This is a genomic window from Anditalea andensis (assembly GCF_000714815.1).
GTDB classification, from domain to species: domain Bacteria; phylum Bacteroidota; class Bacteroidia; order Cytophagales; family Cyclobacteriaceae; genus Anditalea; species Anditalea andensis.
Genome location: NZ_JMIH01000022.1, coordinates 57,672 through 115,342 on the forward strand (window position 1 = coordinate 57,672; position 57,671 = coordinate 115,342).

The 57,671-nt window shown below is 38.9% G+C and carries 39 protein-coding genes and 2 tRNA genes (2 of these 41 cut by a window edge); 24 read left to right on the plus strand and 17 right to left on the minus strand.

The window, feature by feature from the left end; translation table 11 throughout:
* From rsmI to EL17_RS13185, 4 genes are all read left to right on the plus strand, one after another.
* A protein-coding gene (rsmI, locus tag EL17_RS13170) for a 16S rRNA (cytidine(1402)-2'-O)-methyltransferase (RefSeq protein WP_035074828.1) crosses the window boundary here: on the plus strand, positions 1–351 show its 3' portion. The gene continues 333 nt to the left of window position 1, outside the view; only the last 351 of its 684 coding nucleotides appear in the window; its start codon lies off the left edge, out of view; it ends in the stop codon at positions 349–351.
* A gap of 10 nt (positions 352–361) precedes the next feature.
* Entirely contained in the window at positions 362–1,165 is an 804-nt protein-coding gene (locus tag EL17_RS13175; RefSeq protein ID WP_035074830.1) for an inositol monophosphatase family protein, read from the plus strand.
* A 244-nt stretch (positions 1,166–1,409) separates the two neighbouring features.
* Positions 1,410–2,024, plus strand: a complete 615-nt coding sequence (locus EL17_RS13180) for an NADPH-dependent F420 reductase (protein ID WP_035074833.1) — start codon at positions 1,410–1,412, stop codon at positions 2,022–2,024.
* Between the two features lie 187 nt (positions 2,025–2,211).
* Positions 2,212–5,241, plus strand: coding sequence for an AsmA-like C-terminal region-containing protein (locus EL17_RS13185; protein ID WP_035074837.1), 3,030 nt, complete (start codon positions 2,212–2,214; stop codon positions 5,239–5,241).
* Positions 5,242–5,341: 100 nt separating this feature from the next.
* On the opposite strand, the gene EL17_RS13190 is transcribed toward EL17_RS13185, so the two are convergent.
* The gene (locus EL17_RS13190; RefSeq protein WP_035074840.1) at positions 5,342–7,804 is read right to left on the minus strand and encodes a bifunctional UDP-N-acetylmuramoyl-tripeptide:D-alanyl-D-alanine ligase/alanine racemase; all 2,463 of its coding nucleotides are present in this window, start codon (positions 7,802–7,804) and stop codon (positions 5,342–5,344) included.
* 5 nt (positions 7,805–7,809) lie between these two features.
* On the minus strand, positions 7,810–8,145 hold the full coding sequence (locus EL17_RS13195) for a tRNA-binding protein (RefSeq protein ID WP_035075479.1): 336 nt from the start codon (positions 8,143–8,145) through the stop codon (positions 7,810–7,812).
* A 79-nt stretch (positions 8,146–8,224) separates the two neighbouring features.
* On the opposite strand from EL17_RS13195, the gene EL17_RS22675 reads away from it, so the two are divergent.
* Positions 8,225–8,590 carry a hypothetical protein gene (locus tag EL17_RS22675; RefSeq protein ID WP_051719994.1) on the plus strand — a complete coding sequence of 122 codons (366 nt, stop codon included), beginning with the start codon at positions 8,225–8,227 and terminating at the stop codon, positions 8,588–8,590.
* Positions 8,591–8,646: 56 nt separating this feature from the next.
* Here the strand turns inward: EL17_RS22675 and EL17_RS13205 are convergent, their stop codons facing one another.
* The 4 genes from EL17_RS13205 to EL17_RS13220 form a co-directional block, all read right to left on the minus strand.
* Complete coding sequence (locus EL17_RS13205; protein WP_035074843.1) at positions 8,647–9,390, minus strand: 1-(5-phosphoribosyl)-5-[(5-phosphoribosylamino)methylideneamino]imidazole-4-carboxamide isomerase; 744 nt, start codon at positions 9,388–9,390, stop codon at positions 8,647–8,649.
* Positions 9,391–9,680: 290 nt separating this feature from the next.
* Positions 9,681–10,718 (minus strand): ABC transporter ATP-binding protein, encoded by a 1,038-nt coding sequence (locus EL17_RS13210; protein ID WP_035074846.1) that lies wholly within the window; start codon positions 10,716–10,718, stop codon positions 9,681–9,683.
* A gap of 8 nt (positions 10,719–10,726) precedes the next feature.
* Entirely contained in the window at positions 10,727–12,376 is a 1,650-nt protein-coding gene (locus EL17_RS13215; protein ID WP_240485997.1) for an ABC transporter permease, read from the minus strand.
* Positions 12,377–12,382: 6 nt separating this feature from the next.
* A complete protein-coding gene (locus tag EL17_RS13220) occupies positions 12,383–13,408 on the minus strand; it encodes a Fe(3+) ABC transporter substrate-binding protein (RefSeq protein WP_051719995.1) in 1,026 nt (341 codons plus the stop codon).
* A gap of 112 nt (positions 13,409–13,520) precedes the next feature.
* Here EL17_RS13220 and EL17_RS13225 point away from each other — a divergent pair, with 112 nt between their 5' ends.
* The gene (locus tag EL17_RS13225) at positions 13,521–14,453 is read left to right on the plus strand and encodes a hydrogen peroxide-inducible genes activator (RefSeq protein WP_035074847.1); all 933 of its coding nucleotides are present in this window, start codon (positions 13,521–13,523) and stop codon (positions 14,451–14,453) included.
* Between the two features lie 80 nt (positions 14,454–14,533).
* The gene (locus EL17_RS13230; protein WP_035074852.1) at positions 14,534–15,661 is read left to right on the plus strand and encodes a BamA/TamA family outer membrane protein; all 1,128 of its coding nucleotides are present in this window, start codon (positions 14,534–14,536) and stop codon (positions 15,659–15,661) included.
* Here the strand turns inward: EL17_RS13230 and EL17_RS13235 are convergent, their stop codons facing one another.
* The 3 genes from EL17_RS13235 to EL17_RS13245 form a co-directional block, all read right to left on the minus strand.
* Positions 15,662–15,859 (minus strand): YwbE family protein, encoded by a 198-nt coding sequence (locus tag EL17_RS13235; protein WP_035074856.1) that lies wholly within the window; start codon positions 15,857–15,859, stop codon positions 15,662–15,664.
* Between the two features lie 185 nt (positions 15,860–16,044).
* Positions 16,045–16,740 (minus strand): response regulator transcription factor, encoded by a 696-nt coding sequence (locus tag EL17_RS13240; RefSeq protein WP_035074858.1) that lies wholly within the window; start codon positions 16,738–16,740, stop codon positions 16,045–16,047.
* Positions 16,737–18,452 carry a sensor histidine kinase gene (locus tag EL17_RS13245; RefSeq protein WP_035074862.1) on the minus strand — a complete coding sequence of 572 codons (1,716 nt, stop codon included), beginning with the start codon at positions 18,450–18,452 and terminating at the stop codon, positions 16,737–16,739. Before EL17_RS13245 ends, EL17_RS13240 begins: the two co-directional genes overlap by 4 nt.
* 193 nt (positions 18,453–18,645) lie before the next feature.
* Between EL17_RS13245 and lysA the strand changes: the two genes are divergently transcribed.
* From lysA to EL17_RS13265, 4 genes are all read left to right on the plus strand, one after another.
* Positions 18,646–19,878, plus strand: coding sequence for a diaminopimelate decarboxylase (gene lysA / locus EL17_RS13250; RefSeq protein WP_035074866.1), 1,233 nt, complete (start codon positions 18,646–18,648; stop codon positions 19,876–19,878).
* Positions 19,879–20,708: 830 nt separating this feature from the next.
* Positions 20,709–28,280, plus strand: a complete 7,572-nt coding sequence (locus EL17_RS13255; RefSeq protein WP_164675083.1) for a PKD domain-containing protein — start codon at positions 20,709–20,711, stop codon at positions 28,278–28,280.
* Between the two features lie 516 nt (positions 28,281–28,796).
* Positions 28,797–30,512, plus strand: coding sequence for a T9SS C-terminal target domain-containing protein (locus EL17_RS13260; protein WP_035074871.1), 1,716 nt, complete (start codon positions 28,797–28,799; stop codon positions 30,510–30,512).
* Positions 30,513–30,581: 69 nt separating this feature from the next.
* Entirely contained in the window at positions 30,582–31,607 is a 1,026-nt protein-coding gene (locus tag EL17_RS13265) for a PorP/SprF family type IX secretion system membrane protein (RefSeq protein WP_035074874.1), read from the plus strand.
* Positions 31,608–31,727: 120 nt separating this feature from the next.
* Here EL17_RS13265 and EL17_RS13270 read toward each other — a convergent pair whose 3' ends face one another.
* Positions 31,728–32,267: an RNA methyltransferase gene (locus tag EL17_RS13270; RefSeq protein WP_035074877.1), complete on the minus strand. Its 540-nt coding sequence runs from the start codon at positions 32,265–32,267 to the stop codon at positions 31,728–31,730.
* 80 nt (positions 32,268–32,347) lie between these two features.
* On the opposite strand from EL17_RS13270, the gene mutS reads away from it, so the two are divergent.
* The 5 genes from mutS (at position 32,348) to EL17_RS13295 (ending at position 37,527) form a co-directional block, all read left to right on the plus strand.
* The gene (gene mutS, locus EL17_RS13275) at positions 32,348–34,948 is read left to right on the plus strand and encodes a DNA mismatch repair protein MutS (protein ID WP_035074880.1); all 2,601 of its coding nucleotides are present in this window, start codon (positions 32,348–32,350) and stop codon (positions 34,946–34,948) included.
* A gap of 69 nt (positions 34,949–35,017) precedes the next feature.
* The gene (locus EL17_RS22680; RefSeq protein ID WP_164675084.1) at positions 35,018–35,794 is read left to right on the plus strand and encodes a helix-turn-helix transcriptional regulator; all 777 of its coding nucleotides are present in this window, start codon (positions 35,018–35,020) and stop codon (positions 35,792–35,794) included.
* A gap of 143 nt (positions 35,795–35,937) precedes the next feature.
* Positions 35,938–36,010 (plus strand) — tRNA-Gly (locus EL17_RS13285).
* Between the two features lie 61 nt (positions 36,011–36,071).
* A tRNA-Leu gene (locus EL17_RS13290) sits at positions 36,072–36,155 on the plus strand.
* 580 nt (positions 36,156–36,735) lie between these two features.
* Positions 36,736–37,527 (plus strand): hypothetical protein, encoded by a 792-nt coding sequence (locus EL17_RS13295; RefSeq protein ID WP_035074884.1) that lies wholly within the window; start codon positions 36,736–36,738, stop codon positions 37,525–37,527.
* Positions 37,528–37,719: 192 nt separating this feature from the next.
* Here the strand turns inward: EL17_RS13295 and EL17_RS13300 are convergent, their stop codons facing one another.
* The 3 genes from EL17_RS13300 to EL17_RS13310 form a co-directional block, all read right to left on the minus strand.
* Positions 37,720–38,475 (minus strand): hypothetical protein, encoded by a 756-nt coding sequence (locus EL17_RS13300; protein ID WP_035074887.1) that lies wholly within the window; start codon positions 38,473–38,475, stop codon positions 37,720–37,722.
* 99 nt (positions 38,476–38,574) lie between these two features.
* Positions 38,575–39,336, minus strand: coding sequence for a hypothetical protein (locus tag EL17_RS13305; protein ID WP_035074902.1), 762 nt, complete (start codon positions 39,334–39,336; stop codon positions 38,575–38,577).
* Positions 39,337–39,496: 160 nt separating this feature from the next.
* The gene (locus tag EL17_RS13310; RefSeq protein WP_035074904.1) at positions 39,497–40,255 is read right to left on the minus strand and encodes a superoxide dismutase; all 759 of its coding nucleotides are present in this window, start codon (positions 40,253–40,255) and stop codon (positions 39,497–39,499) included.
* Positions 40,256–40,455: 200 nt separating this feature from the next.
* Between EL17_RS13310 and dapF the strand changes: the two genes are divergently transcribed.
* From dapF to EL17_RS13330, 4 genes are all read left to right on the plus strand, one after another.
* Positions 40,456–41,229, plus strand: a complete 774-nt coding sequence (gene dapF, locus EL17_RS13315) for a diaminopimelate epimerase (RefSeq protein WP_035074907.1) — start codon at positions 40,456–40,458, stop codon at positions 41,227–41,229.
* 134 nt (positions 41,230–41,363) lie between these two features.
* Positions 41,364–44,735 (plus strand): preprotein translocase subunit SecA, encoded by a 3,372-nt coding sequence (secA, locus tag EL17_RS13320; protein WP_035074910.1) that lies wholly within the window; start codon positions 41,364–41,366, stop codon positions 44,733–44,735.
* Between the two features lie 10 nt (positions 44,736–44,745).
* Positions 44,746–45,288 (plus strand): hypothetical protein, encoded by a 543-nt coding sequence (locus EL17_RS13325; protein ID WP_035074912.1) that lies wholly within the window; start codon positions 44,746–44,748, stop codon positions 45,286–45,288.
* Positions 45,275–46,462 carry a M20 metallopeptidase family protein gene (locus tag EL17_RS13330; protein WP_035074915.1) on the plus strand — a complete coding sequence of 396 codons (1,188 nt, stop codon included), beginning with the start codon at positions 45,275–45,277 and terminating at the stop codon, positions 46,460–46,462. Before EL17_RS13325 ends, EL17_RS13330 begins: the two co-directional genes overlap by 14 nt.
* Here the strand turns inward: EL17_RS13330 and EL17_RS13335 are convergent.
* Positions 46,459–47,868, minus strand: a complete 1,410-nt coding sequence (locus EL17_RS13335; RefSeq protein ID WP_035074917.1) for a hypothetical protein — start codon at positions 47,866–47,868, stop codon at positions 46,459–46,461. The genes EL17_RS13330 and EL17_RS13335 overlap by 4 nt on opposite strands.
* Positions 47,869–47,960: 92 nt before the next feature.
* On the opposite strand from EL17_RS13335, the gene rbfA reads away from it, so the two are divergent.
* From rbfA to EL17_RS13350, 3 genes are all read left to right on the plus strand, one after another.
* Positions 47,961–48,347 (plus strand): 30S ribosome-binding factor RbfA, encoded by a 387-nt coding sequence (gene rbfA, locus EL17_RS13340; protein WP_035074921.1) that lies wholly within the window; start codon positions 47,961–47,963, stop codon positions 48,345–48,347.
* A gap of 10 nt (positions 48,348–48,357) precedes the next feature.
* Positions 48,358–49,584, plus strand: a complete 1,227-nt coding sequence (locus EL17_RS13345; protein ID WP_035074925.1) for an FtsX-like permease family protein — start codon at positions 48,358–48,360, stop codon at positions 49,582–49,584.
* A 244-nt stretch (positions 49,585–49,828) separates the two neighbouring features.
* Positions 49,829–52,750, plus strand: a complete 2,922-nt coding sequence (locus EL17_RS13350; RefSeq protein ID WP_035074928.1) for a DEAD/DEAH box helicase — start codon at positions 49,829–49,831, stop codon at positions 52,748–52,750.
* 2 nt (positions 52,751–52,752) lie between these two features.
* Here EL17_RS13350 and alr read toward each other — a convergent pair whose 3' ends face one another.
* The 3 genes from alr to EL17_RS13365 all read right to left on the minus strand — a co-directional run bounded on the left by alr (position 52,753) and on the right by EL17_RS13365 (position 55,840).
* Positions 52,753–53,910, minus strand: coding sequence for an alanine racemase (gene alr, locus EL17_RS13355; RefSeq protein WP_035074932.1), 1,158 nt, complete (start codon positions 53,908–53,910; stop codon positions 52,753–52,755).
* Positions 53,910–55,043, minus strand: a complete 1,134-nt coding sequence (locus EL17_RS13360; protein WP_035074935.1) for an amidohydrolase — start codon at positions 55,041–55,043, stop codon at positions 53,910–53,912. The genes alr and EL17_RS13360 overlap by 1 nt, the downstream gene beginning before the upstream one ends.
* 110 nt (positions 55,044–55,153) lie before the next feature.
* Positions 55,154–55,840 (minus strand): peptidoglycan DD-metalloendopeptidase family protein, encoded by a 687-nt coding sequence (locus EL17_RS13365; protein WP_035074948.1) that lies wholly within the window; start codon positions 55,838–55,840, stop codon positions 55,154–55,156.
* 305 nt (positions 55,841–56,145) lie between these two features.
* On the opposite strand from EL17_RS13365, the gene EL17_RS13370 reads away from it, so the two are divergent.
* Positions 56,146–57,671: the 5' portion of a S8 family peptidase gene (locus EL17_RS13370; protein WP_035075491.1), read on the plus strand. Its footprint extends 124 nt past the window's final position; the window shows 1,526 of its 1,650 coding nt (coding positions 1–1,526); it begins with the start codon at positions 56,146–56,148; its stop codon lies beyond the right edge, outside the window.

Below are 57,671 nucleotides of genomic sequence, written 5' to 3' on the forward strand. Positions count from 1 at the left end.
AATTGCCTCCCTGGACCTACGGCTTTTGTACCTGCATTGGTTAATTCTGCCTTGCCTAATGACCGCTTTACCTTCGAAGGGTTTCTTCCCCATAAGAAAGGGCGTAAAACAAGGATAGAAGGTTTAAAAGAAGAAAGCCGGACAATGGTATTCTATGAATCGCCCCATCGCCTTATGAAAACGTTGGAACAGTTTAAAGAGGCTTTTGGTGAAGATCGGATCGTTTGTGTGTCCAGGGAATTGACTAAGGTTTTTGAAGAAAATATTCGGGGCACACTTCAGGAGGTCATCACTTATTATACGGAACACCCGATCAAAGGAGAGATTGTCATTACACTGGCAGGAAAATAATAGACCTACTATGGATTTAGATGAGTTAATGGATAGCACCATATCTATAGCTAAAAAAGCTGGTGCTTTTATAAGAAATGAACGTCAAGGCTTCCAAATCGAAAGCATAGAACATAAAGGTTTCAACGATCTAGTGTCGTATGTGGATAAGGAAGCAGAAAAAATGATTGTTGAAGGATTAAAGGCACTCCTTCCGGAAGCGGGGTACATTACGGAGGAGGGCACAGAAACTGTTCAAAATGATGTGTATAATTGGATTATTGATCCTTTGGATGGTACTACTAATTTTATCCATGGCTTGCCTATTTATTCTGTCAGTATAGCATTGATCGAAAAAGATAAATTACTTCTGGGAGTAGTTTATGAAATTAATCTAGACGAATGTTTTTATGCTATATCAGGAAGAGGCGCATTTTGTAATGGGAAGTCAATAAAGGTTTCATCTGCCACTAAATTGGCAGACAGCTTAATTGCCACTGGTTTTCCTTATTATGATTTTGATCTAATATCAAAATATTTAGAAGTAATGAAAAATCTTATGCAAAAGAGTCATGGCATAAGGAGATTGGGGAGTGCGGCAGTAGACTTAGTCTATGTAGCATGCGGAAGGGCAGAGGCTTTTTTCGAATATAACCTGAACGCTTATGACGTAGCAGCGGGTGCCCTTATTGTTTTGGAAGCTGGAGGGCATGTAACTGATTTTGGGGGTGGTGATAAATACATATTTGGCAGACAAATCTTAGCCTCTAACTTCAAGATTCACAGTGAACTTATGCTAGAGCTAAAAGATTTTTCCAATAAGGAGCATGATTGATAAGCACTTAATTGTATAATAAATGTGGAAAAAGATGTTTTAATATATTAATCATCGTTTTTCCGTAAATTATTTGGTTTATTAGTGATTATTATTTAATATTCTAAAACAAACGCCTATATGGGATAATATGTTTTGCTTACATATTATCCGGATTTCTTAATTTTCCATTTAGAAAATCAGATAATTACGAATAGGGCGTTATAATTAATAAGCTTATATAAAGCTTTAAAATCAGTTTAAGATGAAAATAGGAATAATAGGAGGAACAAAACTGGCAGTGACCTTAGGTAATAAATACCTTTCTCGGGGTATTGATGTTATATTCGGAGTACGTAAGGATTTTTTACCCAAGCAGATAGAGTGGAAAATTTTGGACATGCAACAAGATAAACTCTTTCCATACTGTGATGCTATAGATAAAGCAGATATCATATTCCTTTGTTGTGAAAATGAACATTTACCACAAATCTGTGCCTGCTTGATAAGTTCAGGTAATCATGACAAAATAATAATTGATTGCACCAATGGCCAATATAATCCTGAATTAGGCTGTAATACTAGCTATATACAGCAAACAGCAGGTCATAACAAAATAGTAAAGGCTTTTAATAACCTCGGTCTGGATTATCCTAAATCTGATCCCCTTGAATTATTAAAAGAAACCTATTTTTGCGGAGATTGTGATGTGGATAAAATTAAGATTAAAAAGTTGATAGAATTAATAGGTTTTAAAGCTATAGATGCCGGTAAGCTACAAAATGCGTTTCTTCTGGAAGCTTTTTATCATCTCAGAAAAGAGATTTCGTTCATTAAGAATAGTCAGAATGATTATCATTTCAAGCTGATGTCAGTTTGAGAAGCTTTAATATATTGCACCATACTACCATTTTTTCGCATTCAGTATATATTTTTTTATAAAGATTTTTAATTGGATTACATTAATAGGCTATCAAATTTATGTTTGTTACTTGTGCCCTTGTATTAAGGTATTGTAATTGCTATAGCTTTCAGTAGGAAATAAACTTTGGAATTATATAATTTAAATGAAAAAAGTAGCCATAATAATAGCTGGGTTAATTGCATTTTTATTAATAGCCCTTATCACTGTGCCTTATTTATTCAAAGATCAGATATTGGCACGCATTGATAGAGAGATAGCCAGTTCGGTCAATGCAAAAGTATATTATGATTATGACAATGTCAGTATCAGCCTTTTCCGTCGATTTCCTGATGTGTCCGCTACGATACGGGAATTTGGTATCTCAGGTAATCCTCCATTTGAAAATGATACTTTAATGCATATCAATTCTCTACAGGTAGATGTAAATTTACGTTCTGTTCTATTTGGTGATTACCCTGAACTCACAGGGGTCCACCTGCTGGGAGGTTCTATGTACATCAGTGTCCTGGAAGATGGAAGGGCTAATTATGATATAGCTGTTGAGACCGAAGAAGAAGAAGTAGCAGAGCCTTCGGAATTTAAACTTGGTATTGATTTGATAGAAGTAAAAGATTTAAACTTAATCTATGACGATCGGCAGATGGGCTTCTTTATGGCGCTGGCTAATTTTAATATAGAGGGTAAGGGAGACTTTACTTTGGATGTATATGATCTTTTAGCGGATGCACGTACAGATATTGTCAGGGTTTCTTTTGATGGGGTCAATTATCTTGAAAACAAAAGATTTCTGGCCGATGCACATTTGAATGTAGATTTGGACCAGATGCGGTTTACATTTATGGATGGTAATTTTACTTTAAATGAGTTTGATTTTGACTTGGGGGGATTTTTAGCGCTTTCAGGGGATGATGTCAACATGGATCTATCCTTTGGAGGTAAGGATAATTCTTTTAGGAGTATATTATCACTTGTGCCTGGTATATATACAGAATCATTCTCTCAGTTGACGACATCAGGAAATATGACTTTTGAAGGATTTGTTCGGGGAACCTATAATGAAACTACTACTCCTTCCTTTGACATGAGTTTAAAAGTGGATGAAGGTTATTTTCAATATCCGGACCTGCCTAGGCCTGTTAGTAATGTAAACATCGTCATGCACGTGGCCAATACTACAGATGATATAAACAACACCAGGATAGAAGTACCTGCATTCAATATGAATTTTGGTGAAAATCCCATATCCGGTAAACTTTTGGTAGAAAACCTGCGCACCTATGATATGGACGCACAGCTTAGGGGAAATTTAAAACTGGAAGAGATCACTTCTATTTTTCCGATGGAAGGCACAGTGCTGAGAGGAGCGTTCAGTATCAATGCTACTGCTCAGGGGAGATATGACAGTGCCACAAATACCATCCCCCGTATAGATGCAAGCATGAGCCTGATCGATGGTTATATCCAAAACGAAGAATATCCTACAGCCATTGAAAACCTGGATTTACAGGCTAATGTTGCCAATACATCTGGCAATATGAACGATCTGATAATTAATATTTCTAATTTCGGATTTGATTTGGAAGGGGAAAATATACGTGGAAACCTTCAGGTGAATGATTTGAATCGTCTCAATTGGGATGGGGCTGTGCATGGAGTGGTAGACCTAGGAAAGTTAATGACCATATTTCCGATGGAAAATGTCATCATGGAAGGGAGGATCCGTGCAGATATAGATACCAAAGGAAATTATACCGATGTGGAAGCAGAGCGTTATGAAAGGTTGGAAACTGTGGGGGATATAGAAATAATGGACCTCTATTATACCGATTTGGATCTTCCTCAGGGGATTAGGATAAGAAATGCAGCAGCAGAGTTTACATCAAAAGTAATAAACCTTACCAAATTTGATGCTAGAGTGGGACAAAGCCCAATAACTGCTACCGGTAATCTGAGTAATTATATAGCTTACATGTTCGGGGATAATCAAAATTTAAAAGGAACACTTACAGTGGCCTCTACCCGGTTTGATATTAATGAATGGCTCAGTAATGATCCTGCGGCTGCTGAAGATACTACCCAACTTGCCATAATTGAATTGCCCAGAAACATTGATTTTTCAATGAATGTATCGGCCAATGAAGTACTATACGATAACTTGGTTTTTTCTAATGCCAGGGGTAATTTAAATTTAAGGGATGGTATCCTTTCCTTTAGGGATGTAGCTACTTCGACTATGGGTGGTCAAGTGACCTTTTCCGGAACTTATGATGCCCAGGATCCTGCATTGCCCAAATTTGATATGACTTTTGATGTAAGCACCGTTAGCATTCAGGAAGCATTCAGATCTTTAAATACTGTACAGGTTTTTGCTCCTGTAGCCCAGCATCTGACAGGTAATTTCTCTACTAAATTTGCATTAAATGGTAATCTGGGTCCGAATATGATGCCGGTGTTATCAAGTCTAGACGGTAAAGGTCTGGTAAGAGTAGTTCAGGCGGCTTTTCAGGATAGTCGACTATTACAGGGAATTACTTCTATTACTCGTTTAAGCGAGACAAATAGCATTACACTCAAAGATTTAGCACTGAGTACTACGATAGAGGATGGAAGACTAAAAGTAAGCCCTTTTAATATCCGATTATGGGATTATGCCACCACTATAGAAGGAAGCACAGGCTTTGATGGAAGTATAAATTACCTTCTAAATATGCAGGTACCCGCTGGTAGGTTTGGTGCCCAGCTAAATCAGGTAATAGCCGGTATCTCAGGTACTGAAGCCGCAGGTACTACAGTGATCCCTGTAGCCTTAAATGTGGGGGGAACATATCAAAATCCAAATGTCTCTTTGGCCGGGGGAGAGAAAAGTATAGAAAATTTGCTGGCAGGTGCATTAAAAAGCAGAATAGGGGCTGAAAGAGGACGTGCAGAGGATCAAATTAAACAGGTTCAGGAGAATGCTATAGAACAGTTTAGGGCTAAGGAAGACAGCATACGCACCGAATTGAGACAGAAAGCTGAAGTAGCTAAGGATAGTGTCCGAAGAGAAGCAGACAGGGCAGTGGAAGAAGCAAAGCGAAAAGCAGCAACAGAAGCAAAAAACATTTTGAGAAGAGGTTTTGGAGGAGTAGTCCCAGCCCCTGCCAAGCCGGACACTACGGTCAGAGGCAATTAATATATATAAACAGAGGCTGTCTCCTAAGTAAGGACAGCCTCTGTTTTGATCGGGGTCGGTATCTGAGTCAATTTTCAGCTCTTGAATTTAATTAAGCCTCTTAGTCCACATAATATATTCTTTTTACCCTACTGCTGATATTGGTCAATAATTCATAGGGAATGGTGCCTATAGATGAAGCAAGATCCTGAAGGGAAATGCCTTCCCCATATACCATCACTTCGTCTCCCTCATTTGCTTGTATATCAGTTATGTCTACCATAGTCATATCCATGCAGACATTTCCGATGACAGGTGCTTTTTGGCCTGCTATCAACACGAAACCTACGCCATTACTGAACCTTCTGTCATATCCATCTGCATAGCCTATGGATATAGTGGCGATTTTTCCATCTTTTAGCATAATACCTTTTCGGCTGTATCCAATGGTTTGCCCTTTCTGAAGTGTTTTGATTTGGGAAATAGTAGTTTTAAGAGTACTGATAGATTTCAATGGGGATTTTTCCTTACCGGTAATTTCTATTCCATATAATCCTATCCCCAATCTAACCATATCCAGTTGATATTGTGGATAACTGATAATACCGGCAGAATTTAAGGCATGCCTGAGTGGTTTATAAGTAAGGTGAGCTGAAATAAGCTCAGTCATTTCTATAAATTTATTCAGCTGATGTATAGAATACGTTTCGTGTATCTGTTCGTCCGCTCCTGCCAAATGTGTATATAGGCTTACTATAGGCAGTTTATAATGGTGGATAAGTTTATTTAGATCAGGAATTTCCTCTAATGAAATGCCTAACCTATGCATGCCTGTATCTAGATCCAGATGAATACTTATGGTCTTATTTTCCTGAATGCAAAAATTACCTAATAGTTTAAAATGGTTTAAGCTATAGACTACAGGCTCTAAATGATGTTTGCTAAGCTGAAAAAATGATTCTTCTGAAGGATTCATTACCATAATCGGTAGTGTAATGCCCTGTTCCCTTAAATACACACCTTCATCTGTATATGCTACTGCCAGGTAATCAGCTTTTAATTGCTGCAGATGGTTGGCGATTTCTGCAGGTCCTCCACCATAAGCAAATGCTTTGACCATGACCATAATTTTCGTTGAAGCATCAATTTTATGCCTGTAGAAATTATAGTTATGGGTAAGAGCATTTAAATTTATTTCAAGTGTGGTTCCATGAACCCTTTGTTGAAGGTAGTTCACTATCTTTTCAAATTTAAATGTTCTCGCACCGGTCACCAGGATAAGGTCATGGTCAAAAGTATTATTGAGGTTTGATGTGATAAAGTCGTCGGTGGTAGGATAAAATTCAGAGGTAAAATTTTCACATTTGCCAACTAACGTGATATTATCTCCTATGCCATAAAGATGGTCTATTTTGTACTGCGTCAGGAGTTTGGATACTTCATTATACAATTCAGCTCCGGCACCTACCTGGAGAAAATCGGATAACACCAATATTTTTCTCTTTTTAGGTCTTTGTACCTGCATAAAATCCAGGGCTACTTTCAGACCTTCCAGATCATTGTTGTAGGTATCATCGATGATGAGGCTATTATGTATGCCCTGTTTTAAGGTGAGTCGCATTTCCAGCGGTTTGAGTAGCTGAAGTCCTGATTGTATTTCTTTCTCTGAAAATCCCAAAGTGAGGCAGGCGGTGATCACATGGCATATGTTTTCCAGAGAAGCTTCATCTGAAAAGGAGCATGAAAAGGTGAACAGAGAAAAATCAGGTTTGATAAGCATGATTTTAGTATATTCAGGACCTTTTTTTACGGAAAAAGTATAATCTGATCCAGGTTTTTGGGACCAAGAGATCAATATTGCCCCATCAAACCTTTCTTCTAATGCTTTCGATACAGGCAGGTGATCTTTTCTATAAATAATATAATGTGCTCCGTTACCTAATTGGGATTTTTCAAATGCTTTGTCCAATAGGGTTTCAAACCCCTCCTGATGGGCTGTACCCAAGTTAGAATAGATGACCAGGTTAGGGGATATCATTTTATTTAAAACAGTCATCTCTCCCGGTTTGGATATACCGGCTTCTAATATGGCTATCTTATGATAAGGTGCTATTCCAAATATTGAAAGCGGTACTCCGACTTGACTATTATAGCTTTTTGGACTTTTGGCAATAGGATATTTAGTGGCCAGAATCAACCCAAGCCATTCTTTGATAATGGTTTTTCCGTTACTACCGGTTATGCCTATCACCTGCCCCATAAAATGGTTCCTTTGGTATATGGCCAAAGCTTGTAATGCCTTTAAGGTATCCTCTACCAGGATAAAGGTAGCATTTTGAAATTCATGGATATCAGTTGGGATAGACTGTATAATATATACTCTTACCTGTCTATGATAAGCTTCGTGAATATAGTGTGCACCATCATAATTGGGTCCTGTTAAAGCAATGAATACTGCTTGAGATTCAAAAATTATATTCCTGCTATCAGTAATCACATGCTGAATGGCCATCGCTTCTCCCTGTACAATAATTTTTCCAGAAGTGAGCGTCGCAAGTGTCTTTATGTCAATACTTTTAATCATGGCTATTAATGTAACTTGGTCCCATTTTCTACTGGCTGATCCACTGCTGCAAGTACAATCTCTCCATTTTCATTAGAAAATCCGGTGACCAATACTTCTGATATAAAATTGGCTATCTGTCTTGGTTTTAAATTACATATGCAGACTACTTGTTTTCCGATTAAAGATTCACAGGAATATAGGTCAGTTATCTGAGCAGAAGATTTTTTTATTCCTAATGGGCCTAGGTCTATAAATAGTTGATAAGAGGGCTTTATTGCCCTTGAAAACTCTTTGGCTTCTATGATAGTGCCTATCCGAATGTCAACCTTTTGAAAATCAATAATGTCAATCGTTTGCATCATATTTTATATTTTGTATATTTGGAAACCTTAATTAGAAGTAAGGAGTTAGAAAGATATGTAATTCATATTATTTACCATGCTTAACCCAATCAATATTTCGTTTTCTATTCAAAAGGTCGCCTTTTTAGCTTTTATCCTTAGCTCTATATGTGCTTTAAATGCCTATGCCCAGGGGGAAGATAGGAACAGGAACATTCCCGAGACAAGAATAGATGATAATTTTGGTGCTATGGAGAGTCCTGAAGCAAATGTGATGGATTATAATAGCAAATCTTCTACCTCCATTCCTTCTACTCCTAAAGAAAAGGTCAATACTGGCATAACAAATAAAAACAAAGATATATACAAGCAGGGCGGGGAAAAAGATGTTCGAAAAGAAAATGTCTCTACGCTTTCTTTTAATTTGTTTTTATATATCGTAGATAAATTTAAAGAAGATTAATTCAATTAGCAGATAACCCAAAATAGAAAAGGAGATCATAGATCTCCTTTTTTCATTTATGCAACATTATTTTCTGCCAAAAATTTGTCTATATCAGCCAATGTTATCTTACCTTCATAAAAGGCCTTTCCAAACACTACTCCTTTTAGACCCATTTCCTTTAATCTGGTAAAATCATCGATATTGCGTACCCCTCCACTTGCTATGAGTGACAGTGAAGGGAATTTTTCGATAATCTGTGCATAAAGCTCAAAATTGGGGCCTTCCATTACACCATCCCTTGTTATATCTGAACATTTTAGGTGTTTAAGACCCCTTTGATAAAAGTAATCGATATGATCAAAAAGGTTGATTTCCGTTTTTTTCAACCATCCCCGTATTTTAATTTTATAATCATTCGGGTTGGTATCGGCAGCTAAATTTATTTTTTCACGTCCATATGAGACGATCCATTGGGTAAATTTATCAGCTGATTTAGCTGCTATGGATGCAGCTGTGATAGTTTTTGCACCATGTTCAAAAGCTTTTATCACATCACCATCAGTAGAAATGCCTCCAGTGAAGTCTATTTTCATTGACGTATAACCAGCCATAGTTTCCAGAATATGATAATTTTTAGGCTCCCCTCTCCTAGCACCATCCAGATCCACTAAATGCAATCTTTTTATTCCATGATCTTCAAAAGCTTGTGCTATTTCCAAAGGATTATTTGAAATGACTTCTTCAGTGGCAAAATCGCCTCTTTTGAGGCGCACGCATTTTCCATTAATTATCCAAATAGATGGTATTATTTCAAACATGTTATCGAATTTTTCAGATGTAAAATTTTACTGCTAAACACACCTTCGGAGTATTGACCCACGATAAGGGAAGGGGCATTTTTATCCTATTACAGTATTCTAAATATAAGACAGAAAAAATAGATTTAATAGTTAAAGCAAAAAATTTATAGATTTTTCAAAATAATCTAAATTTTAATTAATAGTATTATCTAAATTAAAATAAAATTAATTTTAGCCTACCTGCTTTCTCATAAATAACTATAAAATCATTGATTAGATTTTTAAAATCAGGAGTCGGTTCAATAAAGTTAATACGCTGATTCAATCCCATAACTGTGGAGGCTGAAATGCACCCGAGCATCATTTTGAACGGATTGGGTAGGATTAATTTTAATACTTATTTTCTTTCCCTCCTCATCGGTTAATTTTAAAATCTGATGGTCTCCATAATAGGATACTTTAAATAGTTTGCCGCTTAGGGCCTGTCCTGCACGGACTGTCAAGGATGCATGTTCAGGTCTAAAAAATAACCTCACCTTATCTTGATAATTTTTTGCATTTTCATCTTCTATAAAGCCGAATGAAGTATAAAAACCCTCTACTGTAGCAGTAGCCAATATTTCATTTCTCTTCCCAAAAAAATTAGCAACATAGGGGTTTATGGGTTTTTCATATAGATTTCTCGGCAAATCTATTTGCTGCAGTCTGCCTTTATGAAGGATAGCTATACGGTCGGCTGTGCTTAGGGCATCTCTTGTGTCATGGGTTACAAATATAGCGGTCACACCTGTTTTTTTGATGATCTGCCGGATTTCTTCCCTTACCTGGTCCTTGAGCAGGGCATCTAGGTTGCTAAAAGGCTCATCCATCAGCAGTATGAATGGCCGGGGAGCTATAGCCCGAGCCAGTGCGACCCTTTGTTGCTGCCCGCCGGATAACTGGTGGGGGTATTTGGAATAATTTTCTTTTAAACCTACCAGATCCAATGTTTCTTTTGCTATTTTATCTTTATCCCCTTTTGTGTGGATGAGTCCAAATTTAACATTTTCAATGATGGACAGATGGGGAAAAAGGGCATAATCCTGAAATACCATCCCTACTTTTCTTTTCTCTGAAGGAACGGATTTGTTTCTTTCTGCAATTTTCTCACCTGAAAGCAGTATACAGCCTGAGTTGGGATGCTCCAGACCGGCTATGAGTCTGAGAAGGGTGGTTTTGCCAGATCCACTTTCCCCTACGAGGGCTAATATTTCTCCTTGCTTTACTTTAAATGATACTTGGTTTACAGCAAAATAGTCGGCCTGCGAATATTTTTTGTCTATGGATTGAAGCTCTAATATTGTCATTTTCCTTACTATACATCTCGCCTTCTGATCATTCTATTTAAAAATATAATTGGGATGATTCCCGTTAGAATGATGATTAAAGCAGCATTAGCCGATTCTGCTATCATCTCATTGGTCGCCATGTCAAAGGCTTTAGTAGCCAATGTATGATAATTAAAAGGCCTTAGAATCAAAGTTAACGGTAATTCCTTTAAAACATCCACAAAAACCAATAATATACCGCTAAATAAGCTGGGTTTGATCAAAGGCAGGTCTACTCGCCATAAGGTACGGGTAGGTCCAGAACCCAAAAGCCTACTTGCTTCATTTACATGTAGCCCGATTTTTTGAAACCCTGCATCAATCGGATTATAGCCTACTGCCATAAATCTTACAATATAGGCAAAGATTAAACCAAACAAACTACCTGAGAGGATCAAACCAAGTGTCCCCGGACTAAATTGGCCGGCCAGCCACCTGTCAAAGCCTAATATCGGTATCATAATACCTACGGCTATTACTGCACCAGGTATGGCGTACCCCAGTGTGGCAATTTTTGTTATGTTTTTCATCCATTTAAAAGGACTTAGTCTTAAAGCGTATAGCAGTACCACGGACAAAATGACAACGGCTAACCCTGTTCCGGCAGCAAGACTGAAACTTCTGTATATCAAAAGGAAAAAATCTTTATTAATAACTTTCTCATAAGTCAATATTACCCAATAAACAATCTGCGCCAGCGGTATTAAAAAACTGACCAGAAATATAATTGTACAGAAGGTCGTATAGAGAAATTGTTTTTTAACATTGGGGGTGACCCTTACCAAGGGTTTGGTCAAGGCATTGGCATTTCCAAATTGGCGATTTCCCCTTTGTAGGCTTTCTAAGTATAAAATAGTAAATACGACCATCATCAGGATGGCAGATAGATAGATAGCGGTCGTAGCGTCCCCCATAGAAAACCAGGCTCTGAATATGCCTGTAGTAAAAGTGTTTACCCCGAAATATTTCACTGTCCCATAATCGTTAAGTACTTCCATAGAGGCTAGTGCTATTCCTCCTACTATGGCCGGACGTGCCATAGGTAAAGCTATTCGTATGAATGTTCTCCACCTATGGCTGCCAAGTAGTGAAGAGGCTTCTTGTAAAGTTTTGGATTGTTGTAAAAAGGAGGACCGACTGATCAAAAATACATACGGAAATAAGGTAATGGAAAGTATAAAAACGGCCCCAGGTAGGTTCATGATATCAATCAGGCTGCCTTTAATATTGATAGCTAGATGGTTTCTAAAAAAAGAATGTATAGGTCCGGCATAATCAAATATACCGGTATACGTATAGGCCATAATGTAAGCAGGAAACCCAAGGGGAAGTATCAATAGCCATTCGAAATATCTCCTGCCAGGAAAGTTATAATTGGATACCAGCCAAGCCGTGCTTACCCCAAGTAAAAAAGTGAAAAGTGATACGCCTGAAAGCAATAATAGTGTATTGCTGAAAAGTGTAAGCAGCAGGTTTTCTTTAAGATGGTACCAGCTGTCACCCGGTGGTTCAAATAGTTGTAGTAATATAGTCAGAACAGGTATGGTTACCAGAAGCAGTATTACTACTGCGGCACCTGCCCATCTGTTCCACCAATAATAGCTTTGCTTGACTAAACTCAATATTCTGGTATTCAAATGGTTTTATTTCCAGCCAATCCGGTCGAAAATCATGACAGCTTCCCTATTTTTATTGCCTAATTTATATAGTGCTATATCATCAGACTTGAAGTCCCCCCAATTTTTCAATAACGGTGAATGTTCTACTTCAGGATTTACAGGGTATTCAAAATTGATGTCTGCCAAAAGTGTCTGCGCTTCTTTTCCGGATAGAAATTCAAGTAGTTTAATAGCATTACCTTTGTTGGGAGCATACTTTGTGACTCCTGCACCGGAAATGTTGATATGTGTACCTCGATCCTCTTGGTTCGGAAAAAATATACCTACTTGCTCAGCGGCTCGTTGTTCTTCTATATTTGAGTCATTCAGCATAATGCCAATGTAGTAAGTATTTACTATGGCTACATCTCCTTCACCGGAGGCCACAGCTTTTACCTGATCCCTATCATTTCCTTTGGGGCTGCGGGCCATATTGCTTAATACAGCTTTAGCCCATTCAGTCGTTTTTTCTTCCCCATGTGCTTCTAAGATTGAAGCCAATAAGGATTGATTGTATATGTTTTCAGATGACCTGGTCAATAATCTTCCTTCCCATTTGTCGTCTGCAAGGGCTTCATACGTGCTGAGTTCAGAAGGGTCTACCCGTTCTTTACTATAAGCAAGTATTCGTGCTCTATAGGTAAGGCCAAACCATTTGTTGCTAGGGCTGTTATATTTTTGAGGGATGTTTTCTTGAAGGATTTCTGAATCTATAGATTGGAGTAAATCCTTCTCTTCAGCCCTATGCAGCCTGCCTGCATCTACAGTAATGAGAACATCTGCAGGTGATCCTGCTCCTTCAAGCTCCAATTTCTGTATCAATTCATCCGCACTGGCACTTACTACATTGACTTGAATTCCTGTCTGTGCTGTAAAATTATCAAACAACTGCTGATCTGCCTCATAGTGGCGGTGCGTGTAAACATTTACGATCTCTTGTTCCTGGCCATTACAGCTTATAATAAGCACCCCAATGATTAATATTAAAATTGCTTTAAATATTTCAGTCATGTCTATATGTATTTGGATGCAAAATTAGCCATTATTTAAATCAAATCTAAATAAAAGGAAAAAACATTTATATATTTACGGCCTTATAAAGTGTTAATAAGAAAATTACTAAATGACTATTCAGCAACTGGAGTATATATTAGCGGTAGATAAATTCAGGCATTTTGGTCATGCGGCAGATGCATGTTTCGTGACCCAACCTACCTTAAGCGCCCAGGTCAGTAAGTTGGAGAAGGAATTGGAAATACTCATTTTTGACAGGTCAAAAATGCCCGTTATCCCAACAGAACTTGGTGCGGCTGTACTGAGCCAGGCCAAAAAAGTGGTCAATGAAAGCAAAGGGATTTATGAGCTTATCTCTACTTTGAAAGGAGAAGTAAGCGGTGTGATCAAATTGGGCATCATCCCTACTTTGGCACCTTATTTACTTCCTTTATTTGTCCGTCGGTTTTTAGAGTCCTATCCTAATGTGAAGTTGGAAGTAGAGGAAATGATCACGGAGGATATCATCCGTAGACTGAGAAATGATGAACTGGATATGGGCATAGTGGTTACACCTTTAGCCGAGCAGGGGATTGTAGAAAAACCGATGTTTTATGAAAAATTTTTCGTTTACCTTTCCAAAAATCATGATTTACTGAAAAAGAAAAGTCTGGAAATTTCTGACATAGTTCACGAAGATCTATGGGTTTTACAACAGGGGCATTGTTTTAGGGACCAGGTTTTAAATCTATGTGACCAGGCCAAATTTCAAAGAATGAACTTCCACTACGAAAGTGGCTCTCTGGAAGGATTAAAGAATCTGGTAAATAAATACCAGGGCATAACCCTGCTTCCTGAACTGGCTACTACAGAACTTAATGATGAAGAAGCTACAAGGTTAAGAACCTTTAAAAACGAGGAGCCTGTAAGGGAAATAAGCATCATTCTGACCCGGACTTATCTTAAACAAAAATTAGTTCAGCTTCTTTATAAAGAAATATGTGCTTCAGTACCAGAAGAAATGACATCCATTTATCATGGAAAGAAAGTAAGGTTTAAATAAATTTTAAAATATCACAATCATTTTAAGCTTTCTGCTGTTAACTTTCAAACTTGTTTTAGGTAAAGTGTATTCTGGAAGTTATGAAATTTAAAATTATATTTTTTTTGGGGGTGTTTTTTCTAGGTATAAATGCTGTACAAGGGCAGGGATTATTCAAAAAATATATCAACAGCATAGTATTTGATACCAGTAATATAAGTAGGCCACAATTTTTAATATATCCTACAGTAGCCTATGCACCTGAAACAAGCTGGGAGTTTGGGCTAAGCACGCTATATGTTTATTATGCCAACCGGGATACCACTAATAGGCTCAGTGAGATCAATGGATTTACTTTTTTGACCTTGGAAAACCAGTTCGGAATATGGTTTGACCATGCTTTATATTCTGATCAAAACGACTGGTTATTTCTGGGCAGGATAAGGATCCAAAGTTTTCCTTTGTTATACCACGGAATTGGGCCCAATACGCCCGAGCAGTATCTGGCACGTGTGGATGCCAATCAGATCATGATCAGGGAAAGAGTGTTAAGAAAAATCCGTAAAAATCTTTTCGTGGGAGGACAGGCAGATTTTCAAAGGACTTCGGGGGTTGAATTTAACCAGCGGACCGAAGGGTCATTGGATGAACTTCCATTAGGTGCTGATGGAAGTGATAATCTAGGCTTAGGAATGGGAGTAGTCTATGACAGCAGACATAATGTATTAAATGTACGGGACGGATTATTCTCCGAATGGGCATTTTTGCGTTATTCTTTCGCAAGTACCTTTACATTTACTAATCTTATATCTGATACGCGGATCTATAGGCCAGTGGGAACAAATAATGTTATAGCAGCCCAGCTTTTAGGTGAGTTTAACTTCGGTGATGTTCCGTTCAACCAAATGGCCCTTTTAGGAGGTGAAAGTATAATGAGGGGATATTATTTTGGTAGATTCCGGGCCAACCACCAGATAGCAACGCAGGTAGAATACCGGTTTTTACCACTAAAACTAGGTTTTACGGATAGAATCGGTGCAGCTGTCTTTGGTGGTGCCGGCACAGTATTTAATAATCTGGAAGGGTTTTCGATCAATAACTTCGTATGGTCGGGTGGAGCAGGATTACGTTTCTTACTGTTTCCTAAGAAGGATATTTATACGCGATTTGATCTGGCCTTTACCAACGAAGGTAGGGGGATTTATATTTTTATCGGTGAGGCTTTCTGATCAGTTATCCACAATCTCCTGTACCCTACCCACGGTTCCGTCCTCTAGTCTTACTTTGATACCATGTGGATGAAAAATAGATTTGGTCAATAAAGACTGTACTATCCCTTCCGTCAGTTTTCCTGTTCTCTGGTCCTCTTTTTTTACAATTTTTACTTCTAAGCCGGGAAAGATGTCTTTTCTGTTTTGTCCGTTCATGGTCGGATTGTGGATAACTTTAAAGTGTTAATGCAGTAAATATATTAAGCTCTGCGATTTACGCAAAATATACCATAGTGAAATAGATAGTCATTAGAACTGATGGGATCACATTTGTTAGCAGTATAATACTGCTATTTGTGTAAGTCTAAATCCAACTATCATATTATGTGGATAACCTTAGCCTAAACTTCCCCTATCACCATTTTAAATCCTTCACCATGTAAGGTGATGATTTGAACCTTTGGATCTTCTTTCAATAGTTTTCTGATTTTACTTAAATATACATCCATGCTTCGGGCATTAAAGTAACTGTCATCCCCCCAGATTTGCTTGAGTGCCTGGCTACGACTCACATTATTATTGATTTCGGAAGCCAAAAGTCTCAATAGTTCATTTTCCTTACTGGTAAGTTTATTTTTACCGTTTTTACTCTCCAGAATTTGCTGATCATAATGTAAGGTAAAGTCCCCAAAATTATAGCTTTTAAGGGCCGTCACTTCGTTTCCTTTCATGGTTCTTTTAAGGATAGCCGATATTCTTAAAAGTAATTCTTCCATGCTGAAGGGTTTTGTTATATAATCATCAGCCCCTATTTTCAGACCTTCTATGACATCATCTTTTAGATTTTTTGCTGTCAAATAGATGATAGGTATGTTTTCCTCCACTTTTTTGATTTCTTTACCCAAAGTAAAGCCATCCTTTTTTGGCATCATGATATCAAGTATACAAAGGTTATATTTATCCTTTTTAAACTTGTTCCAACCTTCTTCACCATCTTTACACAATGTGGTTTCATATCCTTTCATGGTAAGATATTCCTGTAAAATATCGCCTAAATTTGGATCATCTTCTACTACTAAAAGTTTTGCTTTGCTCATTTTTTCTTGGGTAAATATATCGTGAATGTACTACCTTTTTCTGGCTCACTTTCTACAAAAACCTCGCCATGGTGGGCTTCTACCATTGTTTTAACGTAGGCGAGTCCTAAGCCGAAGCCTTTTACATCATGGACATTGCCGGTGGGGACTCTATAAAATTTATCAAAAATCTTTCTTTGGGATTCTTTATTCATACCTATGCCTTTATCCTGAATGCTAATGGCTACCTTGTCAGCATAGTCATGAGCAGAGAGAATAATGTCAGGTTTTTCTTTAGAATACTTGTTGGCATTATCCAAAAGGTTGTTTATAATATTGGAAAGATGGAAAGCATCCGCCTCAATATATGGATCTTCAAGATCCATGTCAGCCCGGATTTCCCCGCCGCTTTTTTCTACCTGTAGGGCAATGTTATTTTTTGCATTTTCTAATATATCTATCAGGTTTACTTTTTCAAATTTCAGTTTAAAATCCTTTTTGTCAAGAGCGGCTGCCTGGAGCACCTTTTCTACCTGAAGTCCCAGTCTTTTGTTTTCATCCTTAATGATACGGAGGTAGCGGTTCCTGAATTTATCCTGATTGGCCAGATCGGGATCCTGTAAAGCTTCCACAGCCAAGCTTACCGTAGCAATTGGCGTTTTAAATTCGTGGGTCATGTTATTGATAAAATCATTTTTGGTTACAGAGAGCTTTTTCTGTCTTATGATTACTTTTATAGCATAAATAAAACATGCTATTATGATGACCAAAAAAGCAATAGAACTCAATAGTGGCCCCCATACCTGCTGTAATAGATAGGCTTGCTTGTTTGGGAAATGAACCATTAGGTAATTTTCTCTGCCCATAAAATCACTGGGAAATAGTTTTGCCTTCATGCCCTCTTCTATTATATTGGTTTTATTATCCATTTCAGATAAAGGGATGATATTTTCATCATCATCAAGAACCGCCAATTCAAATTTTTGAGTAATGCCATGTTCTGAAAGCTGTGATCTAATAATATTATTTACCAGTACAGGGTCTATGCGTTCCATAATTCTTTTTCTGCCCTCCATGAGTTCATTAAAGATACTTTCCATCATCTCTATTTTCATATTGGCTTTTACGATCTTTTCAGCTGCGTCTATGGGCAGATTATATTCCTCAATGATTTCATTTTGGGATATAGTATCGTTTCTTCTGCTCCTGCGCTTGTTACCCTGCTCAGATAGGTATTGAAATGCTTTTTCCTTTTCATTGAGCAGAATGGTAAGTTCATCAGGGGTCATATGTTGCCTGGCTACAGAAGGTGGCATATAGGTGAAAAAGCTTTCTACATCCACTATCAAATCTAAATCACCGCCGTATGACTGAATGATTTTCTGAAATGTAGCAGATAGCTGAGGCATTGGGCTGGAAAAAATGCTGTCTACGACAGAAGGTCTTTTCCTGGTTACCTGTCGTCTTTTGATGGTGAATTCAATAGGCTCTATTTTTTGAAATAGTGATTCCTGCAAGAGGGTATCCTGCATCAGGTTGCTTAGGAATATGTCACTCGCTTCATTTTTTTCTAATTTATTTACCGTAGAATAGAGTGATTGATATACATTTTGTTCAAATCTTTCCTGGTTTATCTTAAGGGCATTATTTACCCAATAATACTGGAATGCCACCAGCCCAAGTGTAGCCACTGACATCAGGACGATCACCAGGTTCATTTTCGTTTTACTCATATTACAAATTTAAGCCTAATAATAGATCAGCTAGGATGGTTAACAATATTTAACAGCATTAAGTCCATATTCGATTCATAATCTAACACTTATCTGTCTTATAGTAATTCCTTTCCCCAATCCAGATTAACTGCTGAAGGTTTCTTTTTATTCTTATCCAGCAATCTATATCTTTGCACCCAAATATTTTACTATGGAAATCAATAATCAGCAATTTGAAATTCAGGGTGTTCCCCTGTTGGGTTTGGCAAAAGAATATGGTACGCCTCTTTACGTATATGATGGCCAGAAAATTTTAGATCAGGTACAAAAACTAAAACAGGCTTTTTCTACTGTAAATCTGAAAATAAAATATGCCACTAAAGCCCTTTCAAATTTATCTATACTCAAACTGATGAAAAAAGCAGGTACTGGTGTAGATGCTGTATCTATAGAAGAAGTATTACTGTGCCTGCATGCTGGTTTTGACTCAGCTGAGATCATGTACACACCAAACTGCGTCTCTTTTGATGAAATACAGCACGCTGTAGATCTGGGTGTAATGATTAACATTGATAACATACCTATGCTGGAGCATTTCGGTTCAGTATATGGAGGGACAGTGCCGATCTGCATCAGGTTAAACCCACATATCTTGGCAGGTGGTAATGCTAAAATATCCGTGGGCCATATAGATAGCAAGTTTGGTATCAGTATACTTCAATTAAAACATATACTGAAAATAGTTGAAGCTCATCAATTGAAGGTAACAGGTCTCCATGTGCATACCGGTTCGGATATTTTGGATGCGGAAGTATTTTTAAAGGGTGCTGAAATTCTTTTTGATGCAGCTATAGCTTTTAAAGATTTGACCTTCCTGGATTTTGGCGGCGGATTTAAAGTAGCCTATAAAATAGGCGATATCGCCACTGACATCATGGAAGTAGGAGAGAAGGTTTCTGCAGCTTTTAAAAATTTCTGCGATAATTATGGAAGAGATCTGGAAATCTGGTTTGAGCCTGGCAAATTTCTGGTTAGTGAATGTGGGTACCTTTTGGTAAATGCCAATGTGATAAAAGCTACTCCTGCATCTACCTTCGTGGGTGTGGATTCAGGATTGAACCACCTTATCCGACCCATGATGTATGATGCCTACCACGGAGTAGAAAATATATCCAGAATCGAGGGGCCAGAGAGAATTTACACCATCGTGGGGTATATCTGCGAAACAGATACCATAGCTGCGGACAGAAAGTTAAAAGAGGTAAAAGAGGGGGACATTTTAGCTATCAAAAATGCCGGAGCATATGGATTCAGTATGGCATCTAATTACAATAGCAGACTCCGCCCAGCAGAAGTTTTAATTTTAAATGGCCAGCACTATTTGATCAGAGAACGCGAAACATTTGATGATATCCTGAAGCATCAGGTAGTACTGGATTTATGAGATGCTTTTAATTTTACCATAAAATAACTTTGTCATTTTGAGGTAATTTAATAAATTTACAAGACAAGTGAACCACTGCAATTAGCCCTGGTAGTTGTAACTATTTCATAAAGCCCCGGAGCCAACTCTCTGGGGTTTTTTTATGTAAATACGTTTAGGTATATGTTATTCCATAGTAAGGTAGAGTACTGGTAGTAGGTTTTATATGCACCCCTTTCCTTTACACTTAATAGGATACCCCTATGCCATACCACTTTTTTAGATTATTGAATGCCAAAATATAGGTTTGGGAGCTTTATTATAGGCATAATATGAATCAATACCGGACATCTATAGCATAGTAAATCATTCCAGCGTCCATTAATAGTTGAAATCTCATACAAACCCATTTTAAAAAAGCTTATGTAATTTACGCTTTTAGGAAAATTTGATACTTAAGCGAAAATTTTATTGTCATTGTCTCATCATTTATAAAAAGCAGTTTGATAACTATATTAGGTAGTATATCACTATAGATAGCTTTTTTAAATATTTTTCACCCTGAATTTGGTTTTTATTTGTAATTATATTTTGTCTATAACATAATTCTTGTATTTATTTGATGTAAATGAATAATTTATAAAATTTCATTAAGGTGTATATGAAATACATAAAATAATTTACGTATTTATAAAATACGGTTTTATTGGTTCAAGCACCAATAAAAACATAATGAAATATCAATATATATTACGGTGCGGAACTAGAAGTAAATACATCTAAGATTCAGGAGTATTCCGCGCAATATACAGCATATGGGAAAGTATTACACTCATCTTCTATTCATAAAAATGTTAATGTTCCTAGGGAGTTTTTTCCTAGTGGATCAAAGCATTGCACAGACCATCGGTATAGTAGAACCTAGGTTTAATGGATGTCTTCAACAAACGACCATTTTCGTAAATGGAGTAGGTCCTATTGCATTTGAATATTATAGAAATGGTATAATCGAAGCCACTGATGTCATATCGACAGCTGATGCTACTGGTCAATATATATCAGTAATGCATAATCTGCCTCCAGGCCTATATGAGGTCAAAGTTACAGATCCAAATGGGAACAGTGACAGACAACCCGTCAATGTATTTTTAGCCACTACTGTAAGTGTGGGGGTTAATAGGACCCAGAATGCCACGTGTTCAGGTACACCTACGGGGGAGGCAATTATAAATGTTACTTCCAATAGTTCTTTCACCGTCAGATTATATAATAAAAATAATCCTACTGTACTTATAAGGGAGTTTAATAATACTCAGACACTAACTGCATTATATGCCGGTGAATATATAGTGGAAGTGAGAGATGCCTCTGGATGTGTAGCATATGAAGAAATTGTTATTGAAGAACCATTGCCACTGCTTCTGGCTGAAGGGGAAGATCTTACAGTATATAATCCGGTATGCGATAGTGATCAGGGTAGAGTGATTACCCGGATCAGTGGGGGAAATGCACCTGAATATGAATTTGGGATTTATAGAAACGGAAATATATATAGGGACAATCTCGTCACTTCAGGTGGGGGTAATATTGATATCAATGATTTACCTATAGGAAATTATTTTATCAGGGTGTATACTAATAGAGCAGAGGATAACACTTGTTATACCGATTATCCATTTGACATTATATATATAGAAAAATTCGGAGTAACAGCTTCACCCATGCCCATATCTTGTTTTGGTTTAAGTGACGGAAGTGTAAATCTGGTTTTTGATGGAGATTTAACCTCCCCGTTTCTTATCAATTTGACTCAGGAAAATGGTACAGTGATACCATTTCCTCGCCAAAACACAGAAACCTTTACAATAGATCGCCTTGGGGCTGGGAATTATAGGCTTGCGGTAAGAGATGCAGAAGGCTGCGAAATGTATCGATCATTTACTATAGTAGAACCTGCTGAACTGCATATAGATGAAGAAGCTGTATTGGATGCCTGTTTTGGGGAGAGAAATGGAAGTATCAAAGTAAACGCCTCTGGAGGAACATCGCCATATACCTTTTCTTTGAGTAGTGACTTTAGTTTGGAGCCGTCACAGGACCACAGCGAAAAAACCTTTACGGGATTAGCTGCAGGCATATATACAGTATATGTAAAAGATAGAAATGGGTGTATATCCCAAACCGCTGAGATAGCTGTAGAAGCACCCTCTGCACAGGTTGACTTGACACTAGTAAATATTCTACATCCTTCCTGTCCGGAAGCTGCATCGGGGGAGATTGAAGTAGAAGCCTTTGGGGGTTGGGGATCGCCTTTTAGGTATAGCTGGGTAAGAGAAGGTAGTACAAATGTGCTAAGCTCAATAAACAAACTTCAAGAAATCCCTGCAGGGAGGTACCAAGTTACTGTCCTGGATAAAAACGGATGTGAATATGTACGCATTTTCGAACTGATCGACCCCGTATCACCGAATATAGAAATTACACCTACCCCAGTTGCCTGTTATGGTGAGGAGAACGGCACTTTATTGGTAAAATTAAGTGGGAGTGAGCCATATGAGATTATTATGGGAGACGTGGTTCATTTTGGTACTGAAATCACCTTCCCGCGTTTGGCTGCAGGTTCTTATACCGTGCAGGTGAAAATAGCAGAAAGCTGTTACATAAACAGAACCGTAACGGTACAATCTCCATCAGAATTACTGATTTTGGAAGATGATGTGCTGATAAGTCCTGTATTATGCTATGGGGATAATGGTGGAGGCATCATGGGATTGGCCATCCAAGGGGGGACTGCTCCATATACCTATCAGTGGCAAAAGAAAAATGCGGATAATGATTGGATAGATCTTATAGATAAAACCGATTTGGAAATCAATCAATTGATAGCAGGTGAATATAGACTCTCTGTAATAGACGATCGGAACTGTAGTATACTATCTTCCTCATTTATATTAAATCAGCCTAGATTATTTACAATAGATGAAATTGATAAAGAAGATGCTGGCTGCTATGGGGCAGCCACTGGTAGCATCAAGGTATCAGTCGATGGTGGTACTCCCCCATACTATTACTCACTGGACAATGGCTTGACATATTATCCATTTAACAACAGGAATGAAGCTAATATTTTGTCTCTTCTGGCTGGTGAATATACCCTAAAGGTTAGGGATGAAAACCAATGTACTGAAGTGCAGGCCTCTTCCATTACCATCAATGAGCCTAATGAAATAGTTTTAGATGATCTGGTAATTGAAAATGCCTCTTGTGCAGGGGCAAATGACGGGGAAATCACAGTTTTTGTATCAGGGGGAAGTGGAAGTACTTTAACTTATGCCTGGTTTAAACAAAGTCAAAACAATGTGGTGAGAAGTACCTCATTGAAAGTAGAAAACCTAGAGGATGGCAATTATTTTTTAAGCGTAAAAGACCCAGCTAATATTGATTGTGAAAAGGTATTTGGACCGTTTACCATTGCTGCTCCTTCTTCCATAACCGTTTCTGTGGTTCCCACCCATATCATTTGCCGGGATGATAATAGTGGCCGTCTAAGCATTGAAATGATATCAGGAGGAAACCTACCGTCAGGTGAGGACTACATAGTAGAATGGACAGGGCCAGATGGTTTTCGCTCCACTGAAAGGGATATTTATGATTTATATGCAGGACATTATACGCTTAGCGTGAGTGATGATGGCAATAGCTGTCATTTTAGCCAAGTTTATGAAGTATTACAGCCAGAGAATAAGCTGGATATAAACGTTTTGAATGTAAGGGAGCCGAAGTGTTTTAATGAAAACAATGCAAGAATTGAGATACAGCCTATTAATGGTATTGAACCATATAGCTATTCGTGGTTTAAGTATAATGAAGAAACGGATAGGTTTGAAACAATACCCGGCGTAACCACCAGAATCTTAAACCAGCAGGGAAATGGCATCTATCGTGTAAAGGTATTAGATGATGTAAATTGTTTCGTTGAAAAAGATATAGAAGTAAATCAACCTGACCCTATTACTATTCAATTAGTAGATAAGATGGACATCAGTTGTTTTAATTTTAATGACGGGTATATTAATGTTAATGTTCAGGGTGGAACCCCTCCCTATACTTATGTGTGGTCAAATGGTCAAAATAACAAAGATATATTTGATCTGCGTCCGGGAAATTATTCTCTTACCGTATTTGATATTAATGGCTGTTTTTCGAGGGAAGAGGATTTTGAGATAAAAGGTGTGGTTAGGCCCTCTATTATCGTACAGAGTAAAACAGATGTGGTCTGTGATGAAGAGGGGGGCGCCATCAGTATCGAACTGGAGAATGGGTTAGATCCTGCTGATTATACTATTTTTTGGAAAAATTTACAAACAGAGCAGGTGTTTGGCCAAAATCAAACTACTGTAACTGGTTTGAGAGTGGGGATCTATCAGGTAATAGTACAGGTAAGTGCTCAGTGTGAAGTGAGCAGGATCATTAGAATAGAGGGCCCTGAATCTCCTTTAGAGTTATTGGTTGCGCAGGAAGATCCTCGGTGTCCCGGTTTAAGTGGGGCGGTATATTTAAATGCCAGAGGAGGGGTTGCCCCATACAGTTTTTTTATCCGGATGGAAAATGAATGGAGAGAACTTAATGGCTCTATTATCGGATCTTTGGACATAGGAAATTATGACGTAAAAGTAAGGGACGATAGACGTTGTGAAAAAGAAGGAAATTTAGAAATTACTCAGCCCAACCCTCCTTCTTATAGTGCAGAAAAAATTAAAGATGTATCCTGTTTTGGAGGTAATGATGGTAAGATTTCCTATTCTGTAACGGGAGGTACCTATCAATGGTTTAGGAAAATACCCGGCCAAAATGATCAGCCGGTACCTGCGTCAGAACTCAGTGCATTGGTCGCTGGTATATACTATATGGAAATCACCTTTGCCGCTAACTGTGTGGAACCAAGTGAGGAAATTACCATAGGACAACCTTCCCTGCTTCAGGTAAATGTTGATAAAGAAGACCCTACTTGTTTTGGAGATACCGGAACAGGCACCATCAATATTTTGGGAGGAAACAGAAGTAAAACTATCCAACTGATATCTTTGGCTACAAATATAGAAGTAGGCCGAAGAGAAGATGTTTTTGAGAATATTATTTTATTTGATAATCTACCAGTCGGGGATTATAAATTTATTGTTACAGATCAGGGATGTGGTAATTTAGAAGAATCCTTTACAATCAATCCGGTGGTACAGCCCATGTTTTCGGATATTGAAATTCGAAATATCACATGTAGGGGAGATAATGACGGCAGCATAAAAGTGATAAATCCGACTGTAAATGTAGGTAGAAGTTTTAAGGTCAGTCTTAATGGTATAGATCAGCCATCAGGTGTGTTCTTATTTGAAAATTTGAGTCCTAGTACTTATATCATTCAAATTTCAGATAATGAAGGTTGTGTTTCAGAAAGACGAACAGTAGTTATAACCGAACCAGAGGGCATTGAATTTACCGAAATCCGTACAATTAATCCTACTTGTTTTCGAGGTAATGATGGGTTTTTTAGGTTCAAGCCATATGGTGGCAATATGGAATATACTGCCGTATTGACTAATTTATTCACCAATGAATCAATTGAACTTAATTTACTTCAAGAAGGGGGTAATTATGAATTCGCTGGATTGGGGAGGGGCTCATATCGGGCCATACTCACAGATGGAAAAGGTTGTACGGAAAATTATGAATTTACTCTGTCCGAACCGGATGGCCTGGGCGTAGAAATTATTACGGAGAGCATCCTATGTAAAGGAGGTGTGGCAAATGCCAGGTTGACATTAACAGGTGGTATTGGTCCATTTACCGTGCAGTATAGAGCGGTTGGGAAAAATTGGGTAACGGAGACCAGCGGTATCAGGGAATTACTATTGCCCAACTTACCTGCTGGCCGATATGAATATAAAGTAGTTGATGCACAGGTCTGTGAAGAAGTGACCAATACTTTTGATTTAGTAGATGGAGAAAAAATAGAAGTAAGGGTTCAGGTTTCACCTGTTTCCTGTGAAGGTAGCACTGATGGGGTCTTGGAATTTAGTGCAGGTGGCAGCAGGAGAGAAGGTGCGTTCAATTATTTTTTCATGGTGAATGGGGACCGCATACATGGAACTAGGCTTATCGTTCCTCCGGGTATATATAGTGTCAGCGCTGGAATCGGTGATCAGGAAGCTAACCTGTGTTATGCTGACGAAATAACGGTTAAAGTACCAGTAGTAGACCCCATGGTGATCAGGGTGGAGGCTTCGGATGTATCCTGTAAAGGTGGAAATGATGGAAGGATATCATTGGACATCACAGGCGGAAATGAAAACTATCGGGTGGAATGGACCAATAATGCACAAGGTATGGAACTTACGGGACTTAGAAGAGGTAATTACACCGCTTTTATCTATGATGGAAGAGATTGTTTCCAGACCGTACAAGTGACGATACGCGAGCCGGAGGAAGAATTACAGGTACTTGGAGACCTCAAGTATGAAACCTGTAATCTGATAGGTGAAACAGCAATTACCCTTCAGGTCAGGGGTGGTACCACTCCTTATACCTATCTATGGTCTAATGGCGCCACTACACAGGATATTAATAACCTAGGTGCAGGAAAATATACCGTAGAAGTAACAGACGCCAAAGGCTGTCGGGTAGAAAAGACATTTGATATGCCAGCCGCTAAATCTGTTATAGAGATAGAAGCCGGAGGCCGATTAAATCTTTGCTCTCTGAATGAGCGGGGGGAAATTAGACTTACTGTTTCTGGTGGTGCGGGTGGATATGTATACAAATGGAAACATGGACCTGTCACACCGATCATTTCTAACTTACTGCCGGGAGAATATACAGTAGAAGTAACAGATACAGATGGATGTGTGGCTACAAGTACGACTATAATCCAGCAGCCTTCTCCTATCAGGCTGAGCATAAGTGATCTTTCCAATGTTTCCTGCAGAGGGTTAGAGGATGGATCTATAAAAATAAATATAACAGGAGGAGTAGCACCTTACAAAATTCATTGGAGTACTGGGATGGTGGGAGTGACAGAAGCAACCCATCTGGGTCCGGATAATTATACAATCCGTGTCGAGGATGCATTGGGATGTATGACCTCGACTTCCGTTACTATCAGGGAACCGGAAATGCTTGATTTCAGCCAGGTGATAGAAGATAGTCAATGTGCGGGGGAGAATAGGGGAGCCATTTTATTGACCGTGGAAGGCGGTACTGCACCATACTCCTATAGATGGACCGCCGCTGCTGGAAATCCTGCCAATGGAGCGACTAGTAGAAACTTACGAAACTTATCCCCTGGTGTGTATACAGTATTGATTACGGATAGGGGTGGCTGTACTACAGGAGGCTCTTTCACTGTGTCAGAACCAGACCCTTTAGCTATACGCGGTACTTACCCTACTATGCTTGCCTGTAATGGTGCCACTGATGGGTATATTAATCTTGCAGTAGAAGGTGGCACTCAGCCATATCAATTGAAATGGTCAGATGATCCAAATAATAATTCATATAACCGATCCAATCTGGCAGCAGGTAGCTATACTGTGGAGATCACGGATGAAAATGGATGTAAAGCTACACGTAACTTCCTTATAGAAGAACCAAAGCCGCTCGTGGCGCAGCTCTTTTCAAGAATAGATATTGACTGTGAAACCAGGGCTGTAGTAGGTACTGCCTGGGTTATCGTGGAGGGTGGCACCGGTGAGTATGAAGTAAGGTGGCACAGTGGGGAAATGAACGTGAGGGAAGTGAATTTTTCTAAGCCAGGCGATATTTCAGTTTATATAAAAGATGTAAATGGATGTAATATTGACGCTTCAAGAACTGTTAATTTTCCACCATTATTTGCAGATGCAGGGTTTAGCTATACTGTTATCAGCATAGAAGGAGAGGGAGAAGTACTTATCAACGACCCTATACAGTTTAATGATCAAACTACTGGTAATGTTATCGCATGGCAATGGGATTTTGGTGATGGAAAGGGAAGTACCGAACAGCATCCAAAGCATGTTTACACTTCTCCCGGGAAATACGAAGTCCGATTAAACGTATATGATGTATATGGATGCTCTACTATGAATACCATAGAAGTAGAAATAACCAATTCATATAGGATTTTAACCCCAAATGCATTTTCTCCAAACGGTGATGGTCTCAATGATTATTTTGTACCTAAATACCGTGGGATATCAGACATAGAAATGCATATTTTCAATACTTGGGGTGATCTTCTTTATTCCAGCTATTCAATGGAAGATCCTGGGTGGGATGGATACACTAAGGGAAAAATGAGTCCTAACGGGAACTACGTGTACAAGATCAGTTTTACGACCCGTGAAGGAAAACGAAATACCCTTTCAGGTGTATTTTTATTAATCAACTGACAGTATGTTTTTAATTTAATTAAAGATTATATGAAGTTGTTATCTTATATAATAGGTATTTAGGAGTACATGTATTTAATACGATGGTGTGACATATAAGCGTCTACGAATATTATGCTATCAATATACCTGTTCAAATACAAAAATTGGAGATTGTGTGTTATTGGTCTTTTGATTGATGATAATTAAAATTATTCTTGTATATTTTTATTATTATATTTTGTTAAAACCAATAAGATTGTATTAATTCATTTAATGCGATGTTGTATTAGAATTTCATTTCGTTGCATATCAATAACATAAAATTTTATTTAAAATAATTAAAAACATTATTTATACTTTATATAGCAAATAAGGTATTTTAAAATAAGCACAATATTAATTTATAAAGGTTTAGTTAGAGCTATTGGATTAAGGGATTTATATTCCAGTGAAGAAGTTAAGATAATTTTTGCTTTTATAATGAGAACATTATACATCAAGCTGTATGGCTTCATTTGCTTAGTCGGATTTATCATGCAGCAAAGTAATGCTACATCAGCTGGTATGGTATTATCTGAAATGAAAGTAGAAGTATCAGGTAAACTGGCGCTCTGCAATCACTTTGAAAGGGGAGAGATAGTGCTGAAGGTAACAGGCGGAGAAGCTCCTTATACATACCAATGGTCAAATGGAGCGGATACTGATGTTATTTCTGATCTTAATGCCGGTACCTATACTGTTAAGATAACTGATAACCGAGGTGCCTGGATTAGCAATTCATTTATCATTCAGCCTCCTTATATCCTGACCACCGAACTTATTAACAGGAGAAATGCCTCCTGTAGTCTTAATCATAATGGGGAAATAGAGCTGAACATCATAAGAGGCAGGGGCCCCTTTACCATCCTTTGGAGCCATGGATTAGAGAATGAGACCACTGCTACTTCATTGGCACCTGGACATTATTCGGTAGCAGTAACAGACTATTATAATTGTACCAATACCATTGAATTTGAAATTGGAGCTGATGAACTTGAACTTATTGTTGACATAAATACTGATTGTGAAGCTAAAGGTGCCATATCTGTCGAAGTGAAAGGAGGGATGGCCCCTTACGACTATCAGTGGGCCCACGGTCCTGTGTCTAAAGATTTAATGGATCTGGATTCGGGCATATACGAACTGAGAGTGACTGATGCCAATGGATGTGCCACATATAAAATAATAGACCTGGAGCCGATTCCATTGTCTCTTGAACGGCTTGTAATGGATGCAGCAGATTGTTCTGTTACAGAAGCTGCAGGGTTCAAAATAATAGGCGGGAAGCCCCCTTACAAAATAGAGTGGATGGATGATCCATCTATAAAGCAACTCGTGAGAGAGGGATTATCGTCTGGAAATTATGTGTTAAAGGTAGAGGATAAATCTGGCTGTATGGTGGAATCTATGATCCATATCGAAAGTCCTTCCCCTCTTATGGTGGATATAAACACTCGGTTTGATTTCAATTGCAATGCTGAAGATATCAAAGGGTATGCAGAGGTACAGATACAGGGTGGGTCAGGACCTTTTTCTATAAACTGGAGCAGTGGAGAGACCGGTCTGCAGGAGATCAGCTTGAATAATACAGGAAGTGTAGAAGTGGAGGTAAGAGATGGGAATGGCTGTACTGTAAAGGCGGTAAAAGAAGTAGAGTTCCCTCAGCTTAATGCCAGGATGGAGTTATCCGAAATACTGATCAATGTAGATGGTGGCAATGAATTTTCTTTGGAAGAGCCCATACAGTTTAGAGCAAATATTCCTGAGGATGCTTTAGCATGGGAATGGGATTTTGGAGATGGTTTTTATAGTGATCAGCGTCATCCTACCCATATCTATAGAAGGGAAGGAGAGTATGCAGTAGCCTTAACCATCCATGACCTATTTGGCTGCCATTCTAGAGAAATATATCATGTATATATAGAAGATAAATTGGATGTGGTGATGATGCCTAATGCTTTTTCTCCAAATGGTGATGGGCTAAATGACACTTTCCAGCCAAAATTCAAAAACATAACTTCTTATGATATGCAGATATTCAATTCTTGGGGAGAGCTTTTGTTTGCTACCTCAGAGATGGACAGTGGGGGATGGACCGGTTACCTTCATGGGAGTATAGCCCCTCCGGGAAACTATGTTTACAAAGTGGCCTTTACAAGTCTGAAAGGTGAAAAGAAGTATGTCAGTGGTGTGTTTACATTGGTCAAATAAGCATTAGAATGGATGATATCAGCGGTAATAGGGTCATTTCCATTTGTGGCTGTAACTAATATTTAATACATGAAAAAATTATTACTGTTACTGTTATTGTTTCTTTTTGTTCGGCTAGTAGCCGCACAGGATGTACAATATTCCCAATTTTACGCTAATCCTATGTACTTGAACCCAGCTTTTGCAGGATCTTCAGAGGTGACTAGGGTTGGAGTAAATTATCGTAATCAGTGGCCTGGCCTGGATCATAGTTTCAACTCTTATACTGCTTTTATAGACCATTATATGTTTGATATCAATAGCGGTATAGGTCTTATCTTCAATGGAAACCGGGAAAGTATGGCTAATTTGAACACTATGGAAATCGGCGCTATATATTCATATCGATTGCGTTTGAATATGAATACGTTTTTAAGATTTGGAGGGCAGGTGAGCTATATATCCAGAGATGTGAATTTCAGTAGTCTGGTCTTTGGGTCACAGCTTAATATCGACAGAGGACAGATAGATGATTTCAGCGGTGAATTATTAGATACAGATGCCCGACATAGATTTGCTGATTTCAATTTCGGTATGTTGCTCAATTCGGATCGGTATTGGTTCGGTATGTCAGGCCATCATCTCACGCAGCCCAACGTTTCTTTTTTAGACCATAACATCAGCAGACTGGCCATGAAGCTTTCTGCTCATGGCGGGATAAAGATAGATTTAGGGTCTGGAGGGATCAATAATTTCTTTAGTAATGCTAGGCAGGAGAGAGAATTATCCTTTGCCTTCAACTTTAAAAATCAGCATCCGTTTAATCAATTGGATGTAGGCACTCAGGTGTACCTTCAGCCTATGGTAATGGGTGTATGGTACAGAGGTCTTCCGGTTAAATATGCACTTCCCAATAATGAATCGGTGGTCGCATTATTTGGATTTTCATTTGATAGCGGTATGGATGTGGGGTACAGTTTTGATTTTACTACTTCCAAATTAGGACTGATAAATGCAGGAGGCGCTCATGAGATTTCTATCAGATATAGCTTTATGTACGGAGATCCAAATCAAAGGGACAGAAGAAGCCGTATAATCCCCTGCTTCAGGTATTAAGTCAGTGTGTGGTTAATTTTTTTAAATTGTGCACATAGCCTGATCCTGGTAAAATCAGGCTTTACCCGGGGATTTATCTCCGGGTTTTTTTATAAATAAATCATGTAAAATAAGTAATCTTTATGAATTTAAAAATTTTCCTTTATACATAAAATCCCAAATGACTATTCCCATACTCACCGAGATATTTAGGGAGTGTTTGGTCCCGATCTGTGGGATTTCAAGTACATGGTCACTTTGGTAGATTACTTCTTCTTCGACACCAAATACCTCATTTCCAAATATCAGAGCATATTTTTCTCCTTGACTTGGAATAAAATTTTGAAGCATTTCGCTCTTGTCCACCTGCTCTATGGCAATAATGGTATATCCTTCTTCCCGAAGAATATTTACTGCCTCTATGGTGGTTTTGATATGCTCCCATGCCACTGATTCTGTGGCGCCGAGGGCTGTCTTTTGGATTTCTCGGTTGGGTGGGGTGCCGGTGATCCCGCACAGCATTATCTTTTCGAGCCCAAAGGCATCAGCGGTACGGAATGAAGAGCCTACATTGTTCAGGCTTCGTACATTGTCGAGTACCAGTACTAAAGGAGTTTTTTCCATCTGCTTAAATTCTTCTACTGACAGACGGTTTAATTCGTCCATACTTAATTTTTTCATCTGCTTTTTGAGTAAAATCCCTTAATTTCAAAGTTGAATTAGCCATCAAAATTAGCACAAAGATTTAAATACTATATAGCATGTCCAAAGCCGCAGTGAAAGAAACCCCTCTGATGAAGCAGTATAACGCCATAAAGGCAAAGCATCCCGGGGCTTTGTTACTTTTCAGAGTAGGAGATTTCTACGAGACTTTTGGTGAAGACGCCATCAAGGCGAGCAAAATTCTAGATATTGTCCTTACAAAAAGGGCCAATGGATCCGCTTCTCATATTGAATTGGCTGGGTTTCCCCATCATTCTCTTGACAATTATCTTCCAAAATTAGTAAGGGCAGGTAACAGGGTAGCTATCTGCGATCAGCTAGAGGACCCCAAAGAAGTGAAAGGTATAGTGAAGCGCGGAGTCACTGAGCTGGTAACTCCCGGCCTTTCTTTTAATGATAATGTCCTTGACAAAAGAAGAAACAATTATCTGGCATCCATTTATTTCAGTAAAGAAATTCATGGTATAGCGTTTTTGGATCTTTCTACAGGAGAATTCATGGCCGCGGAAGGAAACCTATCTTACCTGGACAAATTGCTCCAAAGCTTTGCTCCATCAGAGATCATTTATTCAAAGGCCCATAAAACCACAGCAGAAGAATTTCTAAAAGATAATTATAATACTTTTCACTGCGAAGACTGGGTTTATCAGTATGACTATACCTACGAGAAGCTGATCAACCATTTTGAAACAGCTAATCTTAAGGGTTTTGGAATAGAAAGCCTGGTGTGCGGACTGATAGCAGCAGGAGCTGTATTATATTATTTAGAAGAAACTGAGCATAAGGAGGTAAAGCATATCGCGTCCATATCACGCATAGCTGAAGAGAACTTTGTTTGGCTGGATAAATTCACCATTAGGAATCTGGAACTGGTCTATTCTCATCAGGATGGAGGGGTGCCTTTGATCAATATTCTTGACCAATCGGTAACGCCTATGGGTTCCAGGATGATGAAAAAATGGATGGTATTGCCCCTAAAGGAAAAAGAACCCATTGAAGAACGGTTAAAGATAGTAGATCATTTCTATAAAGAAACCGAGCTCTGTGAGGAGGTTTTACTCTACCTCAAACAAATAGGTGATCTAGAGAGGCTCATATCCAAAGTGGCTGTCGGTAGGATCAATCCACGGGAAATGAACCAGCTAAGGAAAGCCCTTAAAAGCACTGTCCCTATAAAAAATCTGCTAAAATCCCAGAAAAACCCTTCGTTAAAGAAGATAGCGGACCAAATTAACCCATGTGAGTTTTTATTGGAAAAAATCGAGAATGAACTGATGGAGGACGCCCCTATGCTTACCCACCAGGGGGGAATTATCAAAAATGGTGTAGATGGAGATCTGGATGAATACAGAAGGCTGGCTACTTCTGGCAAAGATTATCTGCTTCAGATTCAGCGCAGGGAAGTACAGCGCACCGGTATTTCATCTCTGAAAGTAGCCTATAACAAAGTCTTTGGTTACTATCTGGAGGTTTCCAATACCCATAAAGACAAAGTACCGCAGGAATGGATCAGAAAACAGACCCTTGTAAATGCTGAACGGTATATTACTGAGGAGCTAAAAACCTATGAAGAAAAAATTCTTCATGCCGAAGAAAGACTTATCGTTTTGGAATTGAAATATTTCAACCTGCTCGTCCAGGATGCGACCACCTATGTAGCCAGTATTCAGCAGAATGCCCGTATGCTGGGAATGGTGGATTGCCTGCTCTCTTTTGCACGGGTAGCCAAAGCCAACAATTACTGCAGGCCAAAATGCACTGAAACAGATGCCCTTGAGATTAAGGATGGAAGACATCCTGTTATAGAAAAACAGCTGGCCGTGGGAGAAAGTTATGTGCCAAATGACATATACCTGGATCATAACAGTCAGCAGATCATCATTATAACCGGACCGAATATGGCCGGTAAATCCGCCCTTCTTCGGCAGACCGCCTTGATCGTATTGATGGCGCAAATGGGAAGCTTTGTCCCCGCTTCTTATGCCAGAATAGGATTAATTGATAAGGTTTTTACTAGAGTGGGTGCTTCTGATAACCTTTCAAAGGGTGAGTCTACTTTTATGGTGGAAATGACAGAAACAGCTAGTATTCTTAATAATCTCTCTGACCGTAGTCTCGTACTTATGGATGAAATAGGCAGGGGTACATCTACTTATGACGGAATCTCCATAGCATGGTCCATCGTAGAATATCTGCACAATCACCCAAAATATAAGGCCAAGACCCTCTTTGCCACCCACTACCATGAACTGAACCAGTTGGCGGATGATTTTGGAAGGGTCAAAAATTTTAATGTCTCGGTTAAAGAAGTGGGAAATAAAGTAGTGTTTATGCGGAAGCTGAACAAGGGTGGCAGTGAGCACAGCTTTGGTATTCACGTGGCGCAGATGGCAGGTATGCCAAATCCTGTAGTGCTGAGAGCTTCTGAGATAATGGGGCATCTGGAGAAAGATAAAAACATGCACAAACAAAAAGAGAAAATGAAAGAGATGCCCAAGAACAACTTTCAGCTCAGTCTATTTGAAATTGATCCGAAGTTTAATGAGGTAAAGGAGATGTTAGATGCCTTTGATATTAATACCATCTCACCCGTAGAAGCACTAATTAAACTGAATGAAATCAAAAAAAAGCTTGATTAATCATTGGCAAATAAGGATAAATGGCTAATATTAGCCCACGATCGGTTAATGTGTAAAAATGTTATGGGAGTGGATATCATAGAGCAACTCAAAAATCAAGATAAATACAAAAAATTGTTTCGTACCTGGGGTGATAAAGGGACTTTATTAGAACGGGAGGAAGAAATGATTCAAGAGCTGGAAAATCTTAATTTACAGATCAATAGCGGTGAAAACCTGATTATAGGTAGCTTTGATTACAGAGATTATAGCCTTGCATATTTTACAGATAATATATTTGATGTATCTGGGTTACCGGTTGAGTATTTCAAAAAATACGGATTAGAAGCTACCATGTCTATGTTTCATGAGGATGACAGGGATGAAATGATCCAGTTTCACCAAAGTCTGCTGCCTATTTATGATAAACTGACTATAGAAGAAAAGAAAACATTTGGTTGCACTTATACCTACAGGTGGGTTCACAGGATCACAAATGAACATATATGGCAGGTGTCCTCATTGATCCCCTATATCACAGATCAGGAAGGTAATATTATCTATGACCTTCAGATCGTAGTGAGATTAAATTCTGTACCTAATCCTGCAGCATTCAATTGGGAGTATCATTATATAGCTTCTAATGGGACTAAGAGAAAAGTAGAAAAGCAGTTTGAACAAATATCATTTGACGTACTGTCTAAGCGGGAAAAACAAATAGTGGATTTAATGGTCCAGGGGAAAACTAGTTTGGCAATGTCAGAGGAATTAGGCGTTAGTCCTAATACCGTGATAACTCATAGAAAAAACATCTTACGTAAGCTAAAAGTAAAAAATGTGCTCGACTTAATGAATAAAATGAAATAAAAAGCACAAATTAATGCCCTGAAAATCAAAAGATGAGGCTTTTGTCGCTATAAATCATCATATATTTTTGCATTAAGTGTTTGCTAATTACGAAAAGAGATATACCTTTGTATCCACAATCGCAAGAGATTGTAAATAAACAAGCGAAAGTAGCTCAGCTGGTAGAGCACGACCTTGCCAAGGTCGGGGTCGCGAGTTCGAATCTCGTCTTTCGCTCTCTCTAAAGCCCTTTTCATAGAGGGCTTTGTTGTTTAAGGTAACTTTCCCTAGTGGAAAAGCCGGGATGGTGGAATAGGTAGACACGCAAGACTTAAAATCTTGTGGCTTCACGGCCGTGCGGGTTCGATTCCCGCTCCTGGTACAATTAAAACCGCTTTTTAAGCGGTTTTTTTTATGACATATTTTTAAGGATTTTATAATTATTTTTGCAATTGTTTATTAATGGTTTACTTGACCTGCAGTTAGGTCTGGATTGAAACTCTTCTTAATAGGCTTCATTTCACTAGGTAGCATTTTCATTCATGCACCCTGCGATCTTTTATATGTTCAGAAAATGTTCTTGGGGATGAGTTAGGTTTTGCCGAAAAAATATAAAACCATCTATATTATAGTATGCACTGCCAGTTTTTTGGGCTGAGCTAAAAATATTTTGATAATTATTTAAAGCGGCCTTTCCCCATACATACCTTATATCTGAACTCTAGGCCTCTGATGGAGTCACTTACTGGGAAATGCAGATAGCATAGGTCAATAATATTACTTATACCTCTCATATAAATACTTTACAAAACATATATGTAATAGTAGCCTATATTGATATGTTTATTTGGAGTCGTCCATAATGTAATAATTTAATGTTTTTATGTAAGGTTTTTTGAATCTTATAGGTCTAAAAAGGTTATTTATGTCGTATATTAGCATACATCTAATACAATTCATTAATGAACCCAAATACCGAACCTATCAATCTTCTGTGGACAGGAGGTTATGATTCTACTTTTCGTTTACTGCAGGTGATCATGGAATATAAACATCCTGTACAGCCATTTTATATCTTAGATACTGGAAGGGGGTCTACTATAAAGGAAATAGATACCCGTCATCGTATCGTTAAGGCCATAACCCAGCGTTACCCTTATGCAGATAGATTGATCCTGCCCACTAAATTTTATGCCTTGTCAGATATCAAAAAAGACGATGTCACTACGGGAAAATTTAAAGAATTAAATAAGCAGCTTCATTTAGGATCACAATATGATTGGTTGTCAAGATTCGCTGAACAATTTAAGATTAATAACCTCGAATTATCGATAGAGAGGTCGGATAGAGACACCCATTTTAAAGATACTTCTATATTTGTACCTGTAAAAGAAAAAGTTTCGGGTAATGTATATGAAGTCATCGAATCATTATCAGACGATGATCCAAGAAGTATATTCAAGCCGTTTCGGTTTCCGATACTCGATTTTTCAAAAATAGAATTACAGGCACACAGTACTAAAAAAGGATATGATGATATATTAAACCTCTCCTGGTTTTGCTTTACACCTGTAAATGGCAAGCCATGTGGACTTTGTAATCCCTGCAGATATGTGGTATTAGAAGGAATGGCGTATAGATTACCTAAAAAGGCTTTGTTTCGGTACAGGTATTTCAAAAATTATGAAATGTTTTTTAAATTGAGGAAAACGATAAAAAGGCAAATCAGAAAAGTGTTTCCCTCATATGAATAAAAAATTGTACCTACAGCAATTCATTCATTTCGTTGCTGTAGGTGTTGAAGATTGAAAATAGTTATTTACAGATCTTTGCTGGTCAGTCAGTAAGTATATGCTATGTTTTTATTACATAAGTGGATGTTGGTCTATTAATTTACAACTGTTAGTCATACCACAGTTACTCAGTAAATTAAAGACAGCAGGGTATTAATGGACGAATTGAACAGCTGAATTTAAGTTTGTTTTTATTTGAGTATATATGGTGGCGTTACCATCTACATTACCAGGTCCTATATCGATGATTCCGTCATTGTTATTATCATTAGCAGTACTTAAATCTATATGGGCTAGTAGGAGATTTATATTAAAGCGTACCAAAATTTCTGATGTTTCATTGATTAAAAGGCCATTTGTTTCTTCAGCGGACACTTCAAGATGGATTTCATCAGTTAACCATATCCTTACCAAATTGCCATTTATCCCTCCTAATATGTAAAGGGACTTTCCATGAACAAAATTATCCTCAGGATCCGCTTGGTGCTTAAAGAGTTGAAAAGTAATCTTTGAATAATTTCCACTTGGGGTAAGCCCTTCCCCTATCAGAGTCGTCTGGTAATTTCCTTCCTGAATCAACATATGGGTTTTAGGCTGTAAAATCATCGATCCGAGATCTGAATTCATATTCGATCTGAGAGGAATATTTCCTATATCTACTCCGGCTCGAAGATCTGCAGCTACTGCATAATTCATTTCAAATTTTTGAATGCCTACCTGGAAATGAGACACATTAAATTCTCCTACCATGATTCGGCCATTGTTTGGGTTGCCGGCATCTTTATGTGCAGATCCTTTTACGGTGACCATACTTTCACCAGATGACGGGTTTTCTTCTTCTTGATTACACGAACCTAATAAGATGATAAGGGCAAATGATGAAATGATGTTTAATATTAGTTTGGTCATATGATTGGATTTTTTGAAAGGAGGGTACAGTTAAATTAAGGCTTTAAATTGCTTTGTGTCTGTTTTGATGTTTATAATTCCAGATAAATAAACCACATCCTATTTGGCAAATTCTACTGAATTTGGCAGATTAGATCTAAATACACTATATATATCACTGTTACCGTCTACATTATTGGGGCCTATATCTATAAATCCATCTGAATTTCTATCTCGTGCTGTTTCTATATTTACATTTTCCAGAAGTTTTACTAGATTAAATCTTAAAATAAGATCGGCATCAGCATTGATTACATATCCATTAGGCGTATCTGCCGGCACCCGGAAAGTATCTTCAGAAGTGAGCCAAATCCGTATAGGCCTACCATTGTAAGATCCTAATATGTAAAGAGACTTGTCCCGTACAAAACTATCAGAAGATGCATTTTTGTTGGGGTATAACTGAAAAGCGATTTCGGTATAGTTTCCATTGGGAGTGGATCCTTCACCCAATATTGCTGTACGATGATTGCCGGACGATATAAGGGTGTTAATTTGTGGCTGTGAGGCTGATAGAGATAGTTCCGCTTCGTCATTAGTCCTGATATTCGCATTGTTAATATTAGATCCGATGCCAAATTCCGATGATGAAGCATAGTTCATTTGGATATTTTGAGTACCTACCTGCAGGTTACTTATTGTAAGATCGCCTATTCTAATACTATTAACGGGATCTGTGTTGTTAGTTAAAGCGGTACAGTATAGGGAAACTTTACTGCTCCTTTCGGGCAAATTATCTGCTCCATAGTTACAAGATCCCAATGCAGTAAGGATAATAATGGCTATTATATTTGATTTAAAGCTGCAAAAATTTCTGCTCATATAAATTTTAGGTTAGAGAGAAATCTTTTAGTCAAACAATATGCCACCTAAGGAAATATATTACATAAATTTGAATACTACAGACAGAAAAAAAAGTTAAATATATGTAAGAGAGTAGTTTAAATTAAGGCCGGAGTTTAATTTCCGGCCTTATTTTTTCTTATCTTCTTAATCGGTCATATCGGTCTGCTACCTGGTTCCAGTCAACTACATTCCACCAGTTGGATATATATTCCCCCCTCTCATTTTGATAATTGAGGTAATAGGCATGTTCCCAGACATCTATGCCCATAAGAGGAATGCCCTTAAAATCAACATCGTTCATTAATGGGTTGTCTTGGTTTGGGGTAGAGCCAATAGCCAGAGACTGGTTATTGTCAATCACCAGCCATGCCCATCCGGATCCAAACCTATCTTTAGCTTCTTCTTCAAATTTGCTTACAAATTCATCGAAGCTTCCAAAAGATTCATTTATAGCCTCGGCTAGTTCACCTTGAGGTCTCCCTCCTCCATCGGGACTCATGATTTTCCAAAAAAGTTCATGATTATAATGGCCTCCACCGTTGTTACGCATTTTAGTGGAATACCTGCTGATGTTCATCATGACTTCCTCTAGCGGTTTGTCCATATCTACATTCTCCTCATCGGCAGCCTCTCTCAACTTTTCAGCGTAACTACTGGCGTGCTTGTTATAATGAATATTCATTGTTTCGGCATCTATGTGCGGTTCTAATGCAGCATAATCATATGGCAAATCAGACTGGGTAAATCCGGTCCGAAGATTATCTAATACAGTGTCTTTATCTGGACCTGAAGAGCAGGCAAAGAGCGCTGAGCCTATGCCGCTGGTTCCTATACCAATAGCCAGACTCGCTTTGGTGGTGCGGGTGAGAAAACTCCTTCTAGAAAAATTATTCATTTTGTATGTTCAGTTAGTTCTTAAGGTGGATAGTATGATCAATTAACGGGCTTAAATGTCTAAAGTAATAAATTATAAGCATAAATAAAATTAACTTTCGGACAATTAGTCCGATATCCTGACAAGTTGCAATAGGTATATGTAACTCAAAGAGCTTGGATTGGTTTTTGAATTTATATTAAAATGACCAAAAATTATCTATGTTGTTAACGTTTTATAAGTATCAGGGGACCGGGAATGATTTTGTGATGATAGATGACCGGCATCATGTTTTTGATGATCAGGATCTGCCATTGGTTAATCGATTATGCAATAGAAGGTTTGGCGTGGGTGCAGATGGTCTCATCTTGATTAGAGAACATTCAGAGTATGATTTTGAAATGATTTATTTTAATGCTGATGGAAGCCAGAGTATGTGTGGAAACGGTGCACGCTGTGCTGTAGCATTTGCAAATTTCTTAGGTATCATAAAAGCTAAAACCCGATTTTGGGCCATAGACGGACCTCATACTGCTGAAATAATAGAAGATGAGGTATGCCTGGGTATGAGCGAAGTTAACGGGGTAGCTTCCGAAAACGAAGAATATTTTGTCAATACCGGTTCTCCTCACCATATCAGATTTGTACATCAACTAGATCACTATCCTGTAGTAGAAGAAGGTGCAAAAATCCGGTACAGTACTAAATATTCTCCACATGGTACAAATGTAAACTTTATAGAGAAAATCGATGATCGTACTATTAAAGTCCGAACCTATGAAAGGGGAGTCGAGGACGAAACCTTGTCCTGTGGTACAGGAGTAACGGCATGCGCTTTGGTCTATGGCATGGCTACCGAACAAAATTCTATTCTTATCAAAACACTGGGGGGTGATTTGACTGTTAAGTTTAAAGCAAAGGATCACAATAAATTTACAGAAGTGACATTAAAGGGAAAAGCAATTCAAGTTTATAAAGGTGTACTGACAATCTGATCAGTGAATGTATTCAAAATACTTAAGTTTGTTTCAAAAATACATAGGGACTAATTACTCAAAAAGGAACGAATAATTTATTATTCTGCTAAAAAGAGAGTATTTTTAACCCCTGTTTTAATTCGATTATATATATGTTAGATGCTATAGCAAAAGGACTGGCAAAGGTATTTGGTACCAAGTCAGATAGAGATATAAAGGTTTTATGGCCTTATGTAGATAAGATTAATGGTGAGTATGCCAAATTACAAAGCATCAGTGATGATGAACTAAGGGCTCAGACCACTGAACTTAAAAGTATCATCCAGATTGATTTGGCTGCTTTTGATCAGCAGATTCAGGAGATAAAAGGCAAAATCAGCGAGATGGCTCCTGAACAAGTCCATGAAAAAGATGCGCTTTTTAACGACATAGAAGCTATCGAAAAAGACAGGGACCAGGAATTAGAGAAGGTGCTGGAAAAAATACTGCCGCGTGCTTTCGCAGTCGTGAAAGAAACAGCCAGGAGGTTTAAGGAAATTGGAAAACTTACCGTTAAAGCCACTGAACTGGACCAGTCAATGGCAGCACAAAAACCCAATGTGGAAATAGTAGGTGATAACGCTATCTGGTTTAATAAATGGATGGCTGCTGGTAACGAAGTCACCTGGGACATGCTTCATTATGATGTGCAGCTAATAGGGGGCGTGGTCCTTCACCAAGGTAAAATAGCAGAAATGGCCACAGGGGAAGGTAAAACATTGGTATCCACCCTTCCTGCTTATCTCAATGCACTGGCTGGCCGTGGTGTTCATATTGTTACCGTAAACGATTACCTTGCAAAAAGGGATAGTGAGTGGAATGCCCCGTTATTTGAGTTTCATGGGTTAAAGGTAAACTGTATAGATAAGTTCCCTCCTAATTCAGAAGGTCGTAGGCAGGCTTATGCCAGTGACATTGTATATGGGACCAATAATGAATTTGGCTTTGATTACCTAAGGGATAATATGTCAAGGGAAGCCAATGATCTTGTGCAGGGCAAGCACCATTTTGCCATGATAGATGAAGTGGATTCTGTACTGATAGATGATGCCAGAACTCCATTGATCATATCAGGTCCTATCCCTAGAGGAGATGAGCATGAGTTTTATGAAATGAGACCACGAGTATCTACGCTGGTAGATGAGCAGCGTAAACTTGTGCAGGGATATTTGACTGATGCCAAAAGACTGATCAAAGAAGGAGACCATAAGGAAGGCGGACTCGCGCTTTTTAGGGCATTCAGAGGTATGCCTAAATACAAACCTACCATTAAGTACCTTTCCGAGCCCGGGATCAGGGTCATCCTCCAAAAGACCGAAAATCATTATCTTCAGGATAACAAACGGCATATGCCAGAAGCGGATGAACCGCTGCTATTTACCATTGATGAAAAAACCAACTCGGTGGAGTTGACGGATAATGGCATAGAAGTCATCACCAAGAAAAATGAAAATACAGACTTTTTTATATTGCCAGATATCGGTGTTGAAATCGCCGAAATGGAAAAAGATCCTACTATAGACGATAAAGAAAAACTTATCCGTAAAGAGGAGATAATCAAAGATTACGGCGTCAAAGCACAAAGGATACATACAGTAAACCAATTGCTGAAAGCATACTGTATGTTTGAAAAAGATACCGAATATATACTCGTAGACGGGAAAGTAAAAATAGTGGACGAGCAGACCGGTCGTGTAATGGAAGGCCGGAGATATTCGGACGGCCTGCATCAGGCGATAGAGGCTAAGGAAAATGTAAAAGTAGAAGATGCTACTCAGACTTATGCCACCGTCACCCTACAGAATTACTTCAGGATGTACCATAAACTATCCGGCATGACGGGTACTGCTGAGACAGAAGCAGGAGAGTTTTGGGAAATTTACAAGCTGGATGTAGTGGTAATACCTACCAATAAAGCCATATCCAGAGATGACAGGCAGGATAAGGTGTATAAAACTGTCAGAGAAAAATTCAATGCTGTGGCTGAAGAGATACAAGAACTTACTGAACTTGGAAGACCGGTATTGGTCGGTACCACTTCAGTGGAAATCTCCGAAGTACTCAGTAGAATGCTTACCATCAGAAAGATAAAACATCAGGTACTGAACGCAAAACAACATGCCAGAGAGGCAGATATAGTAGCGGAAGCCGGTAAACCAGGTACTGTTACGATAGCTACCAATATGGCGGGTAGGGGTACCGATATAAAATTGACCCCAGAATCTAAAGCTGCTGGTGGCCTGGCCATAGTCGGTACAGAAAGACATGAGTCGAGAAGGGTGGACAGACAGCTCAGAGGACGGGCCGGCCGTCAGGGGGATGTAGGTTCATCGCAGTTCTTTGTTTCTCTTGAGGATAACCTGATGAGGCTTTTCGGCTCAGAGAGGATCGCAAAGTTAATGGACAGAATGGGCTTAGAGGAGGGAGAAGTCATCCAGCACTCTATGATTACCAAATCTATAGAACGTGCCCAGAGAAAGGTAGAAGAAAATAATTTCGGTGTAAGGAAGAGGCTTCTTGAATATGATGACGTGATGAACTTCCAGCGGGAAGTAGTCTATAAAAGAAGAAAAAATGCCCTGCTAGGGGAGCGTTTGGAGTTGGACATATTGAATATTATGTACGACGTATGTGCTGATATCATCGAGATGGCCAAAACCTCTGAGGATATGGACAATCTACGGATGAATATATATAGTTCCCTGGGTATAGATGTCAAATTGACTTTAGAAGAACTTAAGTCTAAAAATGCTGCCTTGCTGACCCAAGACTTATTCAAGGCAGCCTACCAAAATTATAAAGACAAGAATGAAAGGATTCTGGCTAAGGCCATGCCTATCCTGAAGGATGTCCATCTACAACGCGGTGCCACAGTAAAAGAGATCCTGGTTCCTATATCTGATGGATTAAAGCAGATAGGGGTGATAGTCAATTTAGAACCTACTATCAATAACAACGGCAGAGATCTCATCAGGGCGATAGAGAAAAACGTGACTCTTTCCATAATTGATCATAACTGGAAAGAGCATCTCAGAGATATGGATGATCTGAAGCAGTCAGTTCAGAATGCTGTATATGAGCAGAAGGATCCGCTGCTGATCTATAAATTCGAAGCATTTGAGATGTTCAAAAGGTTTGTCGGCAGGCTGAATGAAGATGTGATCTCGTTTTTGGCCAAAGCTGAATTACCGCAGCAGAATCCAGATCAAGTGAAATCTGCTCCGCTTCCACAGAGAAACCCAGAACCTAAAGTTCAGACCAATAAGGAAGAAGTAGGAAGTTCAATAGCTGGTAACAGATTGCCATCTGCCAAAGCAACCGCTCAGCCAAGGCAAGTGGTAGTACCCCGTAAGTCAGAAAAAAGCTATGGGAGAAATGATAAGGTATCTGTGAGATACGCCAATGGGAGTATAAAAAAAGACGTAAAGTTTAAAAGTGTGGAAGAAGATGTCTCTTCAGGAAAGTGCATCATTATAGAAAACTAATTTGGCCAATATGAAGAAGATTCTTTCAATAGTTTTAATCGCAGCTATGGCATCCAGTTGTGCAGCAGTAAAGAAAAGACCAGTAGAGGAATATAAAAACTATGAAGAAAATCTTTCCGAAACGCGGCATACCTTTCCGAGCCTACCAGAACCCGGTGCGATGGCCACTGGTCCAAGTGCAGGGGCTGGAGCTGGTAATCCTGTTAACAGTCAATTGGATGAAGCGGTGGAGAATTTCATCCGAAATAACAAAGCTGAAAGGCACTATAGTGGCTTTACCATACTCGTATACAGTGGAGTAGATAGAGAAAGGGCATTTGAAACCAGGAACATCTTGTATAGTGAATATCCGGATATTAAAGCTTTTATGGAATATCAGCAACCTAGGTACCTGGTGAAAGTGGGCAGATATATCAATAGAATAGAAGCGCAGTCACAATACAATAAAATAAAAGATAAATTCCCAACTACCCGGATTATTCAGGATCGCTTTGAGCGGGCTGAGTCAAATGATGGGGATTTAGAGGAACCAATAAGAAATAATGAAGAATAGGATTAAAGAACTTTCAAAAGCTTATAAAGAAGAAGTGATTCAAAACAGGAGGCACCTACATGCTCATCCTGAACTATCCTTTGAAGAATATGCCACCAGCGCATTTGTCGAGAAGCAATTACGCTCCTATGGTATCGAAGATATAGTGAAAAAGGCGGACACCGGTCTTGTAGTGCTGATAAAAGGTAAAAATCCTGAAGTGAAAACCATAGCGCTCCGTGGTGATATGGATGCTTTGCCCATAACTGAAACAAATGAGGTCACCTATAAATCTACCAATCCAGGGGTCATGCATGCCTGTGGTCATGATGTACACACAGCTTCTCTTTTGGGAGTAGCCAGAATCCTGCAGGAGGTAAAGGAGGATTTTGCAGGTACGGTGAAACTTATATTTCAGCCTGGGGAGGAGTTGGTTCCGGGTGGGGCATCGTTGATGATTAAAGATGGAGCACTCGAAAACCCAAAACCTGCTTCTATTATTGGTCAACATGTCATGCCACTGATAGATGTTGGTAAAGTGGGTTTTCGAAAAGGGATGTATATGGCCAGCACCGATGAACTCTATCTTACCGTGAAGGGAAAGGGGGGACATGGAGCTATGCCTGAAAATATTATTGATCCGGTATTGATCAGTGCGCATATCATTGTAGCCCTACAACAGGTGGTGAGCAGAAGGGCCAGCCCTAAGACTCCATCCGTATTGTCTTTTGGTAAAGTAGAGGCTATGGGTGCCACCAATATCATTCCCAATGAAGTAAACATACAGGGTACTTTCAGGACCCTGGACGAAAAGTGGAGAAAAGAGGCACATACCGCTATGGTCAAGATAGCTACCGGAATAGCTGAAGGTATGGGAGGCTCAGTAGATTTTGAAGTAAGGAACGGGTATCCATATTTGATCAACGAACCTGAATTAACTGGCCGTGCCCAGGAAGCAGCGATAGACTACCTAGGAAAAGAAAATGTAGAAGACCTCGATATATGGATGGCTGCTGAAGATTTTTCTTATTATACCCACCAGATGCCGGGTTGCTTTTACAGATTAGGGATTAGAAATGAAGCTAAAGGCATAACAGCAGGTGTGCATACGCCAAACTTTAATATAGATGAAGATGCTTTGGAAGTGGGAGCTGGGCTGATGGCTTATATAGCCTTATGTGAATTAAAGGCTTAATTTTTAGTGGCTCTTAATTTGTAAATACCCTCATTTTCTTCTATATATAGCGCTTCCAAAGCAGGTATCCGAATCAATAATGATCTGAAAACTCCTTCCTCATCTATAATATATTGTGGCTTTTCATTGCTGAACTGAAGATAGGTATTGGTCATATCGTTATAATCCTCAAAATCTGCCAAAATCCTTTTTGAGAGATTAAAATTTAAAAACGGAGTGACTAAGTTAGCATCCTTATAATAACCTATATCTGACCCTAAAACCACTATAGATTTACCATTGAAATAGTCATATTTCTTATTGGCATTAATAGCATAGGTATAAATTGATTCGGTATTAAATTTATAGAGGGTCCATGCATATCCTACCAACGGGACTATGATCACAAATCCATAAAAAAATGATTTTAATACTACCTTCTTCTCTACGTATATGAAAATCTGGGTGATAAAGTAGGTCAGTCCAGGTAGCAAAACGACCAGTTGGTACGGATTTTTTCGATTGGCTAAAAACAGGGCCAGTATGGCAAATAGTAAAAATATTAGCATGATTTGCTGCTGTTTTTGCTGGTTTACGGTGTGCCTCTGAAGCACTGAACTCATAAAGAACCCACTTAATGCAAATCCTATAGGGACTATAAAAAGAATGAGAATATCCCAATAAGACACATATTGGTAAGTGTCTATGATACGGGTGGCAAAGATAAATTCTAAAATAAAATCCTGAAGCCCGTCAATCCAAAAATAATATAATGATACCAGTGCTATAGGTTGTAAATACCCCACCAGTGATAGTATAAGCTGATGAAAATTAAATCCACTGACTATAATCCCTGTTACAATCAAAAATGGTAAGAAAAACACCAAAGGTAAATGGAAGCATACTGCTATACCTCCAAATATGCCTACCATCAGAACAGATTCCGTACTGTCCTGATTAAGTAAGGTAAGACTGAACAGCCTTCCCAGTGAAAGGATAACAAAAGTAGTACCAAGCAAAGCCGGAGATAGGGTAAGAAAATCAAATGATAGGTGAAATAATACTGCCATCACCATCGCTGGAAGATAGGTGTTATCATCAAATGATCTGTATTTTATGAAAAGATGGTTCACATACATGATCTGAAAAAGCATGACCATTCCTGCCAGCACCTGGTAAGCCAGTAAAGAACGGCCGAACAAAGAATCTAACAGCCAATATATGCCCACAGAATATGGTCCATTATCATCTATGATTTCCACATACATATTATGGCCAGCTGACATGCGCTCACCGGTCAGCATCCACATTAATTCTGGTGCCAGCAGCGGTATATCCATTAATATATAGGGTAACCTTAGTACCCCTATCAGTAGGATGATTCCTATAATCCGGAAAGGGTCATTGACTTTAAAAAAACTTAACAAGTATATTTTTGGTTGAATGATGAGTAAAGAGCAAGCACGAAATTAAACGTTACTCATTTAATTCACTAAATTTGTAACGATAATTATTATATATGGAAAGTAAAAGACAGCAGAAATATTCAAAATTAATCCAAAAGGAACTGGGGGAAATTTTTCAGAGAGAAGGAAAGCACCTCGTCGGAACAGCTATGGTCACGATTACCAGAGTACTGATTAGTCCGGATCTAGGAGTTGCCAAAATTTATTTGAGCTTCTTATTGGCTAATAACAAAGAGCTTTTTGATAAAATCAATGACAGTAAAAAAGAAATCAGGAGGCACTTAGGTATACGTATTGGTAAAAGTGTACGGATCATACCTGAACTTGCCTTCTTTTTGGATGAATCCTCGGCATATGCCCAACATATGGACAAGGTAATATCTGCACTGGATATACCGGATGCTGATGAAGAGGAGCAGGAAGATGATAAGGAGGATTAAAAACTAAATCTTGAACCTATCTTTTTTTATAGCTTCCCGATACTTCCGCAGTAAAAAAAAGCGGAATTTCATCACCATATTATCCCGTATCTCTATGGTAGGAGTAGCGGTAGGTACTATGGCATTGGTGATCGTGCTTTCTGTTTTTAATGGGTTGGAAGATCTTATACGGGGTTTATATGCATCTTTTGATGCTGAATTAAAAATAGAGGCAGCCTTAGGAAAATCTTTTATAGTGACGGATGATTGGCTGGATCAAATCAGACACACAGAAGGGGTGGAAGTGCTGACGGAGGTGATAGAGGACAATGCTTTGTTTGGGTATAGGGGCGTACAAAAAGTAGCAAAACTTAAAGGTGTTTCCGATAATTTTCTAGATCAGGGAAGATTTGATGAAGGATATTTCAGAGGGGACCTGTCCTTAGGGTCCGATACTCAGCCGGAGGCAATATTGGGCATGGGAGTGGCTAATGTCTTAAGGGTAGATCTGGATAATGAGATGGAGCTGCTTACGGTATTTTACCCAAGAGCTTCAGCACGTGCAGGATCTATAGATCCGAGACAGCTTTATAATCAGAATATCATAAGACCTGTAGGATATTTTAGCATTGAAAAACAGTTTGATGATGAATATGTCATCGTTCCTTTATCTTTTGTAAGGGATCTGCTGGAATATGGGGATAGAAGGACAGCCCTGGAAATCAAAGTAGCTGATGGATACAGGATAAGAGACGTAAAGAGGTCACTGCGCAACCAGTTGGGAGAAGGTTTTCTGGTCAGGGACACGGATGAGCAACATGCCAGCCTGCTTAGAGCCATTCAGATAGAAAAGCTTTTTGTATTTATCACCCTTACATTTATTTTGGCCGTGGCTTCCTTTAATATATTTTTTTCACTCAGCATGCTGGCCATTGAAAAGAAAAAAGATATAGCAGTACTTAAATCATTGGGCGCCAAAGATCAGCTTATCAAATCCATATATTTGAAACAGGGAGCTATTATAGCATTTTCTGGTGCAGCTGTCGGTCTGTTACTGGGTTTTTTGATTGTCTGGTTACAGGACAGTTATGGTTTGGTTTCATTGGGGGTGGCATCATCTATCGTAGACAGTTATCCAGTGAAGATGGTATGGACTGATTTTCTGTTTACTTCACTGAGCGTAGTGACCATTACGTTACTGGCTTCTTATCGACCAGCCACGATAGCATCCTCAGTCAAGACCATTGATCACCTTTGAGCCTAATACCCCATTGGTTTTTTATCCATAGCCGATCGGCTGTAGTGTGGCTGCTGCTACCCAGGACACCTTCGTATTAAATTTTTTATTAGTAGGAGGCTATAGAAATTTTAAAAAATCGATATCATAATTTGCTTTTCATTTCTGCATTTTAAGTATTATTATGTATTTTGCAAGCTATTCAAATTTATAAAAAGAAGAATCTTCCCTTCTTTGTCTCTATCCTACTATAAATTAAAGTGATATGAAAGTTTCTTCTGAGAAGCCTTTTGAGATAGTATATGCGCTTTTTATTCATGAGTTTTTAGGTATTCTCTTCGAATCCTTCGTTGTCCAGCTTAATGAAAAGGGAAAGTTGTCATATGCCAACCAAAATATATCTTTTAAAAATGCAGAAGATTTTGCAGTAGGGCTTGACCAACGGGATTTTGAGCTGATCAAGCTGATAGATGAGATGCAGCAAGATGCAATAGTAAAAAAATTAAATACGAAAAACCTCAAGCCAAAGGAATTTCTAAGAAAGATATATGATGAGAAGACTGCCAATAAGACCATACAGGAACACATAGAACAGCGCCTGGAGACCTTACGTGCCAAAGTATTGGAGAAGTTGCCCGGCAAAAGACTTTTTGAAATGGGGAATGATGGGAATCCTATCTGGAAAGAAATTGAGATAATGCCAGAAAAAGCGTCAGTCCTATTTCATTTTCGGAGGAATGAAGAAAATACCCACTATTTTCCTACTTTAAAATACAAAGAAGAACGCCTGGACTGGCAGTACAAAGGTGCCTATCTTATATGCAATGATCCTGCATGGCTGGTGGTGGACCAGAAGCTTTTTAGTTTTGAAAAGAATGTGGATGGCAAAAAACTGACTCCTTTTCTAAATAAAAAATTCATAGTAGTACCCAGAAAGGTAGAGAAAGCTTATTATGAAAAATTCGTCACTCAGCTCGTTTCATCTTTTGACGTATATGCCAAAGGATTTGATATCAAGGTGGAGCGAAAACAGCCTGTGGCCTATCTGAATCTAAGTGATCTTCCGGGCAATGCGCCCAAGGATCTTTTTGGCAATACGAGCGCACCTGATGTGGAGGATCAGATCATTTTTGATCTCAAGTTCCAGTACGGCAACTACTCCTTCAGGGCGGAAGAAAAAAAACCTAATAATGTAAAACTGGAACAAAATGGTGACCAGTACATTTTTTATAAAGTAGTAAGGGATTTAGAAAAAGAAAAAAGCTACGGAGATTATCTAAAGCTTATGGGCCTTCCTTTAAAGTCTTCCCGTTTTTCCTTGGCAAAAAGTAGGGCTTTTGATTGGATCAGTAACCATAAAACACAGTTGGAAGAATTAGGCGTCAAAATCCAACAGGCTGCCTCACTATCCGGTCAACGGTACTTTTTGGGTACTGCCAGTATAGTGGTAGAGATCAAAGAAAACATTGATTGGTTTGATGTCAATGCCATTATCAAGTTCGGCGACTATCAGATCCCTTTTCCGGCATTGCGCAAAATGCTATTAAAGGGCAAAACAGAATTTATCCTTCCAAATGGAGAAATGGCGGTGATCCCGAGTTCTTGGTTTACCAATTATTCTGAAATATTTTCCTTTCTTGATGATACCAACAGTTCAAAAGAAAATCTGCGTCTCAAGAAACACCACATTTCTTTAGCACAGGAGCTAGAAACTGGAAATCTGGTAAACCTGACACTCAGTAGAAAGCTGGAAAAACTAAGAGATTTCCATACTATCGGAGATTTTGATCTTCCGGAAGGTTTTAACGGCCTATTGAGACCTTATCAAAAAGCAGGTTATAACTGGTTAAGGTTCCTAAGTGAATACAGATTCGGGGGTTGCCTTGCCGATGATATGGGTCTAGGTAAAACGGTCCAAACCTTGGCTTTACTGGCCCATGAGAAAGAAATTCATCCTGAAAGCACCTCGCTTTTGGTTATGCCTACTTCTTTGATATATAACTGGGAACTTGAGGCCAAGAAGTTTACCCCTGGTCTTAAGATACTCGTTTATACGGGTTCGGGAAGGATAAAAGATACTGCCCAGTTTCATCAATACGATCTGGTATTGACCTCATATGGCATTACCAGGTTGGATATTGATTTATTCAGCGGTTTTTATTTCAATTATGTCATCCTGGATGAGTCTCAAGCCATTAAAAACCCCTCCAGTAATATTGCTAAAGCAGTAGGAGAATTAAAATGCAAAAACAAACTGATCCTTACAGGTACCCCTGTAGAAAATGGTACTATGGACTTATGGTCACAGATCAATTTTGTAAACCCGGGATTATTGGGCACTCAAAGTATGTTTAAAAACCAATTTCTGCTACCAATTGAGAAAAAGAACGACATGCTGAAATCCCAAAAACTACATGCCATTATTAAGCCCTTTATTTTACGAAGATTAAAAACCCAGGTAGCAACAGATCTGCCAGAAAAAACGATTAAGATCCAATATTCATCTATGACTTCTGATCAGGAAAAAGCCTATGAAGAGGTGAAAAGCTATTATCGCGAGCAGATCGTAAATGAGGCAGCAGGCTTACAAAGAAAACAATTTACCCTACTGAGAGGTCTTACCCAATTAAGACAGATCGCTAACCATCCCAGGATGACCGATAGTAACTATAAAGGTGACTCAGGAAAATTGGAAGATGTGACTTATATGTTGGGAGAAACGGCCAGTGAAGGTCATAAGGTGCTGGTGTTTAGTCAGTTTGTCAGGCACTTGGCTATAGTAAAAGAATTTTTAGATGCCAATAACATCAGATATGCCTATCTGGATGGTACCACTAAAGATAGACAGGCTCAGGTGAAGCTGTTTCAGGAAAACGATGATATCAAGATTTTCCTCATTTCCTTAAAAGCTGGAGGGGTAGGCCTGAACCTGACCAAAGCAGAGTATGTGTTTTTATTGGATCCCTGGTGGAATCCTGCTGTAGAAGCTCAGGCTATAGACAGAGCCCATAGAATAGGCCAGAAAAACAAAGTAATGATCTATAAATTCATCACCAGAAACACCGTGGAGGAAAAAATCATGGCACTGCAGGAGAAAAAGATCGCTTTGGCCGGAGAGCTGATCAGTACCGAAGAAAGCTTTATGAAGAGCCTCAGTAAGGATGATATAACTGCGCTGCTGGAGTAGCCCTATGGGACTATTCTCCTTTCTATATCCAGGGGTAGACGGGTCAGCAGTTCATAGTTTACCTGATTAGATGATTCTCCAAAGGATGCCACGGTTAATTCCTGTTTCTTTTGTTTTCCTATTATGACTACTGGTTCGCCGCGTTCTATATGCTTAAGATCAGTGGCATCTACAGCTATACTATTCATCGTGACAGTTCCCACTACTGTCAGGATTTTTCCCTGTACCAGTACTTTTCCCAGATTACTTAATTTTCGGGAGAACCCATGGCAATAGCCTACCGGAACCAAGGCTATCGTCATATCACGTGGTGCCATGAAACTGGTTCCGTATCCAATAAATTCGCCTCTTTTTACATGTTTGATACTCATCACCTGGCTTTTCCAGCTTAATAATCTTTGAAGAGGGTTATTTCCCGGGTATGCTTTTAGATCCTTGTACTTACCGAGGTACGTTTCCTGACTGGGCCAAAAACCATATAATGCAATACCAATACGTACCATATCCATGATGGTCTCCGGATAGGAGAGGGCTGCAGCTGAGCAGGCTGTATGATAGATAGAAAAAGGAAGCCCCTGTTCAGAAAAATAATTTTTGAACTGATGATACTTTTCTATTTGCCGATGGACCCTTACATAGTTGCCTATACTTTCTGCCCCTGCATAATGTGTACAAAGGCCTTCAAGCGATAGATAGTCTAGGTTTGCTCGCAGGATTGCTGAAAGCGCTTCCCGATGATCCCAATCAAATCCTGTTCTGTTAAACCCGGTTTCTACTTCTATATGGATGCGCGCTTTTTTCCCTTTATTTTTTGCAATGTCTATGGCTTTTTCCAGTCTATCAGACTCGAACATAAATATGTCGATTCCATTCTCTATTACCCAATCCAACTGTTCATCAGTGGCCATACCCATGATCATTATCTGGCTTTCTTTCTTACAGGCTTTATATGCCCTGTAGGCCTCATCCGCACTGTAGGTACTGAAATGTCTGATACCTGCCTCTTCAGCTATCTTCACCATATTTTCGATACCATGACCATAAGCATTGCCTTTTATTACTGCAGAAAGAATAGGTTTTTCCCCCACCTGAGACCGCATGAATTTAAGGTTTTTTCTGTAGGCAGACCTGCTGATTTCTATATAGGAAGTTCCCTGCATCAGTAATTTAAATCTTTTAAGGTTTCTATAAAAAGTGATATTCCTATCTCCAAAATTTCATCCGGAAAATCATAGGTGGGTTCATGTAGTTGTGGCAGATATTTACCTGCCCCAAGACCTACTATAGTGGTTTTGGCGGATTTAGAGAATTGCCCAAAATCTTCAGACCACCTAAATGGTGTGTCCAGTACATCCATAGATAAACCTATGTTTTTGGCTGCTGTTTTTATTATCTCATATGCTCCAGAATGGTTTACCGTAGCTGCAAAAGATTCTGTATAGCTTATATCAATCTCCAGGCTATATTCATGTGCCAACTGCCGTGCCAGGGTTTCAGCATATGAGGTAAGAAGGTTCAGGGCATCATCTTCATAGGCGCGGAGGGTGGCCATGACAGTGGCTTCACCCGGGGAGGTGCCAAAAGCCTCCGACCCCAGTAGGGCATGGACTACGGTGAGCAAAGTGAAATTATCTATATCTTCAGGCAATTTCGGCAAAGCTACGATCAGTTTACACATAGCTTCTGATGGACTCTTACCCGCTTCAGGGTGTGCCGCATGAGAAGTTTTGCCCTTTAGCTGGATGATCATTCCTTTAGAAGCTGCTGCAAAAGCCCCTACTTTTAATATGATCTGATTTAAGTCGAAACCTGGGAGGTTATGAATCGCAAAAGCATAGTCTGGTTGGATATTTTGAAACCTTTTGCTGTTTAAAATTGCCGCTGCTCCTTCCCCTGTTTCTTCAGCAGGTTGATAGAGAAGCACTACCTTGCCTTTTTTGGGTTTATGTGCAGTCAGATGCATTCCTACTCCTGCCACTATGGCCATATGGCCATCATGACCACAGCCATGGAATGATCCTGGATTTTTGGAGGCATAAACAAAATCATTTTTTTCATAAATAGGAAGACCGTCCAGCTCACACCTGATGAGCGTGGTGGGACCATCTTCAGCGCCTTTATAAGTGAAAGCAATCCCATGCCCTCCTATTCCTTCTATGATTTCATCAGGAGGACATGATTTGAAAAAATCTTTTACCCTTCTGGCTGTATTGACCTCTTTTCCGGATATTTCTGGGTATTGATGAAGGTGTCTTCTAAATTCTATAAGGGTTTTTAGATTTGATTGATCCATTAGGTCTAATACTGTTTTAAGTGGAAATCTTTCTCGGACTGTCCATTTAGAGAGAGGATGATGATAAATCGGATTTAAAACAATGGCATAGAAAGTCTTTTAATCTTTTTTTATGTTTTATTTGTTGATGGTAGTCCCTGATATCGGATGATAAAATTCGGATCGGGACAAATGCTTTGGTAATATTCAGCATCATCACCACAGCAGACACCGGGAAAATCTCCTTTTAAATCTTTCATGTCCAACATCAGCTGAAAATGCAAATGAGGAGGCCAGTTTCCGTTTTCATGCTCTTCTCCCAGATGGCATATAGGTTCTCCTTTAGCAAATTCCTTGCCTTCATAAAGACCATCTAGATCTGACGAACCCAAATGTCCATATAGGCTGTAAATCACCCGGTCGCTTAATTGATGCTGCAAAATAATAGTTGGGCCATAGTTACCATAACCTATATTGTCCTTGAAGCTGTGGACGGTACCCGAAAGAGGAGCATGTACTCTACTACCAGCGGGAGCCCATATGTCTATTCCCAAATGTATATTTCTGAACTTTTCTCCTGAAGCAAACACTTCAGACCGACGGTAAATCTGTCGGTTTTCTAAATATCCCCCTATTCCAAACTTTTTCCCTTTCATCTGCCCAAAGACAAATTCCTGAAATGCCAACGGGTTTTTCAAATCCACTGCCGCAAGGGCTGTATTGGCTTCTGTGAAGTCTAGGATGATGGTGTTCTGGTCATTAAGTACTTCTCCCATAAGGGGATAAGGTGATATATTAGGAATAAGCTGTAAAGTCATGGGTCAATTAAATGTTTTATATTCTTTTGTAAGAAGAAGGCTTACTTCTTAATTGTATTTCTACTGAATCAACTCATTAAATTTAAAAATAATCCCTTTGAGGTTAGTTTTTATATAGATTAGTTTTCTATTTTTAGAAGTGTTAACAGATATTGGTAAACATTTATTCAATTATAAACTTCCTGTTTTAACCTGATTGGGAGAAGATATATATGATAATGGGGAAGATAAAGATGTCTTTCAAATTGGAAGGATGAGTAATTATTTTGGAAGATGAAGATAATAAGAAAATTAAAAAGGTACTTATGAATTTAAAGACTAAAAGTTTGCACGATTTTTTAAAACTTATATTTGCTTTTACCCTAGTGGCAAGTGTATCAGGCTGTGCCACTACTGCACGCCTGCAGCCTATAGGTGATGTACAAGCTGTACAGGCAAAGAATGCTGAACTAAACGAATATGAAAAGCAGAACTGGTTACATTTGGATCTGAAAACAGATACCATTCCTGGTATGAGTGTAGATAGAGCTTATTCTGAAATTATAAAAAACCGGACAGGTGAAACAGTAACAGTAGCTGTACTTGATTCAGGGATAGACCTGGAGCATGAAGATCTTCGGGGATTATTTTGGGTGAATAGTGGGGAGATAGCCGGCAGCAATGCAGATGATGATGGCAATGGCTATGTAGATGATGTACATGGATATAATTTTTTGGGGGATTCTTATCATGAACAGTTGGAATTTACCCGTATCCTCCAGCGCAATATAGGCGATGATGAACTCCAGCAGGCAGCCAAAGCCAAATATGATGAAACGTATACCGAAAGCATGCAGGGTATCATGCAGATGAGGCAGATAGGCCAGATGTTGGGAGAAGCAGATTCTACTGTACGTCAGGAACTGGGAAAAGACCATTATGGACAGGATGATCTGATGAAACTTCGGTCACAGGGTAGGGCCTCTGAAAATCATGTGGGCATATTGATGCAAATGCTTTCAATGGAAGATAGTATCAGTACGGTAATGAAAATGATAGATCAAGGTTTGGAACACTATCAGAACCAAATAAAATTTCATCTGAATGTAGAATTTAACGGAAGGATACCGGTAGGAGATGACCCTTATGACATAGATGATCAGCCATATGGCAATGGTAATCCGATGATATTGGTAAAAGAAGAAAGCCATGGGACGCATGTAGCAGGCATTATTGCTGCCAACCGAACCAATGAGCAAGGTGTTAGGGGAGTGGCGAATAATGTTAGGATAATGAGCATCCGTGCAGTTCCGGATGGTGATGAATATGATAAGGATATTGCCTTAGGGATCCGGTATGCTGTGGATAACGGGGCTAGGATTATCAATGCCAGCTTTGGCAAATCATTTTCTCCTAATGCTGAATGGGTATATGATGCGATAAAATATGCTGCTGAACATGATGTACTTATAGTACATGCTGCTGGTAATGATGGAATCGACTTAGATGATCCAGCTAACCCCAACTATCCGAATGATCATATGCTGGCAGGTGTAGCAGAAATTTCTGATAATGTATTGACGGTAGGGGCTTTGACATCAGGCTTCGGACAAGGTTTAGTTGCTCCATTTTCCAATTACGGCAGGCAAAATGTAGATGTTTTTGCCCCAGGTGCGCAGATATACAGCACTATGCCTGAAGATGAGTATGAATACCAGAGCGGGACCTCTATGGCGGCTCCGGCAGTTGCTGGATTGGCTGCATTGATCAGATCTTATTATCCAAAGCTTACTGCCAACCAGGTAAAGCAAATTATAATGGAATCCGGACTATCACCTGATATTAAAGTGCA

Bases quoted from the DNA above. Each gene is read 5' to 3' on its own strand.
- EL17_RS13175 (WP_035074830.1), top strand. From the start codon at position 362: ATGGATTTAGATGAGTTAATGGATAGCACCATATCTATAGCTAAAAAA.
- EL17_RS13180 (WP_035074833.1), top strand. From the start codon at position 1,410: ATGAAAATAGGAATAATAGGAGGAACAAAACTGGCAGTGACCTTAGGT.
- EL17_RS13185 (WP_035074837.1), top strand. From the start codon at position 2,212: ATGAAAAAAGTAGCCATAATAATAGCTGGGTTAATTGCATTTTTATTA.
- EL17_RS13190 (WP_035074840.1), bottom strand. From the start codon at position 7,804: ATGATTAAAAGTATTGACATAAAGACACTTGCGACGCTCACTTCTGGA.
- EL17_RS13195 (WP_035075479.1), bottom strand. From the start codon at position 8,145: ATGCAAACGATTGACATTATTGATTTTCAAAAGGTTGACATTCGGATA.
- EL17_RS22675 (WP_051719994.1), top strand. From the start codon at position 8,225: ATGCTTAACCCAATCAATATTTCGTTTTCTATTCAAAAGGTCGCCTTT.
- EL17_RS13205 (WP_035074843.1), bottom strand. From the start codon at position 9,390: ATGTTTGAAATAATACCATCTATTTGGATAATTAATGGAAAATGCGTG.
- EL17_RS13210 (WP_035074846.1), bottom strand. From the start codon at position 10,718: ATGACAATATTAGAGCTTCAATCCATAGACAAAAAATATTCGCAGGCC.
- EL17_RS13220 (WP_051719995.1), bottom strand. From the start codon at position 13,408: ATGACTGAAATATTTAAAGCAATTTTAATATTAATCATTGGGGTGCTT.
- EL17_RS13225 (WP_035074847.1), top strand. From the start codon at position 13,521: ATGACTATTCAGCAACTGGAGTATATATTAGCGGTAGATAAATTCAGG.
- EL17_RS13230 (WP_035074852.1), top strand. From the start codon at position 14,534: ATGAAATTTAAAATTATATTTTTTTTGGGGGTGTTTTTTCTAGGTATA.
- EL17_RS13235 (WP_035074856.1), bottom strand. From the start codon at position 15,859: ATGAACGGACAAAACAGAAAAGACATCTTTCCCGGCTTAGAAGTAAAA.
- EL17_RS13240 (WP_035074858.1), bottom strand. From the start codon at position 16,740: ATGAGCAAAGCAAAACTTTTAGTAGTAGAAGATGATCCAAATTTAGGC.
- EL17_RS13245 (WP_035074862.1), bottom strand. From the start codon at position 18,452: ATGAGTAAAACGAAAATGAACCTGGTGATCGTCCTGATGTCAGTGGCT.
- lysA (WP_035074866.1), top strand. From the start codon at position 18,646: ATGGAAATCAATAATCAGCAATTTGAAATTCAGGGTGTTCCCCTGTTG.
- EL17_RS13255 (WP_164675083.1), top strand. From the start codon at position 20,709: ATGTTAATGTTCCTAGGGAGTTTTTTCCTAGTGGATCAAAGCATTGCA.
- EL17_RS13260 (WP_035074871.1), top strand. From the start codon at position 28,797: ATGCAGCAAAGTAATGCTACATCAGCTGGTATGGTATTATCTGAAATG.
- EL17_RS13265 (WP_035074874.1), top strand. From the start codon at position 30,582: ATGAAAAAATTATTACTGTTACTGTTATTGTTTCTTTTTGTTCGGCTA.
- EL17_RS13270 (WP_035074877.1), bottom strand. From the start codon at position 32,267: ATGAAAAAATTAAGTATGGACGAATTAAACCGTCTGTCAGTAGAAGAA.
- mutS (WP_035074880.1), top strand. From the start codon at position 32,348: ATGTCCAAAGCCGCAGTGAAAGAAACCCCTCTGATGAAGCAGTATAAC.
- EL17_RS13295 (WP_035074884.1), top strand. From the start codon at position 36,736: ATGAACCCAAATACCGAACCTATCAATCTTCTGTGGACAGGAGGTTAT.
- EL17_RS13300 (WP_035074887.1), bottom strand. From the start codon at position 38,475: ATGACCAAACTAATATTAAACATCATTTCATCATTTGCCCTTATCATC.
- EL17_RS13305 (WP_035074902.1), bottom strand. From the start codon at position 39,336: ATGAGCAGAAATTTTTGCAGCTTTAAATCAAATATAATAGCCATTATT.
- EL17_RS13310 (WP_035074904.1), bottom strand. From the start codon at position 40,255: ATGAATAATTTTTCTAGAAGGAGTTTTCTCACCCGCACCACCAAAGCG.
- dapF (WP_035074907.1), top strand. From the start codon at position 40,456: ATGTTGTTAACGTTTTATAAGTATCAGGGGACCGGGAATGATTTTGTG.
- secA (WP_035074910.1), top strand. From the start codon at position 41,364: ATGTTAGATGCTATAGCAAAAGGACTGGCAAAGGTATTTGGTACCAAG.
- EL17_RS13325 (WP_035074912.1), top strand. From the start codon at position 44,746: ATGAAGAAGATTCTTTCAATAGTTTTAATCGCAGCTATGGCATCCAGT.
- rbfA (WP_035074921.1), top strand. From the start codon at position 47,961: ATGGAAAGTAAAAGACAGCAGAAATATTCAAAATTAATCCAAAAGGAA.
- EL17_RS13350 (WP_035074928.1), top strand. From the start codon at position 49,829: ATGAAAGTTTCTTCTGAGAAGCCTTTTGAGATAGTATATGCGCTTTTT.
- alr (WP_035074932.1), bottom strand. From the start codon at position 53,910: ATGCAGGGAACTTCCTATATAGAAATCAGCAGGTCTGCCTACAGAAAA.
- EL17_RS13360 (WP_035074935.1), bottom strand. From the start codon at position 55,043: ATGGATCAATCAAATCTAAAAACCCTTATAGAATTTAGAAGACACCTT.
- EL17_RS13365 (WP_035074948.1), bottom strand. From the start codon at position 55,840: ATGACTTTACAGCTTATTCCTAATATATCACCTTATCCCCTTATGGGA.